This is a genomic window from cf. Phormidesmis sp. LEGE 11477 (assembly GCF_015207105.1).
Taxonomy (GTDB): domain Bacteria; phylum Cyanobacteriota; class Cyanobacteriia; order Phormidesmidales; family Phormidesmidaceae; genus Phormidesmis.
In genome coordinates, this window is the sequence record NZ_JADEXO010000027.1 from 1 (window position 1) to 56,072 (window position 56,072).

Here is a 56,072-nt window from a genome sequence, read left to right on the forward strand (position 1 = left end):
TCTTTAATCTCACGCTCGACGCAGTCTGCTTCACTTTCTCCGGGTTCAATTTTGCCGCCTGGAAACTCCCACAGACCTCCCAGCAGCCCTTCTTGCTTACGGCGATCGATCAGGATTTTGCCTTGACTATCGGTGATAACGGCGACGCCGATGCGTTTGTGCGGGAGAGGCTGGCGAGATTCTGTCATAGGAAAGCGGGTGACTGCATTTTGATTGTACGCCGCGCACTCGCTTTGCCAAGGGCAGAGCAAGCAGGCTGGATTGTGCCGGGTGCAGAGCGTCGCCCCCAGATCCATGATTGCCTGGTTGAAGTCTCTAGGATGTTTGGGATCTAATAGCTGTTCGGAAAGCTGCCATAGAGGCGCGATCGCTTTGTTCGGAGTGGCAGGATAGGCAATCAAACGAGACAACACTCGTTTGACGTTGCCATCAAGAATAGGAACAGGTGCGTTGAAAGCAGCGCTGAGGATGCCGCCTGCGGTAGTTCTTCCGATACCTTTAAGACTGATCGCCTGATCAAGCTCACGCGGAAACACCCCATCAAAGTCAGCTACGACTTGCTGTGCCGCCTGATGCAAATTCCTCGCCCTTGCATAGTAGCCGAGCCCCTCCCACAGCTTTAACACTGCCTGCTGATCGGCGATGGCTAGCGCTTGAACCGTAGGCAAGGCTTTTAGCCAGCGCTCGTAGTAAGGGAGGACGGTCTTGACCTGGGTCTGCTGAAGCATAATCTCCGAAATCCAAATTGCGTAAGGATCTCGGGTTCGTCGCCAGGGAAGGTCTCGTCCCTGCTGTTGATACCAAGAGAGTAGCGATCGCCTTAGATGAACAATCTGCTGATCAGATATAGCAAAGCTCGGCGGGATAGATCCTGCCGAGCCCTTAGATTGGCGCTTAGGACGCTTGGTCTGGCGCTTTTGATTTCTGATCACTGATGCCTAAGAATAGCGATTACGAATCAGACTCTGTATCGAAGTCTTCGCCAAATAGCGTATTGCCGAAGCGCTCTTCAAAAGCAAGCCGCTGTTCTGCGCCCCGAAGAAAATAGCCGCTCATCATCGCAGAAGCAAGTAGACGGCCTAGGTTTTCACGGTTTGTAGTGACAGAGACATCGAACTGACCAGAAGGAAGACCCCCTAACAATCCAATTACGTTGTGTTCCATAACCTGCATCACATCAGATGAATCAGGGCGCGATAGCTGAGTGATAGTGTCCGGGTCCATGGACTTTACATAATCAAGCAGTGAATTGTCTGACATAGGTTTTGAATCGGTAGTAAATTCTGGGATTCTTCCGGTTACATCATCCATGCTGATACCTTCTATGAACGGCTAGAACGCGATTCTACAAGTGGTTTCGCTCTAATGTGTTCTGTGATGTGTCTGATAGGAGCAGGTGCGTCCTAGTCTCGGATACTACTGTAACAATGCTATTTACATATCACATTGGGTGAAACCGAATGGTAACCGAACACACGACTTCGATTTGTCCAAGTGCTGAACAAGGTTTATCTCAACCCATCTAGGCTACGCATCTAGGCTCATATCTAGAAGATAAGGACTTCACTTACCAAGTTGGATCGTCTAAAAGGTTGATTTCTATCGGATGGGTGGTATTCGGAATGGCGGTGAGACAGGCGCGCACTGATGTGTCTAAGTCGTTATTAGCTCCCGTATCTGGGCCCGTATCTGGGCCAGTCATCTCAACTTCACAGGCATAGCAGGAGCCCATCAAGCAGCCAGTAGAAATATGGATGCCGGCTCGGTGAGCCACGTCTAAAAGCGCTTCACCCGGTTCGGCGGTAGTAGTGATGTCGTCAGGGAGAAAGCGGATCTGAACAGTCACAGAAGGTACTAGATACTAAGAGGCTAAATGAGCAAGGCAAGCCGGAAAGGCTAAGCAAGGAAGACTAAGGGCGTAGCGAGGAAACTTAAGAGCGCAGCGTAAGAAAGACTAAGGCGCAGCGCAAGGAAGATTAAGAGCGCAGCATGGCCACTAGGGTAGTGTGTGCGTCGGCGGCATCTTTGAGTTCGTGATCAAAGGCAATCCGCAAAGGTAGCGTTTGCCCCTTGACTTCGGCGGTAAGATCCATGCCAGCCTGGTCGATAGTGGTGAGGGTAGCAGCGGTCGCCTCGGTCTGATTGCCGTAGCGCTGGGCGTAGGTCAAAACCGCTTCGGCGTGGTCTTTGTTCATGTGTTTGCAGATGCGATCGCTAACCTTTGCACTAATTTTTTCAGCCGCTTTCTTTTCAGATTCTTTAGTCGCCGTATTTTCTGACATAATTTCGCTTCTAGACCTTACAATTTCGACAGCTTCTGACAGACTTCTCTGTTGTCTGAGCTTGATAGGCTGTTGACTCTCTTTCGACTTATTGTAACCGGATTGTAAATTCCCTACTGCTACTTGGCTATTCCTATATACGCCAATTTCTATGAGCGCAAAACTATGAGCGCAAGACTATGAGCGCAAGTTCTCACCCGCTACCCACAGGCACTGTCTTTGAAAGCCCAGGTGCCCATCTTACCTATAGAGTGATTGGACCCTGCTGTCGGCTGTATGATCGCGAGCAATTGCCTTGGCCCTGCTGCCGAATCCAGTGGCGCAGCAAAGAGCCGAGCTGGCGACGGGTTGGTAAACGGTTTACAGTCGATCTAGCGACGCGCAAGCATCCTTCCTATTGTGTGGAAATTATCGGCCAGAGCTATCGCAGTGAACCCATTGTGATGACGCTATATCCGATTGGGCTATCTGCAGCGCAGCAGCACTGGTGGCACACGAAACGGGTTGATCCAAGAGCTGCTGACGCTCTTTGTGGTAGTTCTATGGATAGGATGCTCTTCGTGGATAGTAAAGCTGCTAACGACGGATCTGCTCAGGCACAGCCACCTCACAGCCTCGGCGATATTCTATACCCGACCAAATGAGCGTGCTGCACGTGCTGGCGCTAGAAAAGTTGGCGCTTAAGGGCAACGTGTCTCGCAAATCGGCGCTGTCTAAGATAGTGCGATCAAAGATGGTTTCGTCTATGTACGATTCGCGTAGGTCTGCGGCAATTAGAGAACTGTCGCTGAGATCGGTGCGATCGAGAATGGCATAGCGCAGGTCGGCGCTGTCGAGAATGGCATAGCGCAGGCTGGTATAGGCTAGGTTTGCATCCACCAGGTTGGCTCCGTGCAGCTGGGCACCGTCCAGATTGGCATAGTAAAAATTGGCCCCTTCCAGGTCGGCTCCAGTCAGATCCGCGCCCGATAGATCTAGCCGACGAAAGTCAGCACCGTTGAGGTCGCATCCCGGACAGCTATTGGTTTTCATTAGCTGTTGAATGGCGGTTGGGTCGGCTGCGATCGCGCCTTCTATCCTTACTCCTAACCCAGCGAAGGCAACCGTTGCGGCTGTGCCGACCGCGAAAGCGCCCCTGCGGTAATAGCACGTACGAAACAGATCTTTTATCTCTATATATATGAGATGCATGAGGCAAACAGACATCAGGCCACCCAACCTTGTAAAACTAGCGACAAACAGCCTCATTTACAAAAAGCTGTGCGTTTGTTTATAAACTTGCCCAGATCTCATCGGCGACCAATCTAATCCTCTAATCAGGCGCACTCACACAGCTCACTTAATCAAGTCAACCCGCTTAACATAAATAGCCATCTTGAAGTAATCCATCTTTAGATAGCTACCTCAAGACGCTCACCCCCCACGGAAATTCCTCATAACATATCTTGAAATGATTTGGCTGGCTTTGCAGGTAATCTGTACTCAGTCAAATCAATAAAGTTAAAACTGTTAGCTAACCTTGTGCCCCGTTAGCTTTAAGCTAACCTTACGCACTGTTAGCTTAGATTCCTGTGTCCTAATTGTCGGGTGTGCAACCCTCACGCTGTCGCCGACCATCGTGAACTCTACTAATCATTTAAAGATATGCAAATGAAATCATTTCGACTTACGGTTACTGCGCTTGCGACTGCTGCTGTTGCCGTTACTGCTAGCAATCTACCTGGTGCGATCGCCCAGAGTCAGCCCATTGCCCAGCGTGCAACTGAGGCGTCTACTGCTGTTCAGTTAGCACAGTCCTCTACCTTTGGTCAGCAAGAAACGGATCAAGATCCTTACCTGCTGGTGGCCAACCCCACCTCTAATATCGGCGGCAGACAGCGCTATGGTCTGATGATTCTAGAGCAAAGGCAGCCAGTTCCCCCGGCCCAGCCCTGCTTTTCTACAACAGGCTCCAACCCAACTGCCGTTACCCCTTTGACCTTCAATAACCCAGCTTGTGGACGCAGCACGGATACTAACGGCTATCTACTGCGGACGGCTGGCGAAGACATTAGGTACACCCCTGTTTTGGAAGCAGAAGAAGGCGTTTTGGTGCTCTACGCCAACCCTTCCCCCTTTGCGGGTAGCGGTGCGAGAAGGTTTGTGATTGGCCAGACCGATGGGATTGTTCCTGGCGGCTATACTCAGATCTTCTTAAAGCCTGGCTGGCGGCTGGCTAAGCAAACTTTTGAAGGGAATGTAACGGGCAGAACCTACATTGCCAACGATATGACGACAGCAGAACTCATTGCACAGGATGAAGATATTATTGCGGGGCCTACCGACCCAGATGTCCCGACACCTGTTGTTGTGCCTACGCCTGCACCTGCCTCATTCCCTGATGCCGTAGGTGACATCTATGAAGATGACATCAACCGAGCAGTTCAGCTTGGCTTCATTTCTGGCTTTGCAGAGGACAATACATTTAGACCAAGAGCAACACTGACTCGCGAACAGCTCGTCTCTATTGTGGTAGAAGGCTTGGAAGTTGCGCCTGAGCAGGCAGCACCTGTGGGTAATGTGCCCTTTGCCGATGTTCCAACTAGCCGCTGGAGCGCTGCAAAAATCGCTAGAGCCGCAGAGCTAGGTATCATCAGCGGCTATCAGGACGGTAGCTTTAGACCCACTAACCAGGTAACTCGCGCTGAGCTGATTGCGATTATGCGTCGCGCAGCTGAGTACGACAGCGAGACCACTGACCTTGAAGCCAACCAGACCGGGGCTACTTTTAGCGACATCAACGGTCACTGGGCAGAAGGCGCAATCTCTGAGCTATCCACTTTCTGCGGCGTGGCTACACCACTGAACGAAGTCGGTAATGAGTTCCGACCAGATTCAGCGGCTCAGCGTAACTATGCCGCTGCTGCTATGGTGCGTCTACTAGACTGCTCTCAAACTGCTGAAAACGAGACGTAGCTTTCTTGGAGAATACAGTCTGGGTAGAGCCTTCTCCTCTTATTTCTGCTTTGAGTAAGTAGAACTAACCCTAGTCGATAGCTATCGACTAGGGCTTTTTTAGCTCTTAAAGGAGTGGATAAGTGGCAACTGCAAAAAGGCTTTTTACTTGGTGCCGCTAAGGATGCCGTAGCGAATGAGTCCTCGGTTGAAGCCGGTCGTCATTAGTGCGATCGCAGCCGTCCCCCGTATGGTTTCTTCACCCGCTTGAAAAATACCTGTCACTGCCTCAACGCTAAGAGCTGAGCGGATAACGTCTTGCCAAAAGAATTCTACCTGCTGTGACCAATCGGCCATCCTCACATCTGTAAACCCGACTTCTTTGGCCAGAATGCTATAGTCATCCAAAGAAATGACATAGGGCAGGTGATACAGCTCGTACAGGCGATCGAGGTGCTGGCCTTCGCTCTCGGTCAGTGGGCCAGCCAGCGTACGCGTGGACCGATGACACCACGTTGCCATGAGGAAAGTGCCGCCCGGTTTTAATACGCGATAGCACTCTTGCAAGAAGCCTTGTTTGTCCGGCATGTGTTCGCCGCTTTCCATTGACCACACAAAGTCGAAGGCATCATCTGGGAAAGGTGTAGACAGGGCATTAGTCACCTGGAACTGGACAGCCGGTGCCTGCGCGGTTTCAAAGTTCTCGTAGGCAAGTAGATCGACGCCTTGTTCGGCAGCGCGTTCGCCAGCGCGTTTGGCTTGGACTGGGCTCAGCGTAATGCCGACGGCCTGAGCGTCGAACTTTTTAGCCAGATATAGAGTACTGCCGCCAATGCCGCAGCCTACATCTAGAATGGTGTGAGCAGTCGTAAGATCAGCCCACTTCAGCAGCGCTTCGATCAGATCAATTTGGGCCTGTCTGCGATTTTTACGATGTCGACCATTTCTGCCATAGTAACCGTGGTGCATGTGCTCACCCCAGGTTTTTTCCCACAGCGGCGACGACGTGTCATAAAACCGTTGAATTTTTTCGGCAAGGGGTGTGCTGTCAGTCATCATAGGTCTTGGCTCCGCTGTAGAAGCGTTGTAGGAGACTGGTCATATGGTAGCTTCCTTCATCCTTCTGAGTCTGGGAGTGAGCTCAGGCGAACACGTAGGCTAGTTGAATGAGAATCGTCGCCTGCTACGCTGCTGGCGCAACCAGCTTTCTTTTGTTTTCCAGCAAGAGCTTTTAATTTAAATTTATGACCGTCCCTAGAACAATCTGCTTTGGTTTTTTGGTACTGATTGCAGTGGGCACCTTGCTGCTGCTGCTGCCATTTTCGACGGCTAGTGGGGAGTGGGACAGCCCGCTAGTGGCCCTATTTACCGCGACTTCGGCAGTCTGTGTGACCGGGCTGATTGTGGTGGATACAGGCAGCTATTTTTCTGCCTTTGGTCAAGGGGTCGTGCTGCTGCTGATTCAGCTAGGCGGACTGGGCTACATGACGGCGACGACGCTGCTACTGCTACTGGTGGGGCGGCGGCTGTGTCTAAAAGACAAGCTGGCAATTCAGCAGGCAATGGATACCTCAGAGCTATCGAATGTAAAGGCGCTGCTGGTTTCAATTGTTTCGATGACAGCGATCTTTGAGCTGACCGGAGCGTTCTGCCTGATGCCGACTTTCTTAGAAGACTTTGGCCTAGGTCGGTCGCTATGGCTATCGATTTTTCATAGCATCAGCGCTTTTAATAATGCCGGGTTTAGCTTGTTTTCAGACAGCCTGGTGCGCTATGCCGAAGTCGCTTGGCCGATGGTAGTGGTGTCGGCGCTGATTATTCTCGGTGGGATTGGCTATCAGGTGATTATGGAAGCGTTTATGTGGGTGCGATCGCGTCTGATGGGACGCAAAACTCACACTGTCTTTTCCCTGCATTTCAAAATTGTGACCAGTACAACGCTAGCGCTGCTGGCGGTAGGAACGCTGGCCTTTTTCTTGATTGAGTTTGATAACTCAGCGACACTAGCCAACAAAAGCTTTGGCTCTAAGCTACTGCTAGCAGGGTTTCAGTCAGTAGTGATGCGAACGGCTGGATTTAATTCAATCGACATCGGTGCGATGGAGACGAGCGCTTTATTCGTGGCGATCGCACTGATGTTTGTCGGCGCTAGCCCCGGCAGTACTGGCGGTGGTATCAAGACAACGACCGTTCGCATTCTGATGGTCTGCACCAAGGCCGCGCTGCGAGGCAAAGAGGAAGTGAATTGCTATCAGCGGCAGATTCCGATGGCAAGAGTACTCAAAGCCCTGGCTGTGGTCGTGGCTTCGGTGATTAGCGTCGTGATCATCACGACCTGTCTATCGGTGAGCGATCCCGACTTAAGATTCATTGCCATCCTATTTGAAACGGTGTCTGCCTTCGCAACGGTAGGGCTTTCAACCGGTGTCACTGGCGATCTGTCTGTTTGGGGTCAGCTATTCATCATCTGCACGATGTATATCGGACGAGTCGGCATCTTGCTATTGATGTCAGCGCTGTTAGGCGATCCTAGCCCTAGCGCTATCCACTTTCCAGAAGAAGATCTGCTGACAGGCTAAGCGCTATTAATTTGCCCGAGCTGTTTATCTGCCTGGCCTAGACGATTCGATAGGATTGTAGCCCGCTGGTTTCTAGCGGTAAAAAGACAGTCCAAGTCATGCTCTGATCTGAGCGCTCGCGCACGGTCAGTTTGGCACCTAGCGCATGAAAAAGATTTTTAGTGGCTTCTAGATTGAGACTAAGACCACCCGTGTCAGGCTGAAACATCAGCAGATGTCCTAGCGACTGCAGTGGCGGCGCAGTGCAAGACTGCGAGTCGGGCCGGTTGGGATCGCCCTGGGATTGGAACTGCAGCTTTAGTTGATCGCCCGCGTGAAGCACATTGAGCTGAATGTGACTGCCTTGAGACACGCTGTGGGTAAAAAGTTCGACTAGGCCGGTGAGCACATGCTGGAGCATGGTGGGATCGCTAGCGACCATTGGCAGATCTGGCGGTAGACCGACTTCCAAAGAAAGGTTACGACGTTGAGCGGCCTGCTGCCACTGGGGAATAGCGTCTTGAAAGACTTGGCTAAGCGCGATCGCACTCAAAGGTGATTTCAGTGACTGACTAGCCGCTTCTAACTCTACCGCCTTAAAGATCAGGCTAAACCTATCAATTTGCTGGGTGCATTCGCGATCGATACTTTTTAGCCGTTTGACGACCTGAGGGCTGAGATCTTTACGCTTGAGCAGCGACCGGGTGTAGGTGCGAATAGTGGTCAGCGGCGTGCGGATCTCGTGTGCCATCGCCTGAAGAAAGGCACTATCAGAAGGCGTCTCGGCAGCTTTCGCACTCGCATTCTGGTGACTAGACCCCAGATTTTGAGACGGACTATGAGAGGAATTCTCGAACTTGCTGTGTGAGTTACTGCGTAGATTGCTTTGAGAGTTGCCTGTTTGAGAACTGTCTGATAGATCGCTTGCAGCATCACTTTGTTGATCGTGGGATTGGCTGTGAGAAGAATGAGTCTGAGACGAATAGGTCGATGGTAAACAGGCCAGCATCCAGCGATTGAACTGGCTGACAATTCGATAGCTAGGCGCTTTGGGCTCAAACTTTTCCACCAGCGCTTCAATAAAATCTAGCTGCTGCGGGCGAGTCAAAAGGATACGCGATCGCAGTAGTCGCCACACCGAGCTGACCACTTCAGGCATGAATGAAAACTGGAAGCTCAACTCGCTATCCGCATCTTCACCTAAAACCAAAACTAGCGAAAATTGCTCCGTTAAGACCAGGGCGAACTGCTCTTGAACTAACGGATCGTCTTCTAAAAGCGGCAGCAGGCGAGTCGCATGGGCCTGCTTTTGAAAGGTCTTCTTAAAGATCCGCTCTACTGGAGAGAGGGCATTGAAGGCAGATAGTTCTTCTGAAGCGTGAGGAACAAATGTCCAGCTAGAAATCTGAGAAATCAGTCCAGGATCGCTGAGCAGAGGAACCGGACCAGTCAGTAGCAGGGCCTGGGCCTGCTGTTTGGGTCGCTTTTTTCTGTGAGAAGATGTTCTAGACGAAGCGACTTGCGTCCGCTGATTGAGCAGTTGGGTCAGCGCGGCGATCGCCCCTGTCCATTCGTGCTTAGCCCTTTGCTGCCGAGCCTCTGCGGCCAGTCCTTCGCTAAGCGTAGGAATGTTGGCCACATCGCCATTCTGCGCGTCCTGGGCAAATTCTCCCAAAGCAACCAGTGCGCTAATAGTCGGTAAAAGCTGATCGGGTGCGCCCATAGACTGTACAAAAAGATGTGTCAGGTGCGAGTTACCTGCTGTATTCACACTACCTGCAAGCCTTTTGTCTTGACTATGGGTAGAACCGAACGTTTGGATTCGGTGGTGCTAGCGCGATCGGCGAATCTGGCGCATCGCCATCGACATAGGGTTATGAACAACCATCAAGTCAATAGTCAACTGCCAGTGATTGTATGTCCTGGCTTCAACCCGGATGAGCTGACCGATGGACTGGTGCGATCGCTTCCCCCGTTCGCTCGCCCCTATGTCGCGCGTGGCCTACCGATTTCGCCTTTGGATATCTATCAGTGGATGACTGATACCTTTGGTAACCCTGCTACCCAGCCGCCGCTGGTCGGGATAGGGTTTAGCGCCGGGGTGATTGGCTTAGCTGGCGCATTGCTTTTGTGGCAGCAGGCGGGTGGAAAGGTGGCGCGGCTGTTTGCGATTGATGGCTGGGGCGTACCTTTGCTAGGACTTAGCGTTACTCGTATCAGCCATGACCAATTCACGCATCTGACGACGTTGCCGCTAGGAGCTGGTGAGCTAAATTTCTATGCCGATCCAGGCGTGGATCATCTGAGCTTGTGGGGCGAGCCAGAACAAGTCATAGGCCGCGCTGTCCCCTGGTGGCAAATTACCGAGACAGCAGGAGAAATCATGAGCGCTCAAGACTTTTTGGTGCAATCTCTTAAGGTTATTGCTCGGACTAACTGCTGAATCAAAGCTTTGCCAACAGAAAATCGATCGCTAAAAAGTAAGCGTTAGGAGTAGATGCCTAAAAGCAAAAGTTAGGAAATGGCAACAACCTAAATAATGCAATCTTGTTGTTCGCTAGGCTACAACTTACACTGATTTAAAGCTATTTCTGAGGAGCGCGATCGCGGCGCGAGTCACGAGCAGTCGCTATGAAAAAATCCTTTAAGGAATAATAAAAAAGTAGCGCCTTGTCGTAGAGACGAGCCGCTTGCTGATTATGATCTAGGGTCTTGATCAAAGTATTGCCCCACAGAAAAACTAACCGTCTTCTGTACGGAAAGCCTTTCTGATAAACAAGTTTGAATTCCCTTCGGTATCGTCTATGGCCTCTCCTGTTACGTCTACGTTAGATTCCTCCAAGGCTACCCAGCGAGTCAGCGGTGCCCATGCCCTGATCGACAGCCTAGTGCGCCACGGCGTCGAGCACATTTTCGGTTATCCAGGTGGGGCGATTTTGCCGATTTATGACGCACTCCACCACGCTGAAGCCAAAGGTCAGGTTCAGCACATTTTAGTTCGGCATGAGCAAGGGGCATCCCACGCGGCAGATGGCTATGCCCGCGCCACCGGTAAGGTCGGTGTCTGCTTTGCCACCTCGGGGCCTGGTGCTACCAACCTGGTGACTGGGATCGCGACCGCTCAAATGGATTCAATTCCCATGGTGGTGGTGACCGGGCAGGTGACTCGCGCCGCTATCGGTACTGATGCGTTTCAAGAAACTGATATTTATGGCATTACGCTGCCAATCGTGAAGCATTCTTATGTGGTCCGCGATCCCAACCAGATGGCACAGATTGTGGCAGAGGCGTTTCATATTGCCAAGACAGGCCGCCCCGGTCCGGTGCTGATTGATGTGCCCAAAGACGTCGGCGTTGAAGAGATTGACTACATTCCTGTTGATCCCGGCGATGTCAGCATTCCAGGCTATTCTCCTGAGCTGGCTGTCGATGACAATCTGGTGGACGAGGCGATCGCGCTATTGCAGGCGTCAGAGCGGCCCTTGCTGTACGTGGGCGGTGGTGCAATTGCTTCAGGTGCCCACGGTGAGATCCAGGCACTCGCCGAAGCATTTTCCGCGCCGATGACCAACACCCTGATGGGTAAAGGCGCTGTAGATGAGCACCATCCGCTTGCTGTTGGCATGTTAGGCATGCACGGCACCGCCTATGCCAACTTTGCCGTTAGCGAGTGTGACTTGCTAGTTGCTATCGGCGCTCGCTTTGACGACCGGGTAACTGGCAAACTAGACGAATTTGCCTCTAGCGCCAAAGTTATCCATATCGATATCGACCCGGCTGAAGTTGGCAAGAACAGAATGCCTGAAGTGCCTATTGTTGGCGATGTCAGAGCTGTGCTGGTGCGGATGATTGACCGTTTGCAAGACCAATCCGCTCCAGATGCCAACAAAAGTCAAGCCTGGCGAGATCAAATCGAAACCTGGAAGCAGGACTTTCCTCTAGTTGCTCCGGTGTACCCAGACGATATCTCACCGCAGTCTGTCGTCGTGGAAATTAGCAAGCAGGCCCCTCATGCCTACTGCACAACCGACGTCGGACAGCATCAGATGTGGGCCGCCCAGTTTCTCAAAAACGGTCCGCGTCAGTGGATATCGAGCGCAGGGCTTGGCACGATGGGCTTTGGACTGCCAGCGGCCATGGGCGTTCAGGTGGCACTGCCCGATGCTCAGGTGGTCTGTGTCAGTGGGGATGCTAGCTTTCAGATGAACCTACAAGAGCTAGCAACACTGGCCCAGTATGGGATCAAAGTGAAGACCGTTATCTTGAACAATGGTTGGCAGGGAATGGTGCGCCAGTGGCAAGAAACATTTTTTGGAGAACGCTATTCTTCTTCTGAAATGGCCGCTGGGATGCCGAACTTTGAGCTGTTAGCTCAAGCCTTTGGGGTGAAAGGAATGGTGGTTAGCGATCCCAATGAATTAGAAGGTGCGATCGCCCAGATGCTCTCGCATGACGGTCCAGTCTTGCTAGATGTGCATGTTCGGCGAAACGAAAACTGCTATCCCATGATTCCACCGGGTAAGAGCAATGCAGATATGGTAGGACTGCCTGATAAGCCTAGACCACGGCGTTAATCTTGATTCGAGCCAGTGTTTCCCTAGCTTGGAGATTAAACAAAGGCATAGATTCGCCGCATGCGCTAGCTGTAAAAACAGTTGGCGCATGCTTCATTTTACCTCGCCGGGGATCTACAGCTTGAGTCGCTTGACTGAGACACATCTTACTAGCTAAGAGCCTTATATAGCTTTCCGCACTTTGCTTACTACACCATGAAAGGCTACAGCCCTTGTCATACAGCGCAAAGTGCCTCCCGGTTTCCCGTAGGCATAGCACGATCCCTAAGTATGCATTTGGAACCTGCTATAAAACAGCGGCTTATACCTACCGCTTTGATATTATCCATCAACCGAAACTAGGCACTTTCGCGGAACTCTAGGCCCGACCCATAAAAAAAATTAAGAAAAGCGTGGTATTAACCTTGTTCTTGTCCCATTTGCAGGGTAGTATTCGCGTAATTTGATATGAGGAATCGCTACAGTAGCGCCCGCCGAGCAACTTCTCAGCATGGCGTAGCCTCCTTGACAAAGAAAGCTTAGTTCTTCTTATCCGTACGTCGCCACATGGTTTTCGCTACTGTCTCCGATCCTATGCAGCCCTCTCAGGAGCCGTCTCATCAGGCTCTACCCGATCGTCAGCTCACTCCTAGTCCTAGATCGGCTCGCCGCTCTCCCTACCTAGCTATCCGGGCTGCACAAGCTCGCACGCATGCCCAAACCGCGATCGCCCAGCGCCCGAACCAGCGCTTAGACCCAAGCCTAGAACAGCATTTGGATCAGCATTTGGATCAGACCGAAGAGACCCTCGTAGATCTGCATGTAGCGCCACCCGCTAGGCGAGTACGAAGAGACGAACTGGTTGACACCTCATCCGTTCTAGCCCCAATCGAGCTACCCAAACAGCCCCGGCTACCGTTTGGTCTGAGGCTGTTGCATCGAGTTCAGCAAGGATCTACGGTTTTGACGGGTCTGCTAGTCACTAGTGCTTTAGTTGCCTATGGCTCTAGCGTCTATATAGATAGATCCACGAACCAGGCACTGGCTCAGCTAAACGCGCTGCAAAGTGAATCGCAGCAGTTGACCACGGCGAATGAGTCGATCAAGCAAAGTTTGGCAGAGCAGGCCATTGAGGAAAACTCTGGCCTAGAGCCGTATGCCCCGGATGATATGTTGTTCATCACGCCTGAGCCTCGACGCGCGCCGGTAAAGGACGTCGAAGAGAAAAAGCCAACTCAGCTACAGCCACTAGGCTACTAGGCGAAATATTAGCTACTCTTTTTGTCTCGCTAGAGTTGTCTCTTTAGATTTTGACGAGTGAAGAAGGGGCGCGAAGGAGAAGGCCGAGAAAAAGAGGAAAGAAAGCGGTAAGCAGGCGGAGTTTCTATGCGGGCATCTAGTGAATCCGAGCGTCAGAAAAAATCAAAGCCGCTGCGGCAGCGACGGTCTAGCCGCCGAATGAAAGCTGACATGGCTATCGGCAATATTGGCAATATTGGCAAAACAAACGCTGATACAGCTAATACTGCCAACGCTAGCACTGGCGGCGGCTCTCGGATGCATGCAAACGTCAGGCCAAGGGCTACGTCGTTAGAGACAATTCGCAGCACGCGGCGACAGTTTCCTCGGCCCCGTCTAATCAGCGTATGGCTGATGCTGATGGTGGCGATGATCGGACTAGGTGGACGACTAGCCTATCTACAGCTAGTTGTTGGCTCTGACCTACGGGCAATGGCCAAAGAACAGCAGACTATCCAAGCGACCCCTCGCACTGCGAGGCGGCAGATTGTAGATCGCCAGGGGAACGTGGTGGCGATGGATCAGGTGCTGTATACGCTCTACGTCCACCCGATGCTGTTCAAAGAGTCGACAGCGGCGATCGCAGCGGCAGTTAGCGACGTGATTGACGAAGACGCCCAGTCTTTAGAAAGGCAGTTTCAATCGCAGGAGAGCGGCATCAAGCTGGCTTCGGGCATTTCAGTCGAGACTGCCAAGCGGCTGCGATCGCTAGGGTTAGATGGACTCGATCTACTGCCATCACCGCAGCGAGTGTATCCCCAAAGCGAGCTATTCTCGCAGATTACCGGCTATGTAGATCTAGAGGGCGTACCCAAAGCTGGGATCGAGCTCAGCGGCAAGGATCAGCTAGCATACGATCCGCCAAGCGCTAGAGAAATTGCGACTCTGCAGCCGGTAGCTCAAGACGATTTGAAGCTACAGCTAACGATTGACAGTCGGCTGCAGCGAATCGCCCAAGAAAATCTGGCAGCGACGGTGACCGAGTATCGGGCCAAGCGCGGTGCGTTGATTGTGATGGACGCTCGAACAGGTGAGATTCTAACGCTAGCAGTTGCCCCTACTTATGATCCGAACCGCTATTACGAGGCGGACTTAGCACATTTCAAAAACTGGGCGGTCAGCGACCTGTATGAGCCAGGCTCTACGTTCAAGCCGATCAATGTGGCGATCGCACTAGAAAACGGCAGTATCGGCCCCAATGACACCATCTACGACGAAGGTCAGATCCAAGTCGGTGGATGGCCGATTCAGAACGTTGACTATCACTGGGGCGGTGGCCGTGGCACGCTTTCGATTACAGACGTTTTACGCTATTCGAGCAACGTCGGCATGGTGCATATTATGCAGGCGCTAGCACCCGCCGACTACTATGCGTGGCTAGAAAAGCTAGGACTTGGCCAGGTCACGGGCGTAGAGCTGCCTGGCGAGACTAGCGGCCAGCTCAAGAACAAAGGGCAGTTTGTAAGTAGCCCAGTCGAAGCGGCAACGACCGCCTTTGGTCAAGGATTTTCGCTCACACCTTTGCAGCTAGTGCAGCTGCACGGCACCCTAGCCAATGGCGGTGAGATGGTAACGCCTAGAGTCGTACGAGGGCTAGTCGACCGCGAAGGAGAGCTGAGCTGGACCCCAGAGAGAACTGCGCCCAAGCGAGTCTTTTCACCTGAGACCGCGCAGCAGGTGCTGACGATGATGAAAGAAGTCGTCGATGACGGGACGGGTTCGGCAGCGAAGGTTAAAGGCTATCAGATTGCTGGAAAAACAGGCACCGCGCAGAAAGCAACCGCGTATGGATCGTACGGCGATCAGCGGATTACTAGCTTTGTGAGCATCGCCCCAGTGAGCGATCCCCGTTACGTAGTCTTCGCGGTGGTGGACGAACCTCAAGGCGAAAATGCCTATGGCGGTACCGTTACCGCGCCGCTAGTCAAAAAAATGCTGGATTCTCTGGTAGTACTAGAAGGGTTAAAACCAGACCAAGACTCGCCGTCGCCAACAGCCCCTTGAACCCCTCTTGGGTTGGCGGTAGTAGAAGCGGCGCTTACAGCAGCGGGGAGATATTAACGTTTATAGCGTTCCTTGGATGCACTAGAGGGACGTCAGTCATTTGGCCCGCCTATGAAATATATCCTTGGAATAGACATTGGCACGAGCAGTACTAAGACAGTTGCGTTCGACACAGAAGGTCGTCAGCTCGCTCGTAGCGCTCAGGGATATCCACTCAATGCGCCCGTGCCAGGAGCGGCAGAGCAGGATGCGGATGAAATCTTGCGAGCAGTGGAGCAAACGGCTGTAGATGCGATCGCCAACGGTGGGCTAGATCCATCACAGCTACTGGGGCTTTCGTTTAGCGCGGCGATGCATACGCTGCTGCTGCTAGACGCAGAGCACCGACCTCTGATGCCTTTGTTGACCTGGGCCGACAGTCGCAGCGATCGCCTGGTTCCAGATATTTACCAGCAAGATCCCGGTCTCTATGCGCGCACAGGCTTGCCGATTCATCCGATGTCACCAGTCGTCAAGCTAGCGTGGCTATCTCAGGAACAACCTGACCTTTTTGAGAAAGCAGCGCGAATCGTTTCGATCAAAGAATACGTGCTGCATCGCTTGTGTGATGAGTGGGTCGTAGATCTATCGATTGCATCGACGACGGGTTTATTGAACTTAGAGCAACAAACGTGGGACAAAGGGGCTTTGCAAATCGCCCATATTCGGCCCAACCAGCTTTCGAGAATCGTGCCAACGACCTATCAGCTCAGCTTGCAGCCTGACCAAGCACGGAAGCTGACTATTGCAGCAAGCACCCCTGTGATTGTGGGCGCAAGCGATGGCGTGCTAGCCAACTTAGGCGTAGGTGCGATCGCCAGAGGGACAGCAGCCATCACTTTGGGTACCAGCGGCGCTGTTCGTCAGGTCATAGACCAGCCCAAGCTTGAGCCTAACGCGCAGCTATTTTGCTATGCACTCACCGCCGATCGATGGGTAATGGGCGGTGCGGTAAACAACGGCGGATTTACGCTGCAGTGGACACGCGATAGCTTAGTGCCCTACTCAGTGTCGCCGGACGAAGTCTGTGAGATGAACGATGAATTCTGCGAGATGAATGTAGAGCCAAGTTCTTCTACGTATGAGCGGCTAACCAAAATGGCAAGGGGGGTTGCGCCTGGCGCTGAAGGTCTCATTTTTCACCCTCATCTGCTGGGCGAAAGATCGCCCCTGTGGAACGCTCAAGCGCGGGCTAATTTTTTTGGGCTAGGTCGCCATCACGGTCAGGCTCATTTGGTGCGGGCGGTGATGGAAGGCGTGATCTACAATCTGCAGTCTGTTTTTGCCGCGCTAGAGTCGGCGGGCGGTGAGGTAGAAACGCTGCGTGCTTCGGGTGGATTTGCGCTCTCGGATCTGTGGCAGCAGATACTAGCAGATGTTTTTGAGCGGCAGATATTGGTGCCAGCGGTGATTGAAAGCTCAGCGTTTGGCGCGGCGGTGATTGCGCTAGTGGCTTTGGGTGAGTGGAAGACGCTAGAAGAGGTTGAAGAGAGGGTTGCGATCGCCCACATCCGCAGTCCTATCTCAGAGAACGTGAAACAATATCGAAACATCCTGCCAATCTACAAAAATTTATTGGCTGACCTACAACAGCACTACGAGAGCCTTCACCAAGCTATTCAAAATTAACTGCGGGGTTTTGAGTGCGGCCAGAGATGTCTAGAACTCAAAGTCGTATACTAGATAGTGAAGCTAGCCTGACGCGCTATGGTTTCTCAACTATCCAAATCGAATGAAGCAGCAGAAATCTTCTACCCCGATTCTGACGATCAGCCGATGGCGAGTAATACAGAGCAGTATCGCTGGATTGTTATCATTCAGCAGAATTTGAACTGGCTGCTGCCAGATGCCTTTGTAGCAGGCGATCTGTTTTGGTATCCGATCGAAGGCCGCGCCGATATTTCGGTTGCTCCAGATGTGATGGTGGCACTAGGCCGACCCAAGGGCAAAAGACCTTCATACAAGCAGTGGCAAGAAGAGAACGTCGCGCCTCAAGTCATTTTCGAGATTCTCTCACCGAGTAATACCAAGCGAGAGATGGAGCAAAAGCTGTTGTTCTTTGAGCGGCATGGTGTCAAGGAATATTATCTGTATGACACTGAAAGCCATCTCTGTAGCGGATTTTTACGAGGTGAGTTTGGCCTAGCTCATATCTCAGAAATGGCTGGATGGGAAAGTCCTTTGCTCAAAATTCGGTTTGATACGACAGGTGATGAGCTACAGCTAATTCGACCGGATGGAACTCCTTTTCTAAGCTACGAAGAGGTGATCGCGCAGGCTGAACTGTTCAAGCAGGAAGCAGAATCGGCTAAGCAGGAAGCAGAATCGGCTAAGCAAAGGGCGGACAAGCTAGCTGAGAAATTGCGATCGCTCGGCGTCAATCCAGACGATTTGTGATCATGTCTGTGAGATTGATTTGTGACGATTGAGTTCAAACAGTACTTTTGTTGACTTTGGGGCACTAAAACATCTGAAATGAATCCCAAAACGCGCTTAAAAATCGGTGAAATCTCAAATCAAACAGGCGTTGCAATCGGTGCTCTACGCTATTACGAAACGCTGGAGTTATTGACTTCTGAGCGTGGCAGCAATGGATATCGCTACTATTCACCAGCGGCGGTGCAGCAGGTTCTATTTATCAAAAAAGCGCAGGCTTTGGGATTTTCTCTAGAAGAGATTAGAAAGGTGCTAGCCGTATCCGAAAGTGGACAGGTGCCCTGTGGATTAGTGCGATCGCTGCTTCAAGAAAAAATTGAGAAGCTCGCTGCTCAAATCCGTAGCATGAGTCAACTGAAAACAGAGCTAGAACAGTATCAAGTGCAGTGGATTGCCACCCAGCCAAGTCCGCAGTCAGACGATATCTGTCCGCTGATTGACACCGTAGAGATTCATTCTTAAAGAAATTTATCCCTAAAGCTGCTGCTGCAAAAGTGATCAGCTAGCGGTGGCTACATTCGTATCGCTAGCTATGTATGGCTATAGGTATATGGTGATTTTGACTAGTGATTTTGAAGTTTTGGTGTAGAGAATTCTACTAGTTTACTAGTAAATATACGGCGGGGAAGCTTGATCAAAAGATGCTCCTTGCAGGAAAAAACAGTAATGGTTGATATTCAGCTTGCCATAGATCCAGATACTCAATATGTCACGGTTGAGGATGCTTCTCCTACCGTCTCGGTTCAGTGGGATAGAATCGTGCAGCAGGCCGTTATCAATACTAACGTTGGGCCAACCGTTGCCTCTCGCGCCTACGCAATCATGCATACGGCTATGTTCGATGCCTGGTCTGCCTATAGTTTGGAGTCTGTTGCTACCCAAAGTGGAGACGATCTCCAAAGGCCCCATTCAGAACACACCGTTGACAACAAGATCGAAGCGATGAGCTTCGCTGCCTATAGAGTCCTTTCAGAACTCTTTCCAGACAGCGAAAACATAGCTCGCTTTGATCAGCTTATGACCTCGCTGGGTCTAGATGTCAACAACAATACGACAGATACTAGCACTGCTGCGGGTGTTGGAAATGTCTCGGCTGAGACCCTGATGGTTTTCCGCCGAGCTGACGGTTCCAATCAGGTCAATGGATACGCCGATACTACTGGATACCAGCCCGTTAACGTAGATGCAAATAACATTGTTGATCTACAAAAATGGACGTCCGAATCTATCCCCATCGATGCCATTAAGACTACCCTAAACGCATCTGGATTCTCAGGGCAGCACCAAACTTTTCTGACGCCTCAGTGGTCTATCGTCACTCCTTTCGCGCTATCGTCGCCTGATGCTCTGCGCCCCGAAGCGCCTGAGCCTTTTTTGTTAGTAGATGCAACTGTCGACTTAGAGAACGGCACAATTACCCTGGCAGGAGAGACAACTACTAGAGCAATTACGGCTGATATGGTGGGCGCTGCTGGCGAGGCGGGCAAGTTTATCAACCAAGCCTTTATCGATCAGGCTGAGCGGGTCGTCGCGGCTAGCGCCAATCTTACTGACGAGCAAAAGCTAATCGCCGAGTTCTGGGAAGACGCTGGCGGCACTTCGTTTCCGCCTGGAACCTGGCACACGTTTGGAGAGTTTGTTTCTGCTAGAGACAACCACAGCGTAGATGAAGACGCGCTGCTTTTCTTTAGCCTTAGCAATGCCATTTTTGATGCCAGTATCGCCACCTGGGAAGCGAAAGTCTTCTATGACTACGTTCGTCCTGTTCGCGCCATCAGAGAGCTAGGCAAACTGGGGCTGTTGAATAGCGCCACCACGGGAAAGGATGAAATTACCGGCGAAACGGGCTATGTGATTGAGGCTTGGGGTGGGCCGGGTCACGGAACAAAGACAATTCTAGCGGACAACTTTATCACTTATCAGACGCCTGGCGGTCATCCCTCGCCGCCGTTCTCGGAGTATACCTCGGGCCATAGCTCTTTTAGCGCGGCGGGTGCAGAAATCTTGAGGCGCTTTACAGGCAGTGATGATTTTGAGGCGATAATTACGTTTGCAGCCGGGTCTTCTCGCTTTGAAAATTGGCTAACGCCAGCAGGTGAAGTGACGCTATCTTGGGACACCTTTACAGAAGCGGCTGACGAGGCAGGTCTTTCACGGATCTACGGTGGAATTCACTTTGACGATGGCGATCTGAATGCTCGCGTGCTCGGCAGGCAGGTGGCGAACAGCGCCTGGGACAAAGCGCAGGCGATCGCAACTGGTGCTGAGATTGTCACGCTTGATTTTCAAGCCGATAGATTTAGCCCTGATGCGGAAGTGGGATTTTTCATCGTCGATGACCAGACGGGCCGTGTAGATGGGCTTTCTCCGGGTGAGGCCGGCTATTTGACGGCGGCCCTGGCACGGTCTTCTACGCTTTTTTCTATGCTCTCTAAGAGCGCAGACTTTCAGTCTAGTTTGACGGCGCTTAGCACCCGCTCTTTATTAGCAGGCACCTATATCAGCTTTTTCTCTGTAGAAGGCGGCACGGTCGATAGCTTTTTAAGAGGTGAGCAGGGCCAGATTTCAATCGCATCTACTGAGCAGATCAACCAGACCACGAGCTTGAACCTGGCGCTGGCTGGACTAAACGTAACTGCTTCGCCATCTAGCTGGGCGGCAATTGGAACCCATTTACAGGGCAGCCCTGAAGCTGAAGTTCTAGATCTTACTGAGTCTCTTACGGGGCTAGGTGCTGATGTTGAGGCGACTTTTACGGTTCGTAGAGAAGCGGCCTTTAGCAGCGTGGTTGGATTCTACGCTGTCGATGACCTCACCGGCAGAATTACTGACTCTATGGGCAATAGCTTTTTTCCTGCAGATACAACAGAATATGTTCAAGCAGCGTTAGAAAACAGAATTGCTGATGTGGCTTTGTTCGCAGACGACAACAGCACTAGCGTATTTTCTAAAACGCTAGCGACTGGTCAAATTCTAGCGCCGTTCTTGATCGTAGAAGGGACGGTCGATGAGCTTCTAGATAGCGATGCCAACAACGATCCTGATATCTACTTTCCGTTTATCGGAGCGAACTCAGACGGCGTCGACCATGTTCGCCTATTTGGCAACAACACTTTCGGTTTTGAAGATTTAGCGGGCGGCGGCGATCGCGATTTTGACGATATGGTGGTTCAAGTCGAGTTTGTCTAGGGCACCTGCTTCTTCGGCACAGGATGAGACATAGACGTTGCTGGGCTAGCAGAACGCTGGCCCAGTAAGAGGGGAATACTCAGAATGCCTAGCAAGGTAATCAGCGCTGTTAATACCCAAATGGTCCAACGGTCGGGGCGATACGAACCCCGCTCGATCTGATGAAAGACCTGGTTATAGCGCCAGCCGGCCAAGACAATGATAGCGATCCCTGAAATGACTAGCCCTAGCCCCAATAGCTGCGAATTAGCCGCAGAAAGCTCAGCAGATCCGTTGTCGGATTGAAATTCTTGTAGGAAGAGGCCAAAGCGGGCGATCGCAAACCCAAATCCGATCAAAGAAATTGACGTTCTTAGCCAGGCTAGAAACGTTCGCTCATTCGCCTGATGCTCTCTTTGTCGGTCCATAAAGAATTTCCCACCGAGAATTTTGCCTAGGCCAACGACCGCATCAGCATACCTCGAAAAGCGGGTTCAAAGCCTGTTTCTCGACAGCAGAGCTTTCAAACAACAGCGCTTCTAGACAACAAAGCGACTAAACAACAAAGCGATCTAGGGCAGTTTTCAGCGCTTCTATTTCTTCTTCGATGTTGCCTTCTGCAGCGGCTCTGGTAATGCACTCACTTAAGTGCTCATCCAAAATTATTCGGGCAACTCGATCTAATCCACCGCGCACGGCTGCTACTTGAATCAAAACATCAGGACAGGGTCTATTTTCTTGAACCATTGTCTTGATGCCGCGAATGTGACCTTCTAAACGCGATAGTCGATTGACGAGCTTCTTTAAAGAGTCCTCGCTATGGATATGAGCATGGGAGTCTTGAGGACTAGGTGGGTTCAATTGAAAGCATTTGAGAAAATCAACGATAGAAGGTTTTTATAGGAGTTTATAGCGAAGAATGGTGTCTCTACACAACACTACGTTCAAAATAACGAAGTCAGCTCCAAAATTGTGATCTCTTAAAGAAGGCTTTATCTCTCAAATACCCCCCTAGGGCATTGCAAAGCCTAGAAGCAATGTCTCATGATGAGTCGAACTCTATCGCAGAAATGAGAAGACAGCATGGGTAATCGGATCTTGCCAGATTTGATCAAGCAAGAAAACGGGCTATTTCGCTCAAAAGGTATTCTCTTAAGCACCTCCCTAAAAGGCGTCTCGAAAGTCGTCTCAAGAGGTACGGCGCTGAGTATAACGACTGCGCTAGCGATCGCAACGTTTGGCTGCAGTGACACCTCTACTTCTGTAGACACCCTAGACAACAGTCAGGCCGATAGCGCGGAAACTGCCGCAGATGCTGCTGGAACGCTAGAGATACGGGCCAATGGAGAAGACTTTGTTCGTCAGGGGTTTGTCTCTAAAGATGGCTGGGAAATTGAATTTGACCACGTTTACGTCACCCTAGCAGATATTACCGCTAGCCAAAGCGAGCCACCGTTTGAGCCTGGCAAAGGTGAACTCGTCGCGCTGCAGCAGGTGGAACTCAGTGAACCAGTCACAGTGGACTTAGCCGATGGGGATGAGACGGCTGAGCCCGTTTTGGTCGGTGAGATTGAATCGGTTCCGGCTGGTCGCTACAACGCCCTGTCTTGGGCGCTGACCCCGGCGACATCAGGGCCGGCTGAAGGCTATCCGTTGGTGCTAGTGGGCAGTGCGACCAAAGCCGACGCCGCTGATGCCACCCCGATTGACTTTCAGATTCGGCTGAGTGAAGCCCCTGCTTTCACTTGCGGTGACTTTGTCGGCGACGCTCGGAAAGGAATCTTAACCGCCGATAAAACCGCAGATTTAGAGGCAACTTTCCACTTCGACCATATTTTTGGCGACGCAGACGCGCCAGCGACGGATGAAATCAATACAGGTGCGTTAGGCTTTGAACCTATCGCCCAGCTCGCTGAAGATGGCGTGGTGGATGTAGATAGTGAGCAGTTAGAACAGTCACTCTCAGCCTCAGATTATCAAACGTTACAGACTGTGTTGCCCAGCCTGGGTCACGTCGGGGAGGGCCATTGCGAACTGATCGATTAAAATCTTTAGCGGCTGTATTGTGCTTGAGCGTGGGCCTGACGGTTGGCCTCTCGGTACTGCTAAAAGTGCCTAGCGCTCAGGCTCACGGTGCCGTTGTTGAGGTCAATCCGGCTGCGGTTGAAATCGAAGCAACCTTTGATACCGGAGAGCCTATGAGCGACGCACAGGTCTTAGTCTATTCGCCTGCAGACCTGTCAACGCCCGTAGTCAGCGGTCAAACCGACAGTGAAGGGCGGTTTTTCTTCTCACCTGATCCTAGCCTGATAGCCGCTGGGTCAGAGAGTGGCCGTTGGGAAGTCACGGTTAGAAAGGCGGGGCATGGCCAAGCGACGAGCTTTGAGCTAGGAAATGGGGGGGTGCAAACGGTGGCAACTGATGGGGCCAATGGGAGTTTGTCTCGGCTGGGGCTGCAGCAGTGGATTAGCATGGCGGCCATCATCTGGGGCTTTGTAGGTACGGCGCTTTTCTTTAAGGCTAATGCCCAGAAGACCCATGATGAAGCGTCTGTGAACAATCTTGCGCCTAGTCACTCGGCGGCGATCGCGCCCGATTCGACCGCTAATGTTCCTGTTTCTGATATGCCCAGGAGTAATGTTTCAAGCAGTAATATTCCCCGGAGTAATGTCTCAGGGAGCGATCGCTAGTGCATATCCCAGACGGTATCGTGCCAGCGCAGGTCTGTATCGCGGGCTATGGATTGACGGGACTCTTGACCTGGTATTCGCTCCGTCAGATTAATAAAGGAAGCGATCCTAACGCCAAAATTCCCAAAGCGTCTTTGCTAACGGCAGCTTTTTTTGTCGCCTCTTCTATCTACATTCCGATTCCCCCTAGCAGTGTGCATCTAGTCTTGAATGGCCTGCTAGGCGTTGTGCTAGGCTACTTCGCGTTTCCGGCGATCTTAATTGGGCTATTTTTTCAGGCGCTAGTCGTTGGGCATGGCGGACTGACAACCCTGGGGATCAATGCCAGCATGATGGGTATTCCAGCACTGCTGGCCTATCATATTTTTCAGCTGAGGACGGTTGGCAGGCGAAAAAAAGATTTGTTAGACGAGCGGGTCACCAAAACTAGGGTGGGTCTGTTCGCTTTTTTAGGTGGCGCGGTAGGTCTAGCCCTCGCGGCGCTGATTTTTACGGGGATCGTGGTGACGACAGTACCTGCTGACTTCGACTTTGAGACTGAGCGAGCGGCGATTGTAACGCTGCTATTTCTCCACATCCCCTTAGCGCTGTTAGAAGGCACATTCACGGCGATGCTAGCCGTCTTTTTGCACCGGGTAAAGCCAGAACTATTGACGGAGAGATAGCAAAACTCATGGCTATGGCCAATTTTGAAACTTATGTCAGCGGGCGATCGCGTCTCCATACCTGGACACCTAGGCTAAAGCTAGTCAGCTTGGGCCTGCTGATGTTTGCGTTTGCTGCTATCAGCCATCTTTCTTTGATCTTGCCTATGCTCTGGCTGACGGCGATTTTGTATCTGCTTTCTGAGCTGCCCTTCTCTTTCTTGCTTAAGCGACTACGCTATCCGGGTTTGTTCATCTTTATGGTGGTGCTGGTACTGCCCTTCTCGTCTGGGGAGATGATTCTCTGGCAGTGGGGAGCGCTAGCTTTGCGGCAAGAAGGTCTCGAAAGTATGCTGCTGATCGTCGGTCGATTTCTCTCGATCTTGACGCTAGGATTTATTCTGCTAGGGACTACGCCTTTTGTGACTCTGCTGCGGGCACTGCGATCGCTCGGTTTACCTACTCTCATTGCAGATATGACCCTGCTGACCTATCGCTATCTGTTTGAGACCGCAGATATGCTCAGCACGATGCAGCGCTCAATGCGGCTAAGAGGATTTGGGCAGCAGCAGCGCTGGTTTAGGCTGCAGCGCCGGGATCTACAGAGACTAGCAGGGCTGCTTGGTACTTTATTAATCCGCAGCTATGAGCGCTCAGAGCGAGTGTACAAGGCGATGCAATTGCGTGGCTACGGTCAGCTAAAGCGGCCTATGGTAAAGCCATTGGTCGATAGCAGCAGCGTACTGCTGACTGGTTTTTGTGCGATCACGGCGCTAGGTTTTGTGATTGCAGAGTTTTCTTTACCCGCGCCAAACTTATAGATTTTCTTCGACTAAACTCCGTTTAATATGAACCTCTTTTAAGAACTCTTCTAGCTAGTATTGAAGAAGGTAAACTCTTATTTCTCTCAGCTATTTACCCCAGTTAAAAGACCAGTTAAAAGACCAGTTAAAAGACCAGTTAAAAGACTGTTTAAAACTGCGCTTAAACCCGCTTCTTAAAGTAAGGTCAATGTAGACATCAAGGATAGTCATCAATGAGTCCAGCTTCCACGCAGCAGTCTGTAAACAGTGAAACACCTTTAAAGGAAAGCCAGCTAGAAGAAGGCCGGCTAGAAGAAAGACAACCAAAAGAACTGCTTCAGAAAAGCGAGGAAAGTCGTACTAGAAAAAGCGGTGCGATCACCACACAGCACCTTACCTTTCAATATCCCAACTGCGAACCTGTTCTCAACAATGTTTCTCTGTTCGTTCATAAAGGTCAGCGGCTTGGCATTATCGGCCATAACGGCTGTGGCAAAACCACTCTATTTATGCTGCTCTGTGGCGTGCTGTCGCCGACTGCTGGCGAGATCTCTCTTCTCGATCGGCCAGTTGAGCCGGGGCAGTTTCGTCCAGAAGTGGCGATGCTGTTCCAAGATCCCGACGATCAGCTATTTTCTCCTACGGTCAGAGAAGACATCGCCTTTGGGCCGCAGAACATGGGCCTAGATCCAGAGGCCGCTACCAGCAGGGTGAACCAGGCGCTAGCGGTTACCGGAACCGATTTTCTAGCCGATCGGACGCCGCATCATCTATCGGGCGGGGAAAAACAGATGGTGGCGATCGCAGGTCTCTTGGCCATGCAGCCTGAAGTCGTTTTACTAGACGAGCCTACCGCCAGCCTGGATATGCGTACCCGTAGGCGGCTAATCGGCTTCCTGCAAAAGTCTGCTGAAACGCTGCTGATCTCTTCTCATGACCTAGAGTTTGTGCTGGAGGTGTGCGATCGCGTCTTGCTAATCGACAATGGTCAGATTATTGCCGATGGCGATCCGCTCGATATTATGGGCGATTCAGAACTGATGGAGGCGCACGGATTAGAAAAGCCCCATTCGCTGATTCCTCACGTTCGTCCGCATCATCGTCGCTTGTCAGTCGCGGGTCAGATGCCCGCCATTCGCGCTACAGAGCGAGCTACCGACCTAGGGAAGTCGCAGGCTAAACGCGGCAAGGTCAAGAACAATCAGAAATGAAGAGTCATAGCAAAGGAAGAATGTATCCGGCATAGGCTATATGCCTTTAGACATTCGCTAGATGTCTGTGGACAAACTGCACGCAGATTGAGCCTTCTCCTACACCTGAGGCGACTCGCTTGATTGAATCATGGCGCACATCACCGACGGCAAAGACACCGGGCACATCCGTTTCTAAAAGGAAGCGATCGCGCTCTAGCGGCCATCCCCGCTCTTTGCTGACATCTGGACCTGTGCAGATAAAGCCTCTTTGGTCTCGCTGGACAGTGTCCTCTAACCATTCTGTCCTTGGCGTCGCCCCAATGAAGATAAACAAATAGCTAGTAGGAAATGTCTTCGTCTCTCCTGAGCGAGAATCTTCTACAAGAATACGGTTCAATCGCTCGTCACCCTGCGCTTCTACAACGCTGTGAAACGGCATCACGTTGATATTGTCAGTGCTATCAATTTGGTCGATCAGATACTGCGACATGCTCTTCACCAGCGATTCGCCGCGCACTAGCATATTCACCTTACGAGCATATTGAGAAAAATACATCGCTGCCTGACCCGCAGAATTGGCCCCGCCGACTACGTATATCTCTTCCCCTTTGCAAGCAGGTGCTTCTGTCTTGGCTGCGCCATAGTAAACGCCTCGCCCGGTAAATGCTTCGACGCCCGGCATTTGCAGCCGTCGCCACGATACGCCCAGCGCCAAAACCAGCGCATGACAGCTAATCTCACTGCCGTCAGCTAGCGTCACGATGCGATAGTCATCTTCGATCCGCAGCCCTTCGACCGACTGCGGGGTCAAAATCTCTACGCCAAATCGCTTCGCCTGAGTTACTGCCCGCCGCGCCAGATCGTCTCCACTAAGCCCAACCGGAAAGCCTAGATAGTTTTCGATACGAGAGCTAGTACCCGCCTGTCCGCCCGGCGCTTCGCGCTCGATCATCACCGTCCTTAGTCCTTCAGATGCGCCATAGACAGCGGCTGCTAGCCCAGCGGGGCCGCCGCCGACAATCACTAGATCGTAAAACGGTTTAGCCGCTTCGGTTTGCAGTCCCACCTGCTGGGCTAGCTCTGTGACGCTCGGCTTGATTAGCTTTTCGCCTTCCGCAGTCAGCACCAGCGGCAAGCACGAACTATCCGGCACTGAGTCAGCGTATTCGATTAGCTTCTGAGCTTCTTCATTAGTTTCGATGTCTAGCCAGCGATAGGGAATCTGATTGCGCGAGAGAAAATCACGCAGATCATGAGACAGCGGAGACCAGCGATCGCTGACGACTTTCACCCCTTTGAACTCTGGTTTGAAGCTAGCTTTCCAATCTTGAATCAGATCGTCTAGAACCGGATAGAGCTTTTCCTCAGGCGGATCCCACGGCTTTAGCAGGTAGTAGTCAAGCCGAGCGTCGTTGATAGCTGAGATTGCAGCATTGGTGTCGGCATAGGCCGTGAGCAGTGCTCGCTTTGCCGCTGGAAAAATTTCGCTTCCCTGTTCTAGAAATTCAACCCCGCTCATGCCTGGCATCCGCTGATCAGCAAGAAACAGCGCAACGGTATCACCGCGCAGCTTCAGCTTTTCGGTCGTTTCTAAAGCAGCCTTACCCGAATCAGCCCGGACAATGCGAAAGCGATCGCCATACTGCTTTCTTAGATCTCGCGAAATCGATTGGAGTACAGCCGGATCGTCGTCAACGGTTAAAATAACTGGCTTGTCCGCCATCTAAAAATCCTTGATTGTCTTAACGTGCTTTTTAACTTAATCCTTATAGCGCAACCAGCGATAAGACGGCTAGAACCTGTGCGACTGAACAGTCACTATCGATACAGCTAGCCAAACGTAACCAGTTGATATCGACTAGCTAGTCATCGACATAGGTGTTATCGATATAGCACCACAGCCAGTCTTCACCCGGTTCAAAAGATTGAACGATTGGATGGCTTGTCTGGCCAAAATGCTTGCTTGCGTGCTTATTTTTAGAAGAGTCGCAGCAGCCTACGTGGCCGCAGGTTCGACATAGCCGCAGGTGAACCCAGGAGTCCCCCATTTTCAGACATTCTTCACAGCCTTTGGCGCTAGGTTCAACTGTTTCGATTTGGTCTGTATGAGCACATGAAGTTTGTGGCATGGTTTTGTTTTTGGGTGGGGCAAGCCAATACAAATTAAGATGCGAAATATGGCCAGATATTATCAACCTGTGGTGGCTGACAATACCTATCAAGCGGGAGATTTAGTTTCGTGCATTTTAGAGTATCGCTGCTGTCAGTGACGGCGCTGACAGAGCAATAGACCAAACCACTGTTAGTCTGTGTAAGCTTCTACGGCGTTGAATTGATGCCTGCCTAAGGTCTGTGTTATGTCTTCGAGGTTGAATTTGCGAGAGATTTCGCTAAGAATGCGATCACCTACAACGTTAGGTCGATAAGTTATTATTCTATTAAGCTAACCTAAAACATCAGCTGTAAAACATAAGCGCTTTATAGTGGCATCGAAAAATGACTCCAAAAGAATTGCTTACCCAAGAGATTGATAAACTTTCCGACAATGCCACAGAAGAGATGCTGACTTTCTTACGGTTTGCCAGAGTAAGACACTATCGACAAAAAGAACAAGACTAGTCCTTCCCATCCTTCATAGAAGAACTGGTCTCAGATATTCCGACCCACGTGATTGAGGCATTGCCTACAGATAGCGCAGCCGAACATGACTACTACATATACGGCACGCCGAAGCGGACATCAACTAAAGCATGAGTCGGGTCTTTGCCGATACGTTACTTTATTCAGGAAGGATTCGAGATTGCATTCCGCGATGAAGACAAAATCTCTGAATTATTATGAACTTGACTCTATGCTACACGCTGATAAAGTAGAAGCCCAAACCACTGTTTCGTGTCGGTAAAGTTGTTCACAATTGTCAACTTATGGCGGCTCAGTACTGAAGACATTTCTTGTAAGTTCAATTTTCGAGAGATTTCACTGAGAATGCGATCGCCCTTCTCAAACGCAACCGTTAGATCTAAGTCTTCTAATCTTACAGTTTGCGCCATCATACTCTCTAAATACATCTCAACTTGACTTTCTTGTTTGTTGTATTTCGCTACATGGGAGAAGTTTTCTAGGTCAAAGTTTCCTCTAAATCTTTGGTTGAGGTGCTGTAGCATATTCAGATTGAAAGCGGCAGTGACGCCTTTGCTATCGTCGTACGCAGCTTCTAGGATAGAAATCTCCTTTTGCAGATCTATCCCTAGTAAAAAATAATCACCCGCTTCTAAAGTTTCGCTGGTAGAGGCTAAAAACTTGTCGCATTCTTCTGGGAGAAGATTGCCGATGGTGCTGCCAAGAAACGCGATCATCCTGGCGGGCAGTTGTTTCTTCGGTAAGGCTTTGAGTGCGGGTTCGTAGGTGCTAGCGATCGCATGAATTGATAGCTGAGGATACTCCTGTAGCAACTTTTCAGCAGTTTCGGTAAGCATCGTATCGCTGACATCGATAGGCAAATAGCGCAACGGATAGCCTGCCTGCTGATAGGCATCTAGCAAAATTCGAGTTTTAGTAGAGCTGCCGCTACCGAGTTCAACTATCTCACAAGGGCCAGTGGCTTGGGCGATCGCCCGTCCATTTTCTCGTAGAATAGCTGTTTCTGTTCGCGTCGGATAATATTCTGGCAGCTCACAAATCTGTTCGAATAGCTGAGAACCCTGCTGGTCATAGAAGTATTTAGGGGGCAAATATCTTGGATTAGAGGACAATCCAATCACAACATCTTGTCCTGGCTTTTCAGATGAACTAACAGACTCCATTAGATTGGAGATAGTTAATTTCTGTTTCTCTTTTGGCTGCTGTCCTTCTAGCTGTTGCTCTTCTAGCATTACTTCCTTCAAGTTGACTGCTTTTGCCCGTCTACAAACTCAATTTCGATCAGTTTCAGATGATGAGATGACACAGCGAAATCCGGCAAAGACTGCTCGCCGATGTGGATGATACCAGTTGCGAAAGCTGGGCCGCCTCACCCATTTAGGGGTTGCCCAACTGCCGCCTTTTAGCACTCGATGCTCACCGTCGAAGTAAAGCTGCGAATAGCCTTTGTAAGGAAAGGGCTGAAAGCCTGAATAGGCAGAAAACCAGGTGTCTGTCCATTCCCAAACGCTACCGACTTGAACGACACCATCTTGAACAATGCTATCTATGGTGCGATCGCGCCTATCTTCTAGCGTCTTCTTCGGTGTCTTCTCTGGCGTCTTCTCTGGCGTCTTCTCTACCCTCACCGCCTTTTCCCACTCAGCTTCTGTCGGTAGCCGCTTACCTACAAATCTCGCATAGGCGTCCGCCTCGTACCAGCTCACACCACAGACGGGATAATCAGACTCAACCGTCGTGTTCAGGCCCGTTTGCCCCGATTCCCTACTTGATTCGTAGCGTGGTTTATCGACGTTGGCAGACTTCAGCCACTGCCAACCCGCTGGGCTCCACCACTTTGCATCCCGATATCCACCAGCCTCGATAAACCGCTGATACTGTCCACAGGTTACTGGAGCGCGATCAATCCAATAGCTTTCTGTTGAGACTAAATGCGCTGGCCGCTCGTTGTCGATCGCCTCTGGTGCATCAGATCCTACAGTTGCACTGCCCGCTTCGATATGAACCATGTTGTTGCTTTCAGAGAAAGAAACTGGTTGAACCTTCGGATAAACAAACGCGCCGCAATTTGTCTGATGCATCGCTAGCACCATCGCGATCGTTTCGGCATGCTGGCTTTCGTGCTGAATCAGCCAGTGCCAAAGGCGAATATTTTCGAGATCGCTGCTGTTCAGATAGTCAAGCGTTTGCGATCGCACCGCCTGGAGATAGGCCAAGATCTGATCTAACGCGGGGAGATTTTGCCGTTCCGATTTTGGCAAGCCATCCGCCGCAAACAGCCGCTCGTATTGAGAGAACTGCCTGGGCAAGCCAGCCAAATGTTCTGCGACCCACAAAGACTCTGTGTAGGCAATATGTCCTAAATGCCAGCCAACCGGACTAAAGTCGGGATGCGACTGGGTGCGAAAGATTTGGGGCGTGATGTCTTTGACTAGGGTTAGCGTTTGATGACGGCAGTCTCGGAGTGCCGATCGAAGTACCGATCGAAGTGCCGATCGAATCGGAGGGATAAGCGAACTTTGCCCTGGGCAGAGAACAGAGTATTGCAATGGTCAGCAAGGATAAAACAACAGGCCAAACCAAAAGCTGCGCTAGTCGATGGTTGCATAGCTTTTGATCGTCAGCTCGCTATCTATACTAACGAGTTCACTTTGGTTATACGGTTGCCAGCTATCTTCTTGGCTATCTTCCCGGCTGTCTTCCCAGAGGCCTTCTGAGCTGAGAATAACTGAATTGGGGAAGAGCTTCGAGTTTTTGAGTAGATAAAGTGAAGGCGCTGCTTGCTGGTTGTCATATCTGAGCGCAATCAGACGGTCCGGCAGCGATAAGATGATGTTGGCAGCGATTCTGACCTCAGCAGCGTTGGCCATACTCGCCAGCGTTTTCATTGTCTGGTGCAAGGCTTCAGCGATATCGATGCCCGGTTGCATTTCTAGGTAGTGAACTAGCAGCGCAAAGATATGCTCTGAATCGGTCAGCCCTTGAATCGAGCGATAGGCAAAGTCGCACAGCTTTTCTCTGATAGGCCGCTGCAGCGTCTTAGAAAAATTTTCAATCAGGCCGTTGTGTACAAACAGCATTTGCCTGTACTTGAAGGGCTGGCAGTTGCTGATATCGACAGGCATTTTGTGGGTGGCGCTACGCAAGTTGACTACAAAGCTACTGGCCTGGATATAGCGACACAGATCTTCTAGATTGCGATCGTTCCACATCGGCAAGATGTTGCGATAGACGAAAGGAGCGATATCTGGCGATCGCGTATCGTCGCTTGGGCTCTCACTTGGGCCATGCCAGCCTAATCCAAAACCATCACCGTTGAGCACCGCGCTTTTTAGTTCTCTGGGCTGATAGCTTTGTACCAGCATGGAATGGTCAGGGTCGAGTACTAGCCGATCTAGAGAAATTGGTGGGCCTAGATAGCCCAGAATTCGGCACATAAAGCGTCCTAAGGAAAAATAATTTTAAGATGGAAAATAATTTTAAGCTAGCTTGCCCCCAGCAATAGCTAAGCTGATCCAGCCGATGATGAAGGCTAAACCGCCCAAAGGGGTGATAGGCCCGAGCGCTTTGATACCGAATAAGCTCAATCCATAGAGACTGCCTGAAAAGAGAACTACACCCGCCACAAAGCACCAGCCAGCGGCTACCAGCTCTTTGATATCTGGATTTTGACTAATTAGTAGCGCGATGATCAAAAGCGCGATCGCATGGTACATCTGATAGCGGATGCCAGTTTCAAAGCTACTAAGCGCCGAGTCTGTCAGCGTGCCTTTGAGCGCATGGGCACCAAAGGCACCTCCCGCGACAGAAATAACCCCCAGCATGGACGCGATCGCAACAAACAAACCAGCCATAAACCCAGCCGTACCCAAAAAAACAAGCAGCAAAAAGGCCTCAGAAAGTATCGATCGCAGCGGCCTCCCGATAACAGGCCATCTAGAGCGATTCTGGCAAGCGAAAGCAGTAAATCATTGCCCCCGACTCATCGACATCAAAATCAGCATTTAGCGAACTTGACCAAGCATCCAAAAACGCTCTGGCCTCATTCAAAGACACCTGAGATAGCATAGCGAACTGAGCCGCACTGATGCGACCGTCGTTGGCCTTAATTGCCTTATAAAGCAGCGACTGAAGCTTTTTTGACTGGAGCAATGTGCGATCGCGCTCTAGACTTTTCAGTATCCACAGCGACCCGGCCCCCGTCGGCAGTCCGATCAGCACGCCAGCCAGCACTGTTTCTCGCTTGCCCTGTCGATTCGGATTGCGATCGAGCGCGGTCTCCACAGCTCGTCCGAGGCACAGAAAGCTCAGCACTAACCCCAGCGCAGATAGCCCTATGCCAGTTATTCGTTTAGCACTGTTCATTGCTGCGAGTCGCCTCTAACAGTCTAGAAAAATAAAACGGCGCTTTGTTAAGCGATCGCCGTCCGATCTGCCAGCCATTGTCTTCGAGGGCCTTAGCCACATCAGACTCCCGATGGAGGTAGGCCCTAGTCGCCTTGCTAGGCCCTGGGAAAAAATCTCCTACCTTCTTTAAGGTGGCGTAAAAGCAGGTCTTAGGTGCAAAGCTGATCAAAATGCGATCGGTTGCCAGTGAGCTGAGATGTTTGATCATGTCATCGGCTTTTTCTTGCGGATAGTGAATCAACACGTCAAGGCAAACCACGGTGTGATAGCTGCCTGCGATCGCCTCCAAGTCCTTGGCCTCGAATTCAGGCATTTTCTCCGGTATCAGTTCATCACCTAATGCGGCTTGCGATCGCGCCTTCGCCTCTTCCACCATCTTCTCAGAGATATCGCTGGCAAATACCTTCGCCCCCATCTTCGCCAGCGGAATGCTCAAACTGCCTACCCCACAGCCCGCATCGCACACCGTAATCTGCGATAGATCCTCATCTTCTGCAAACCATTCGAGCACATTGTCAATCGTCTTTTGATGACCCGTGCGGATGTTGGCCTGCACCTTGTTAACTTCGCCATCACCATAAATACGCTGCCAGCGCTCAAAGCCTGTCGCGTTGAAATATTCGCGGACAACTGCCTTATCATCGATCGTGGAATTGGTCATAGCCACTGAGAATAAATGCTTAATTTCTAGAGTCTGCGACTCGATCTTAGTACGTTTTGCATAAGGTCAGCTCGATTTTTTGGCTACTTCGCCTTCAGACTTTCATCACTGGTTATACGGAGTTCGTCATAGATATTAGGATCATTCGCTCTAACGAATCGCTTACTGCCTAAATTTTCTATGCGATGCTGAAGAAATACTGAGAGAGCATGATCCACTTTCTTCTATCTTGTGAATGCATTGCTTTTATTGTATTTCAGTAGTTCATTGTGCTGATGGGACAGGCTACATTTTCGTTTACTAGTTGAGGAAATATCTCTCCTCGTAGACGCAGCAGTCAACCAAAGAGAAATCTTCTATGTCTGTTATTTTTGTGATCGTGTCACTCAGCAGATCTACTTGCATCTATCAAACTGAGAGATCCTTGGCTTTGTCAGCTCGATCGGCTTGGTTGCGGGTAGCCGCTGTAATACTTCCAAAAAGTAAAAGTCCCAAAACGGCTAGCAGTACACCAAGAGCGGCTTACGTAAGTACCTTCTAGTAGGAAATATGGCTCTTTCTTTTCGGTGTAAAAACTGTAGTACTTTTTCTGATAGTCGCTATGGTTGTTCTGTTGTCTATGATTAGGGAATGCTGTTTCCACGGTCGACAGAGTATATTTATTCTATAGTTGCCAGCAGTGGTCGGCGTGCAAAAAGAGAAATATAAAAGCGGGTTTTCATTTTAGTTATTTTTTCCGCCGGGTTTGGCCGAGGTGAGTTTGTAGTAGTTGAGTATGGGATTTCTTCAAGAGTAAAAGTGGAGTTGGAGAAACGTACGAAGAATAGGTTTATGCGAAAGCAAGGGCATGAGCGTGAAAAAACAGCGTATTTTTTGGGCGGGGTTGTTGGCTGCGATCTCGACGGGTATTGGTAGTCCAGGGCTCGCGCAGCTAGATAATGCCTACACGTTGGGCGCAGGCGATACTATCTCGATCGACATCTTCAATGTGCCAGAGTATAGCGGCAGTCAAAGGGTACTAGCAGATGGTTCTGTAAATTTGCCAGTGGTCGGTGCGGTGAATGTAAGTGGGTTAACACCGCAAACGGCAGGCCGCGTCATTGGTGCAGCCTATCAGAGCGAGCTGCGCTATCCCCAAGTAACCGTTCTGTTGGAAGGCTCAAGGCCGCTGCGAGTCGCTATCACAGGTGAAGTTGCCCAGCCGGGACTATATACAATGTCCTCGGCAGAGGGTGCTCAGCTGCCGACGGTGGCTCAAGCCCTACAAACAGCAGGCGGCGTTACCCAGGCTGCTGATCTACGTAGAGTGCAACTGCGACGTACAAACGGCCAGCAGGCTGATGACCCGCAATCTGTGCAGCTGATTAATTTGGACCTATGGGCACTGCTAAATAACGGCGATGTGGAGCAAGACCTGACGCTGCGAGATGGTGATGCCATTGTTGTTCATGAAACTAGCACAGTCGATATTACTGAAACCAATCAGCTATCGGCTTCTAATTTGGCGTCGAGCGTAGATGAGGAGATTGTCGTTGCGGTTGTGGGCGAAGTTTTCCGCCCAGGAGCCTACCGATTTGGGGGAGGCGGCAGTAAAGGTCGAACGACGGTCACTGAGGTTGTACAAGCGGCGGGCGGTGTGAAGCCCCTAGCTGATATTCGTCAGATCCAGGTACGTAGGCAAACCCGCAACGGGTCTGACCAGGTGATCGATCTAGACTTTTGGCAGCTGCTACAGTCGGGTGATTTTAGTCAAGATCTGGTGCTGCAACAGGGCGATACGGTGTCTATTCCAGTTGCGATCGCGCCAACGCCTGCCGAAATTGCACAGCTAGCGGCAGCTAACTTTTCACCAGATGGTGTGAATGTGAACATAGTCGGAGAGGTGGAATCGCCAGGTCAGCACAAAGTCCCGCCGGATACCACTTTGAGTCAGGTCGTGCTAGCAGCAGGCGGCTTCAACCGGCGGGCGACCGAAACGGTAAAGCTGATCCGATTTAATCCTGATGGCACAGTGACACAGCGCCAGATAGAAGTGGATTTGACAGAGGGTATTGATTCAGAGAAAAACCCGCTGATATTAAACAATGACGTCGTGGTGGTGGGTCGTAATATCGGAGCTCGCTTTACTGATTCGGTAGATAGTATTCTCGGACCTGTTCGACGGCTGCTGCCACTCAGCATATTTCTCCCCTAAATACTTCTTCCTTGAGTAGATTCCTTCTTGGAAGATAAGCTCTAGCGATTTATTTTCGCCTGTTTAACGGCTCTACTATCTAACGGCTTCACTGTCTAACAGCTCTACTACTTCAGCCTCTGTTTAATCTTCGTCTTTATTCCCGAACCTATGGAAACTTTTCAGACGTCTTTACCCCCTACCGAGCTCAACGGTCATAGTAAGAGTGCTAGGCCATTGCCTTTACCGCCAGTACAGCAACCAGAGTCTATTCTGACGACCTGGCAGCAGTACGCTCAGCAGGAAGAGGACTTGAGCCTGCGTAACTTACTCTCGACCATCCGGCGTAGAGCCTGGATAATTGCGGGCGTAGGCGCGGTGGTGATGACCTTTTTTACAGTAAAAGCGCTCCAGCAGGAGAAAGTTTTTCGAGGGCAGTTTCGGATGCTGGTAGAGCCAGTTAACGCCAGCGATGATCTCAGCGATCTCACATCGATTCTGGCTACGCAGAATACAAGAAGATCTGGCCTGGATTATGCGACGCAGGTACAGGTGCTACGCAGCCCCGAACTGATGGAGCCAGTGCTAGAAGAACTGCAACAAACCTATCCGACGCTGAGCTACCCAACTTTGCTACGCAACTTGCAGATTTCTCGCCCAGGGGAAACAAAGATATTAGAAGTCAGCTACCTTGGCTCAGATCCGGTTCAAATTCAGGTGGTGCTAGATTTTCTAGCTCAGACGTATCTAGAGTACTCACTAAAAGAGCGACAAACCAATCTAAGACAGGGTATCAACTTCGTAGAAAGTCAGCTACCAGATTTGCAGGCTCGGGTTGATACGCTACAAGATCAGCTAGAAGCCTTTCGTCGGCAGGCCAACTTTATTACACCCGAAACGCAGTCGGGCTCAGTGACGCAGCAGGCTGGCGAGATCGCCAGCCAAAGAATGGCGCTCAACCAGCAGCAGCGGGAGGCTGAGCAGGCTTTTAGCAGCTTGCAGGAGACGTCTGGGGCGCTAGCTACGCTCGAAAATGCGCCTATTTATCAGCAGCTGCTGGGTGAAATGCGGGCAATAGAAGTCAGAATTGCTGAAGAGCTTACTCGTTTTGAACCAGGTAGCCTACCAATTCGCGTTTTAGAAGAGCAACGAGAAAATATCTTGCCGCTGTTAAATCAGGAAGCTCAGCGGGTAATGAGCGCTGAGCAGGCAGCAGCGATCAACCGGTTAGAAATGCTAGCTGCTCAAAACGAAATACTAGAAGATGTTGAGCAGACAGGTTTTGAGAGACTGAACGCGCTGCCTTCTCTAATTCGAGAGTACACCGATTTGCAACGCGAGCTTGAAGTTTCAACAGCGGCGCTGACCCGGTTTCGATCGACTCAGCAGAGTTTGGCGATCGAAGCCGCACAAACTGAAATTCCGTGGCAGATTATTGAGGCCCCGACGCAACCAAAGAACCCGATTTCACCGGATTTAGAGCGCAGCTTGCTCACAGGCATGGTGATAAGTGTGCTGCTAGGACTAGGCGCAGCCCTGCTGCTAGAGAAGCTAGATAACGTTTATCACACTGTAGATGAGCTAAAGGCAGCAACGAAGCTGCCGCTACTAGGCGCGCTGCCGACGAACCAAACATTGAAAGACAGCCGCACGCCCGGACGCAGTGGGCTAGCTAAGATAGCTGACCGAGTATCTCGTATTCCTCAGAGCCTTCCTAGCGCCTTTGGCAGACAGTCGATTGGCTACGGATACGGTGGTAACAGCGACTCTAGCTTTTTAGAAGCGTTGCGGGTGCTGTATACCAACATTCGTATGCTGAGTTCGGATCAGCCAATTCGGTCAATTTTGCTCAGCTCAGCGCAGCCGGCAGAAGGTAAGTCTACGATCGCGGCAAACCTAGCGCAGGTGGCAACTGCGATGGGACAGCGCGTACTCATAGTAGATATCGATCTGCGTAAGCCTCAGGTACATGACCGATTGGACATTCCGAATGAAGTAGGTCTATCGAACCTGATTACAGATAGCCTTCCGCTCAAGGCAGCTTTACAGCAGGTAAACCCAGAGGGCTCGCTGTTTGCGATAACGGCGGGAAAGATTCCGCCTGACTCGACTAAGCTGCTGTCTTCTCATAAGATGCAGCAGCTGATGGCTACGTTTGAGAAAAGCTTTGATCTGGTGATTTATGATTCGACGCCGATTACGGGACTCGCCGATGTCAGTCTAGTAGGCCAGCAGACTGATGGCCTGGTGCTGATTACGCGCATGGGCGTCACCGATCGCACGGTACTAAAGCAGACAATTGAAACGCTAAAGCTCTCTCGCATTCCAATACTGGGTGTAGTGGCCAATGGGGTAAAAGCTACCGGGCTAAGCGGCTATCGCTATTACGCTTATGGCTATGGTCGTGATGCAAATGGTCACCACGACGAGGTGATTTCATTTGGCACACCTGCTACAGAGCATAGTGCAAACGGCCATGGTGCAAACGGCCATGGTGCGAACGGCAATGGTTCTGTCTCGTAATAGTCTATTGTTTTCTCACTTACTTCCACGTAGTTCATCTTCTAATCTGGCGATGCAGATACGGTGGCAGCAGCCAGCGATTGTTCAAGCTGGGATTGATCAAACCCGGCTGACTATAGCGGATGAGCCTACTGGAACGGTTCCTTTTTCATTCGCTGTCATGGGCGATACGGATGCGGGGTCACGAGATAGTAAAACTTCATCTAGTTTCTCTAAGGCATTTTCTAAGCAGCTACTGACAGCTTCAGCGGACTGTCGCTTTCTGCTGCATACCGGAGATGTGACCTATCCTACCGGCAGCTACGAAAACTATTTGAATGGATTTCTACGGCCTTACCAGGCGCTATTGTGTGGACTGCCTATCAGTCCTGACCGTGCAAGAGAGATTGTTTTTAAGACGCCACTGCTACCGGTGCCGGGAAATCATGACTATGCGGAAGCTGCGGGTTTGCGTGGGATTTTGGCGAGGCTAGTAAGGGTGATGTGCGATCGCCTACGACAAACCTTAAATATAGACCTAGGTCACTATGGCGGCGAAGGCGGCGAAGCCTACGGAAGAATCTTTTTAGACCATTTATCGTCGCTATCTACAGATCAGTTAGCGGCGCATCTGGCAGCTCACTATCACGACTTTTCAGAGAAAACAGATGCTCATCAGCCCGGAAAGCTAAGTCTAAACTACCGACCGGGACACTTCACACGCCTACCTAATCGATACTACACCTTTCACTACGCAGGAATTGATTTTTTCGCGCTAGACTCCAACACCTGGAATAGTGCGCCGGAGGATGCGGGATTTGATGATGAACAGCTCGCATGGCTAGAGCATCAGCTGATCTGCTCCTGGCGATCGCCAAATGTGATAGGACGAGTAATTTATCTGCACCACTCGCCTTACACAACCGAGGCGAGTCGGTGGCAACAGTCTGAAACGCTATGGGTACGAAGACATTTGCGAACAGTGTTAGATAAAGTAGTGACCCGGACAGGACAGCAAAAAGACTTGCAGCGAAGAGTTCCACTGGTGGATTTGGTGCTAAGCGGTCACGCACATTGTTTAGAACATTTGAAAACCGGTGACACCGGCCATGCTGATTCCTATACGGATTGGATAGTGTGTGGCGGTAGCGGCGCAAACGTGAGATATCGGAGACAGTCAGATACGGTAGAAATTCTAGAAACGGTTTCTCGTCGAGGGCGTCAGTATCCAGGCGTAGTAGCGAAGTCTATGTTTTACGCAGGCGCTCATGAGCGGCGGGGTAGACAGCAGCGGCTACACAGCTTTATTCGAATAGATGTAACACCAGGGAGCAGGCGACTGTTTAAAGTAGTTCCTTTCGTTGTGACTAGGAACGTTAGAAATTCTGGAGCGAACGCCGTAGGAGTTTGTGAGGACTGGCAAACTGAAACTGGCAGCGCGTTTCACCTAGGTAGTAGAGTGTTGAGCGTTCGTTAGAGTTCCCTTTAACGTCATCTTTCTCACAACAGTTTTAGCTTTCTATTGTGGGCTTTGTCACCAATACAAAAAACTGATAAAGATACCTAGTAGGGAAATTGATCGCCTGAGAATTTTACTAGTAATTTCAACAGCATACTGTTGTAGCTGAAAGCATATCATTGGTAGCAAACTTACTGTTTCTTTTTAATATTGAAGCCTTATCGTAGTTAAGTTAGGGGAATCGACCGGATCAGCCGACCCTAGAAAACACTTGATAATGGTGCTATCTACAAGCCTAAATAAAACCACCTAGGAAGTAAGTCATAAAAGATTACAAACTTAGATAAAAGCCACATAGCTTTAGTCGAACTGGATTGTTCTTCTCAAAATGCAAAAAATCTTTTGTGGTTTTTATCAATCTCCTTTTTAGGGCTCTATAGGGTGAGTGCAGCAGCTCTCGTAGTGACAATTGCTTGGCTGATTGTACCAAACAAAGACAATCTTAAAGAAAATCAGGCATTACAGCTATGGCGCTCAAACGAGCTTTGATCGACGGCGTTCTAGGAATTGAATCAGCGGCTGACGCAAGCGCTAGAAAGTCTGCGACTAGACGTAGAATTCGGAGCTCACATCTGCTGATTATGACGCAGTTTTTCCCGCCAGATTTTGCGGCTACAGGGCAGCTCATCGAAGAACTAGTCACTCAGATAGGTCAGCAGAATGTAGATGTAAGAGTATTTACCGGACAGCCGGGCTATGCGTTTGCGAAAGAGAATGCGCCAGAGGTTGAAACGCGAGGACGAGTGCGAGTGAAAAGATCGCGCACGACTCAGGTGTTTTCTCGGCGGATTCGCGGCAAGACGATCAATGGCTTGTTGTTTGCAGTGCGATCGCTTGCTCATCTAGCTATCAACTCGCGGCGCTATCAAACGCTACTGGTAACAACAGCGCCGCCGTTTTTGCCAATGATTGGCTATTTAGCAAATGTTTTCTTTGGCCTGTCCTATGTCTGTTTGCTATACGATCTTTATCCCGATATTGCGGTAGAGCTAAAGGTGGTGAAGGGTAATCATCCGATTGCGGTGTTATGGCGATGGATTAACTGTCGGGTATGGCGGCGCTCGGACAAGATTATTGTGCTAAGTGAGTCAATGAAGCAGCGGATTGCGCGACAGTGTCCTGCGGTCACCGACAAAATTTCAGTCATTCACAGCTGGGCAGATAGCGAAAAGATTGTACCCATAGCAAAGAAGGACAACTGGTTTGCGCGTGAGCACGGTCTAGTTGAGCCGTTTGTGGTGATGTATTCTGGCAACATGGGTCGGTGCCACGATATCGACACTATCTTTTTAGTGGCACAACGGCTGAAAAATGAACCTATTCTGTTTGTGTGTATTGGCGATGGTGCTAAGCGTACGGCGCTAACGAAGGCAGTAGCAGCAGCAGGACTGAAGAATTTCTTGTTCTTGCCGTATCAAGAGAAGTCGGCGCTGCCGTATTCACTGACAGCCTGCGATCTTTCTCTGGTCAGCGTGGCGGATGGTATGGAGAGCCTGGTGGCCCCTAGCAAGCTATACCCAGCGATGGCAACTGGCAGGCCAATCGGGGCAATTTGTCCGTCGCACTCTTATCTAAAGTATTTGCTGGCAACGGCAAGCTGTGGAGCAGCATTTGGTAATGGCGAAGTGGATAAGGTAGCGGACTTTATATTAGGGCTATCGCGCGACCAAGAAAAAGCAAAGACTATGGGCGCATCGGGCCGACAATATCTAGAGTCGCACTTTACACCCAAGATCGCAGCACAGCAGTATTTATCCGCTTTAAAGCTGTTTGAGATGAGAATCTAACAGATAGCTGTGCCAAGAAACGGCTGTATGAGCTGGATTAAAGCCTATCGGCAATCGTTTACGCTGGTTGGCTCGTCTCACAAGGACTACTTACGTATGCGGTGTGGCGAAAACAATTACTCTAATCAAGTTTTCACGGTTGATAGGCAGGTATGATCGCGGTTTAATAACTATCAGCTAGTTTTGTTCAGTTAGTTGCGTTCACGTAAGGGCAATCTCTATGGAATTGCGGAAACGGCGGAATCGAAAGCGGTCAAAGCGACGGGCGATCTATTGCCCTATGCACGGGTGCTATATCGATAGCGTCAGTCAGAAGCATCGACTATATGCTGATAAGGCTGAGCATTTGCGAGAACGAGGCATGGGTCGAAAGGTTTCGCTGCGGGTGATGTCAAGCTATACGACAGTACCGCTAGAAGGTGAGTGGCTAGAGGCTTTTTGGTGTGGCGAGTGTCAGCAGAATGAATGGTATTGGGTAATGCGATCGCCTGAAAATACTTACACTTTGAACAAAGTTCCTGAGGACCTGTGGCAGCAAGCGCAGGGCGTCATTCTGGCGACCGGAAATCCAACGGTGAGTGAGTTTACTAGAAGACAGTCACGACGAATGAACTACTATGGTGTAAAAGATTTTGTGATGGTGTAGCTGGCTATCAAATTCTCTCTTAAATTTCTCCTGAAAGCGAGAAGGAAGCTTGAAGAGTATAGTAGTATTCAATGTCTAAGATTCTTGTAATTAAAGAATCTTTTGACTAAAAATATTTTATCAAATGAGCGTGGGCTTTGATGGTCTTTTCAAGATCTCAGTCTCCTCAGATCTGGCCAGGTATAGGGCCGATTTTGAGGAATTCTTGTAACTTCAATTTACAGACAAACACATCCACTTTGATAAAAGACCAAATATGTAGAAGCTTTGGGTGCAATCATTATTGCTTCTGCTTATATTATTCAACTGCCTTGGGAAATAGTGAGAAATCTTAGGTCTACTTTGCGATCGCCCGCCTACCAACTAATTAGGTCAATCGCACGACGTAACTGGCCGCTGTTAGCTATTAATCTGTCAACTAACTTATGTAGCGCTCTTTTCGAAGGGTCTACTTTAGCAGTCGTCTATCTAGCTATATCATTTCTTTCACAAGAAGGTACTAGCAGCACACCTGCAAAGTTCAACTGGTTATTAAGCCGAGTGCCAGTCGATGGGACGCAGATGTTCCTGGTACTGCTGGCAGCAGCGGTACTGTTGCAAGTGCTGCTGAGCTTCAGTAACTACTGCAACAAAGTTAGTGCAGCATACTTTTCCGCTAGAGCACAGCCTCAGGTAACAGGGCTAGTATTTGAGCAGATTATGTCCTTCAGCTTTGGCTGTGCTAGCCGATATAAAGTAGGCGATTTGATCAAGTTTGCAATGAGTGCCGCCGGCGCTGTAAACAATCAGATCACAACAATAAACGGACTGATCGTCAGCCTGACTTTTGTGCTGACATACTCCTTGATTTTGATTAGTTTGTCGCCTCTTCTGGCAGTAGTTGCGCTTGCGCTTGCGCTTACGATTGCCGTGGTGCAGCGTGTATTAGTGCCGAAGATTTCTAAAGTTGCACGGCATCTGATGTCGGTGCAAGTAGAAACGGCTAAGTATATGACCGAAAGCATTCAGGGGCTGCGATTGTTGCATACTTTTGGAACTCAAGCGCAGACAGTTGAACGGACTGTCGAGTTGTTGAAAGACAGCCAGGACATACTGCAGAGGCGGGCGAGGCTAATGTCTCTGCCAGAGTCTGTCTTGGAGGTATTACCCATATTGGCGCTAACGGTTTTGGCTGCGATCGCTTACAGCCTGAGCGATTCGACTGAGGCGATCTTACCCATGCTGCTTACATTTTTGCTAGGTTTGCAACGATTAGCAATTCGCTTGCGAGGCGTAGCTAATGCATTTACTAAGTTTGCGGATAATACAGCTGGTTTGAAGCGACTTAATAGCATCTTGAACCTGAGTGATAAGGAGTTTTATGAGAAGCAAGGAAGAGACTTTGAGCAGTTAGATGATGACATTCGGTTCGAGAATGTTGCGCTTTCTTACACCAGCGATCAGACTTTTGCGTTGAAGAATCTTACCTTTAAAATTCCTAAGAATAAAGTGACTGCATTAGTAGGCCAGTCTGGCGCAGGAAAGTCTTCGATTGTGGATTTGTTATTAGGATTATACCAACCGACTCACGGACGTGTCATGTTAGGAGAAGCAGACTTACGTGATTATTCTCCTCATACTTGGCAGCGGCATGTCGGTGTTGTCAGCCAAGATACGTTTATTTTTAATTGCAGTATCCTAGATAACCTACGCTATGGACGTCCGACGGCGACGCTGCCTGAAGTGATAGAGGTTGCTAAGACGGCGCAGGCGCACCAATTCATTTTGGATTTACCCGATGGTTACAATACGGTTGTGGGTGAACGTGGATATCGGTTGTCTGGTGGCCAGCGACAACGGCTGGCTTTAGCTCGAGCAATTTTGAAAGAGCCCGAGATTTTGATATTGGATGAAGCGACAAGCGCATTAGATAGTGAGTCTGAAAGATTAATTCGAGAGGCCCTGCTACGATTTCAACAAAATCGGACTGTAGTTGTTATAGCTCATCGGTTATCTACGATTACAGAAGCTGATCAAATATTAGTCTTGGATAAGGGACAGATAGTAGAACAAGGTGACCACAGAGAATTAATACATACGGTAGGCCGTTACGCTCGATATTGGAGCTTGCAAACCCAATAAGGTATCTTCTAAGGTTCTCTTTAATAGAACGGTAATAAATCTAGAGCAGTGAAAATTCGTTACCAATGTTCAGTAACTTACGACTAGCAGTTCAATATGTAACCTTGACGCAAAAGTAGTAGGGGCCGCTCCAGCAGATAAGGAGTCGGAGTAATATAAAATGACTTCAAAGATTCAGATGATAGAGAATCTCACCCAATGGCTGAGTTCCGTGCATTCGGTAAACTGCTACGCTGGCGATCCTGAGTTGCAAAAGCATCATTTGGCAGATATCTTTGTCATCTCTCATCCAAAATCTGGCAGAACATGGCTTCGAGTCATGCTCCAAAAGTATTTATCACTAGTCCTAAATGAAGAATTCGATTCAAGCGGTGATATCAGTGATCTATCTAAGAAACTGGACAAAATTCCTTATATAGGACTAGCACACGACTTTTCTTCAATTACTAATCATAAAAAAAGAGTGAGATACAGAGCTGATAACTTACCAACTCAAAAAGGAATATACAAAAACAAGAAAATTGTCCTTTTAGTTAGAGATCTGCGCGACGTGATGGTCTCATACTATTTTGACTGTACACAGAGAAATAAAGTTTTCACAGGTACAATCAGCGAATTCATCAGGAATCAATACTTTGGTATTTCTAAAGCAGTCAATTTTCTTAACGCATGGCAAAAAAATAAAAGTGTTCCACAGGATTTCCTATTGATTAGATATGAAGATATGAGAGTAGATACTCTGAGCCAGCTTTTCAGGATTATAAATTTCATCGGTTCTCCTATAGATCTCGATACCGGAATAGCCGCTATAGAATACAGCGATTTTAATAATATGAAGCGGATGGAGCGGGAAGGTTACTTTAGTGGCAATGAACGATTTTCTGCAAGCAATCCTGTAGGAGAAGGAGTTCGTAAAGTTCGCCAAGGTAAAGTCTTGGGCTTTCCAAAGCACTTGAATCAAGCCGATATCGATTATTTAACCTCTTATGTTAACGATAATCTATCCCCTTTTTTTGGTTATACAGGATTCGGTCTAATCAATTAAACTTGAGCACGCTAGAAAAATATCAGATAAGATAAAAGAGGAATATCGACCTATTTTACCAAAGTTCTTCAGAAGTTGCTTTTGTCGACAAATGAATTTGAAAGCCAAGCAATGAACAAATTAAGCAACTTGTGCTTGTATGGATAGTATAAAAATCTTGAAGGAAAACTCTATCTATAGAGTTACTGATCTCGTATTTTGCAAAGGAATTAGATGGCAACAAGATAGAGAAAAAATACTTACGCACTCTCGATATAGAGATACAATACTTTATGATTATCTAACTCGAAAAAGATATGAATATGATCTAGCTACGTTTAGACGTGTGGTAAGGCGTCATCAAAAAAAGTACGAAAACCCATCTTCTAAATCTCTCGTTGTACATTTAAGATTAGGAGACGTCATGGATGATGATAAAAATCATGCTTGGCGTAGCTATGAAAAATGTAAGAGAGTATATCAACGCCTAGCGCTAGGGTCTTTACCAAACTTGACAACCGCAACGGTTGTTGCTGCACTCCACTTCGGCGCAAATTCATCGAACCAAAAGTTTTTCTATAGTGACAAGGCAAAGTTCCGTAGTTTTGAAATACTTCAGTTGGTCTCAGATAGGTTGAAGCTCGAGGGGTTAGAAGTTTCTTACAAGTCTACTGATAATATTGACGAAGATATCTGCTTTATGGCAGGTAGTAGGTATTATGTGAAAAGTTTTTCTGGCCTGTCCAACTTAGTTTCAGAGTGCTTAAGTTATGGCTCATGTGTATGGACGCCAGACAATGAATTTCAAAAAAAAACACGAGTAAATTCAATACGAGGTAAAATTTCCAAAATTGAAAAAAGTATTGTCAACGCTAATACTTGAAGCATTCAATCCTCAAAATATAATTTTGTTCTTCTTTCTGGTCCTAAATCTTTAGAAAGTTTAGCTAGAAGTGTTTCTTATCGCAAAACCTTACTTCCCAAATGCAGCTAATAAGGCCAGCAGTTGAAAAGCTATTATCAATACGTCAAAAGCATACGCTTTGCATGAAGAAGTCTCGCTACTACAAATATGCACGAAATAATGTTAGGTGTGATTGTCCTCTGTGCAAATGTCCTTATCGAAACAAAGGGCAATATAGTTTTGTCTTTGTTTCGGAAGAAAAAAAGATAATATATTACGATATCCCAAAGTGTGCTTCATCGACAATCAGAAAGCTATTGTTTGACAATGTCAATGAATTATCATTAAATAACCCTAAAGACCCCCTTTCTGAATACTTCAAGTTTTCTTTCTCAAGAAATCCATGGGACAGGATAGTTTCTAATTGGAAGATGTTTACAAGTCAACCGATGAGAATAGACCAGTTGAAGTCTATGACGGATAGAGACTTGTCAAGCTTTAGAGATTTTGTCCTCTTTGCAAAGCAAGTAAACAATCACCATTGGCAGCCGCAGTTTCGTTTTCTTCCCGATGAGTTAGACTTCCTGGGGAAAATTGAGAATTTTGAAGCCGATTTTCATACCTTGTGTGATGTCATTCAGCAAAGCGATATAAAGCCTAATGGACTGCGTCTAAATTCTACAACAAGACTACCTTATAGAGATTACTATACTTCCGAGACTATCGAAGCTGTTGCAGAGATGTATTCAGAAGATATAGAGATGTTTAAGTATAGCTTTGATGGATAATGAATGTTTTCATCTCTATTCTCTTTTCTTGACTGAGGTTGAGAATAGTCAATTTTAGAAGTGGCCGTAGCCTTGTCGGTGCTTTGTTCAACATTTATGGAAATGTCATAATTTCCACAATCTAGCTTGCCTTTGTAGAGAAAAGTATTCTGAACTGCAGTGGTAGAATTTTGTAGCTGGCACCGGCAGGTAGCGCAGAAAAGGTAGAAGTATTTATAGAATTACCTCGTCATATTTTCTGAAACAGGTAGTGCATTTTCGTAGAGAATAGAGGAAAAGTATAGTGAATCTGATTGCTTTACCGCTGGAAGCTTCCAACGGTTTTGTATTATTCTTCGTCCTTTATAAAATAGGATCACCTTAAAATAGAAGTGAACGGGCATTCCTTGATCAAGAAAATATGCCTACCCGTTTTGGCTTGCCAACCTTCGAAAGGTAGAGTAAGAATGTAGAAGGCGCTCTCCTGTAGTAGAAGTAGATCCGTGCGTCAAAATAAGCTCGATAACTTGGAGAGTTAAACATAGATGAAGAGAACAATTAAAGATTTTGTATTACGATTTCCTAGACTTCGGACTTTACTTTCCGACTTCGGACTAGAAGTACCTCTCCCAATATGGGATAAAAAGCCTGATAGAAATAACGGTTATTACAGTCAATATGGCCAAGATCACTGGATTGTTGAGCGCGTATTCCCAGATCGTTTAGAACCGGGTTTCTTTATTGAAATGGGCGCAGGTGATGGCTTGCTTTTAAGTAATACAGCAATTTTGGAAAAAAAGTTTAACTGGACTGGCCTCTTAATTGAGCCAAGCCATCAATTTGAGAAACTAGAAGAAAATAGGAATTCAGCATGTATAAACGCATGCATCTCGAACAAAAAAGGATATATATATATAGCAGAAATGCCTGCGCCATCATGCATGAAGGTTGATCCTAACAATGCGTTAAGATCAATGACCATAGACGCAACAGACGTTTACGATGCTAAATCAAAAGCCCTTTCTAGGTTGCCGCATAATTTCAAAGACAGAATTACTCAGGATATGATTGCCGTAAGAGAAGTAAAGTGTACAACAATGAAGGATGTCTTGCTAGAATGCGGCGCGCCTAAAACGATAGACTATATGAGCCTCGATGTTGAGGGACATGAATATGAGATTATGTCCAATTTCCCGTTCGAGGAGTACAAAGTTTTAGCTATGAATATCGAGAGACCAAACAAAGAGCTTCGAAGCTTACTCGGAGAAAAGGGCTACTTTTCAGTTGCACGTAATCAATGTGGGGATCTATTCTACATACACGAAAGTATGTCAGGAAGATACTATTCGAATTGATGGCATAGTCCCAATTAGGCATTGACCGCGCAGTGGCTCTCTTCCTCATCCCTGAACTGACGACTTGAATATTTATAGAAGAACTAGGCATACTATCGATTAGGATAAGAAGAATTTACTAGAAGTAAAGAGACGTGCATTTAGACCCCCTTTTTTGGGAAAATGTGAAATCTCTCTATAGTATCTTTTCTAAGTCAATGCGAAGACTAAAGAATTTCTTATTCAGAAAGCTATACGACCGTATCCAAGTAGAATCGCAAGTTCGTCCTGGATATCATAACCAGGAGTGGATCCAAATGTTGGAAGTCTGCAGTCATGGATTATATCTTGGCGGCTGTATAAGACCTAGTGAAGCTCGGTACGCTGAAATTGGCAATAGCTTTCATATTGGCGAAGGCATCTTCGTCAGAGCTGAAGGCGGATTGAAGATTGGTGACAATACTCACATCAGCCGCCACCTTGTTCTTTGCAGCAGTAACCACCAATACAAGGGAAAGCGGCTTCCTTCTGGTCTCAATGTGGACATGCTGATGGGATTGCTAGCGTGCATTCAGCGAGATGCCCCTGATGCCCTGACCCCCGATAGATGCAGAAGCTTTGCTAGTGCCCTTCACCAAAGCTCTATTTATGCTTATCGCAAAGGTGCAGAAACGATTCCGCTAGATGGTTTCAACAGGCTAGCGGAATGTCTTCTGAATTTGAGTATAGAGAAAGAGCTTTCTACAAACTTATAGCTAGTTCTACTGATCCTATGTTTGCTGAAGGCTGTCTCAAGCAGGCTCGTTTTATTAGAAATTTGCTAAGAAAGCCCTTTAATACTGCGGTGACAGACATGTCCTGAATAAACAAATAACTATGAGAATTGCTTTTGTTACCCCAGAGTATGTCACTGAGCCAACCTACTCCGGTGGTTTAGCTAACTATCTTGGCCGCGTGACGGTCGCGCTTGTTCAGGCAGGACATCACGTCAGTGTTTTTACGCGATCGCAAACTACCGAACACACAGACTTTCAGGGTGTGAAGGTCTATAGGGTAATACCACTATGGGATCGCCGGATGATTCTCGACCACATCGATCCGCTTATCCCTCGAGCGCTCTACAACCCCTATCAAGATCTCAAAGCAGCCTGGTGCCTGTGGAAAAAGTGGCAGCAGATACACAAAGAAGAAGCCTTCGACATTGTTCAAGTCGCAAATGTCATGGCTGTCGGACTATTCTTTCGCCAGGTCACGCAAGTTCCTGTTGTTACCCGGTTATCTAGCTATCGTCCCTTTTGGGATAGAGCCGCTGGGATAAGAGAAAATATGGGCGTTAAGGCGCGCTGGCACATGGAGAGACTAGCGATTACAGGCTGTAAAAATCTCTATGCGCCTACCTACTTTGTTGCTAAACAAGTAGAAAATGGTTATAGCACACCTAACGTAGACGTAATCGAGACGCCTTTTTTCCCAGAGCAGCCAACCTTCGATCCATCTATCTTTAATGAGCAGCTTGCTGGCAAGTCGTACGCACTTTACTTTGGCCGAATGACCCAGATGAAGGGCGTTCATATCCTGGCACAAGCCCTGCCAAAAGTACTGCTGAAATATCCCGATATGTACATGGTTTTCGTTGGCGGAGAAGGTTTCTCTCCCGAAGGTACGACGATGCGAGAGTACATTATTGAGCAATTAAAAGCGTTTGAGAATCGGGTTATTTTCATAGAATCTATTCGTCATGACAAACTGTATCCGATTGTCAAAGGAGCCAAGATTGTCGTCCTACCTTCTTTAATTGATAACTTGCCCAATACTTGCTTAGAGTCAATGGGCTTAGGAAAGGTCGTGGTTGCTACAACCGGATCTTGTTTTGAGCAGGTCATTGAACACGATACCTCTGGCATCTTGGTAGAGCCTAGCAATCCTGAGCGCTTAGCAGATGGAATTGCTGCCGCCTGGACACTTGACGACAACCAGCGCTCTAATATGCAGCGACGAGCTGTAGAAAGCGTCACACGACTTCATCCAGACAAAGCGATCCCAAAGCTGATCAGCTATTACCAAGAGTTGCTAAAAACTAGATAGTTCAAAGGCTGTTGTTCACCAAGAAAAGATCTCATTGCATAGGACTTCTCAAAGTATGTCTATAGGTTCTTTAGTACTGAATGTACGTAAAAAATACGGACACGGACTGAAAGTTGCACACTATCGCGATGTTGTACGCCTCCGCATCTTAGATACTCGGCCCATTGATAACGCTGTTGATACTACCTGCGAGATTCATGTACTTACTTCATCTAAAGATTGGCTAAATCTGATGTGGGCACTGAAGTCTTTTTACTGGGCTTCTGAAAAGTGCTACGCCCTGTGTATTCATGACGATGGAACGCTAGCTACCGAGCAAAAGGAGACCCTCCAGCAGCATTTTCCTAAGTCGAGAGTGATTGATAGACAAGCGGCTGATGCATACGTGCTAGAAAGCCTGACAACCTATTCTAACTGTCTTGAGTTTCGTAAAACTAATCCCTTATCGCCTAAAGTATTTGATTTTTCTGCTTATCTGAGAAGCGATCGCATGTTGCTGCTCGATAGCGACGTTCTCTTCTTTGAGAATCCAACAGCGCTGATCAACCGCATTGAAGATCCTAGCTACAAACTAAATACTGTCAATGGTGATGCTGCTAGTGCTTTTACTGTCGAGCCAGCCATTGTGAAGGCGCAATGCGGATTTGACGTTCTGGAACGATTCAACTCAGGGCTAGGACTTATCCACAAAGCGTCAGTTGACTTGTCATGGATCGAAGATTTCCTGAGCTTACCCGGTATCATCGGTCATTTTTGGCGTATAGAACAAACGCTTTACGCTTTATTTAGCTCCAAGTACGGTGCTGAGCTATTACCTTCTATCTATGACGTACATCTAGAAGGAGACATCAGCGGTGCGCCTGTCCGACACTACGTAGGCGCGATTCGCCACTTGATGTATGGAGAAGGCATACAGCATCTTGTTAAACGTGGGTTCTTGAAGGACTTTGCTTAGATGAAAGTACTCACTATGCCAGACTGTCGTTCAGACAATCCCTATCAAGCCTTATTAGAGAGAGCCTTAATCGACCAAAATGTGGAGATGTTCTTTCCAGCAGGTTATCGTCGTTTACTGCCTTTTTATAGAGCAGTTGCTGAGCAGTCAGGGAGAATCGATGTTCTTCATCTTCACTGGTTAGGACCCTATTTGAAAGGTGGCCCTGTTCTTGCGCGATGGTTCTACGCTGCTAAGCTTTTGTTGGACATCTATATCGTGCAAATGTCAGGCGTTAAAGTTGTGTGGACAGTGCATAACCTTATCGCCCACGATGCTCAGCATGTTCGATTACAGCGGTGGATACGTAGACGATTAGCAAAGATCGTCGACCGGATGATCGTACATAACCACTCTTCGAAAGCATCTGTGGTCGAGCTTTACGAAGCAGCAGACAACGCCATCAGCGTTGTCCCGATTGGTCATTATCGAGATGTATACGCTCCTCCAATTGATTCAAAAGAGGCTCGTAGCATCCTAGGTCTGCCGACTACTGGAAATCTCTATCTATGGCAGGGCATTCTGCGTCCTTACAAAGGTGTTGAAGCTTTGTTACAGCTTTGGTCTGAGCACGAAGATCTTTTGTCTGAGCATACGCTAGTAATTGCAGGTGCAGCTTCTGATCCTGTTTACCGTGAACAGATAGCAAGTGCTGCCGCTGGTGTGCGTGGTGTGCAGATGCGTTTGGAATTCATTGCAGATGATCAGATGCACCTGTTCTTTAGCGCCGCTACAGCTGTTGTGTTGCCCTTTAAGCAGATCCTAACGTCTAGTAGTCTGGTTTTGGCAATGTCTTATGACAAGCCTGTGATCGCGCCGCGCCTGGGTGGTATTCCAGAAACACTGCAAGATGCAGATGCGCTTCTATACGATGCGGATGATGGGCTGGGTTTACTGCACGCGATCAAGATGAGTATGGAATCAGACCTGTCATCGCTGAGCAGTACGGTGAATCAGATTTGCGATCGCTTGGACTGGAGCGCGATCGCTCACAAAACCTCTCAACTCTATAAATCTGTCTTGCACGAAAGATCAGATGAAAAACAAGTCGAGTGTAATAAAATAAGGAGAAACCGACCACATGCCTAACTTTGCTGCGCTTATCTTCGTTGGTCCAGGCAATATAGAAGCATGTCGCCTTAGTCGACTGTGTGAGAGCCTATTGATTCACGAACCTACTGTGCAGACACTTGTCATCATCGACGATAGTTCAGAGCATAACTTCAAGGAGATTCTGCCAGCTGAGTTACAAGAGCGTACAACTATTCTACCCAATCCTCGTAACAAGCGCGGTGATTGGTGGCAAGGGGGCTTGTGCGTTGGTCTTGCAGAGGGTCTGCGTTGGCTGGGAGAAAATCGACAAGTGGAATTTGTAGTTCGGCTTGATACAGACGCATTAGTGATAAACCGATTTTCAGATCGAGTTATGGCTGCTCTTAACGCAAATTCAGAAACTGGACTACTAGGAACATGGGACAAATATCCATTGAAGGGAAATCAGCGCTTACCTCACGAAGGTATGAGCAAAACATTGCCTCCTATGTTTAAGAAGTCTATGAAATATTTTGCTATCTGGCGTCATTCTGATTGGCCGACTCGAATTCAGTGCGTTCTGAATAGAAACGACCGGATAGTCCGTAATGTTATCTCTCGTGCTATTCGAAATGGCTATCGGCCTGGAGACTTTATTCAAGGAGGCGCTTACGCTATTCGCGGACAGCTAGTGCAGGATTTGTATATTCATCATCTTACGACAACACCACTGGCTTTTTTGTCTCAACTGTATGGCGAAGATATTCTTGTGACACTCTTTTGTTACGCAGTAGGTTATTACCCAGAAGGCTGTAACCAATCTGGAGACGTTTTCGCAGTTCAGAGTAAGGGTATACCCGCCCCCATTGACGAACTCAAAAATAACAGCTACTCGATTATCCATAGTATAAAAGGGATAGAAGCGTTCAGTAGCAAGTTTAAGAGTATGACGGTTCCTTCGGACGTATTATGAACGCCTATCAAATGAATCCAAGGTTTCTGTAGAGCTATCGAATAATGAAAAATATTTTAATCAAAGCGCTCCCTCCTAAGCAATATTTAGAACTGAAAAGACTTCACTGTAGGGTTACAAAACCTGGAGAATTTTCTCGACTCCAGGAAAAAAGGGAAGATGTGACAAACAGTTCGTATTCCTGTAGACCGTTCGTAGAATCGAAGTCGATTTTCATTCATGTTCCTAAATGTGCTGGTAGTTCGATATCCCGATCTTTGTATGGAAACTTAGCTGGTGGCCACATTCCAATAGATGGATATACAACTATCTTTAAGCCTGAAGAGATACTCTCTTACTTCAAGTTTGCTTTTGTGAGAAATCCCTGGGATAGGCTTGTTTCTGCATACCATTTTCTGAAAGATGGCGGACTCACCAGTAGAGATGCAAAGTGGGCTCGTCAGGAGTTAGGTGACTTCGACAGCTTTGATAAGTTCGTCCATAACTGGCTAAATGAAGAAAATATTTGGAAGTACTATCATTTTCAGCCTCAGAGCTATTATATCTGCAATCACCACGACAAATTAAACCTTAACTTTATCGGCTTTTTCGAAAACATAGATGAAGATTTTGACTACGTTACTAACAAACTGAATAAACGTTGTGACCTGAAGAAGATAAATACAAGTAGTCAGAAGAACTACCAAGACTATTACGATGACATAACAGAGCAGATCGTAGCAGACGTCTATGCCGAAGATATAGAAATGCTAGGATACGATTTTGCAAACTCTAATATCAAGAACCAGCTGAAAATGCGATCACATAAGTTGGAATATAATCGTTTATGACACAACGGGCGGGGTCTATCGTAAAAATGACACAACTACAGCTTTATATTCACCATGAAGAATATTTGTATCGTCGCGCCTACAGTTGAGCACCTCATATACACAATTACTCGTGCGATCGCCTCCGACGATATTCGTGTTCACGTGCTCACTGATCCCAAGAATTCCGTTTCCTATCGAGGTCACGCTTTTTACTATGACCGCATTGAGAACGTTAATAATACATTCATTATTCATGAGCTAGCGTCCATCCGCTGGGACTGGATGTACTTTCATATCATGCCTCAACTGAGACAGCTCGATCTGCGGGCACTTGCAAGTAAAGCCCAGAATGTAGGGATCCTTTCCAGTCGTGAGAAATCTTCTTACTTGAAAACGATATGGCACGAGCTCAAAGAGATATTCAACTACTTCCCAATCGTTTGGAGAAGTAAGCGAATTTTATTTTCAGAAGGATACTACGGCTTTGATGTATACAGTCTGTTTGCTTTTAGGCAGCCAACTGGGATTGATGTTCATTCAAACTTTCTAACTAATGAAGCTCTCAACAGTAAAATGTTTTCGTTTGACTGGTCTCCACAAGTAGATAGAAAATATAAGCTCAATTTCATCGGGAACAGGAATCCTTCTGAAAGAACGAAGATTAACAAATTGGTAAAGGCTAGCTTAGAGGAAAATGAACAATTCAAGGAAGCTTTGGTGTGGATAGAGTATGGAAACGAACCTGATAAACCGAGAGGTGTAACACCACAGGATTTTATTTACTATCTAGAAGAATCAGACTTTACACTCTGTCCGCCGGGATACAGTCAAGTGACTCATCGAGTGATGGAGGCTCTAATCAAAGGAAGTATTCCTATTCTATGTGAAAACGACTTGCCTCTCTATGACGTTGAGCTTGAAGATGGTGTTAATTGTATTGCAGTTAGAGAAAACAGCTGGGACGTAGCAATTGAAACAGCACTCAGGCTGGAGTTTGAAAAAGTTAAAAAAATAAGAGAAAATATACTAGCTATGAAAAATACATTCCTATCAGAGAAAGCCTTTTCGACCCGGCTACAGATAAAAAC

Annotated in this window: 51 protein-coding genes; 34 read left to right on the forward strand and 17 right to left on the reverse strand. The window is 48.7% G+C overall.

Annotation, left to right across the window (positions count from 1 at the left end):
* The 4 genes from mutY to IQ256_RS10060 all read right to left on the reverse strand — a co-directional run.
* A partial coding sequence (gene mutY / locus IQ256_RS10045; protein WP_370623404.1) for an A/G-specific adenine glycosylase occupies window positions 1-932 on the reverse strand: 932 nt, incomplete at its 3' end.
* Between the two features lie 19 nt (window positions 933-951).
* On the reverse strand, window positions 952-1,260 hold the full coding sequence (locus tag IQ256_RS10050) for a DUF760 domain-containing protein (RefSeq protein WP_304952597.1): 309 nt from the start codon (window positions 1,258-1,260) through the stop codon (window positions 952-954).
* A 307-nt stretch (window positions 1,261-1,567) separates the two neighbouring features.
* Entirely contained in the window at window positions 1,568-1,846 is a 279-nt protein-coding gene (locus IQ256_RS10055) for a 2Fe-2S iron-sulfur cluster binding domain-containing protein (RefSeq protein WP_193855416.1), read from the reverse strand.
* Between the two features lie 130 nt (window positions 1,847-1,976).
* Window positions 1,977-2,282 (reverse strand): DUF2470 domain-containing protein, encoded by a 306-nt coding sequence (locus IQ256_RS10060; protein WP_193855417.1) that lies wholly within the window; start codon window positions 2,280-2,282, stop codon window positions 1,977-1,979.
* A gap of 179 nt (window positions 2,283-2,461) precedes the next feature.
* Between IQ256_RS10060 and IQ256_RS10065 the strand changes: the two genes are divergently transcribed.
* The gene (locus IQ256_RS10065; protein WP_228024743.1) at window positions 2,462-2,926 is read left to right on the forward strand and encodes a hypothetical protein; all 465 of its coding nucleotides are present in this window, start codon (window positions 2,462-2,464) and stop codon (window positions 2,924-2,926) included.
* On the opposite strand, the gene IQ256_RS10070 is transcribed toward IQ256_RS10065, so the two are convergent.
* Entirely contained in the window at window positions 2,859-3,488 is a 630-nt protein-coding gene (locus IQ256_RS10070; RefSeq protein WP_193855418.1) for a pentapeptide repeat-containing protein, read from the reverse strand. The genes IQ256_RS10065 and IQ256_RS10070 overlap by 68 nt on opposite strands.
* Window positions 3,489-3,932: 444 nt before the next feature.
* Here IQ256_RS10070 and IQ256_RS10075 point away from each other — a divergent pair, with 444 nt between their 5' ends.
* Window positions 3,933-5,237 carry a DUF3747 domain-containing protein gene (locus IQ256_RS10075; protein ID WP_193855419.1) on the forward strand — a complete coding sequence of 435 codons (1,305 nt, stop codon included), beginning with the start codon at window positions 3,933-3,935 and terminating at the stop codon, window positions 5,235-5,237.
* Window positions 5,238-5,381: 144 nt separating this feature from the next.
* On the opposite strand, the gene IQ256_RS10080 is transcribed toward IQ256_RS10075, so the two are convergent.
* Window positions 5,382-6,275 (reverse strand): methyltransferase domain-containing protein, encoded by an 894-nt coding sequence (locus tag IQ256_RS10080; protein WP_228024744.1) that lies wholly within the window; start codon window positions 6,273-6,275, stop codon window positions 5,382-5,384.
* Window positions 6,276-6,460: 185 nt separating this feature from the next.
* On the opposite strand from IQ256_RS10080, the gene IQ256_RS10085 reads away from it, so the two are divergent.
* Window positions 6,461-7,795 (forward strand): TrkH family potassium uptake protein, encoded by a 1,335-nt coding sequence (locus IQ256_RS10085; protein ID WP_193855420.1) that lies wholly within the window; start codon window positions 6,461-6,463, stop codon window positions 7,793-7,795.
* A 37-nt stretch (window positions 7,796-7,832) separates the two neighbouring features.
* Here the strand turns inward: IQ256_RS10085 and IQ256_RS10090 are convergent, their stop codons facing one another.
* The gene (locus IQ256_RS10090) at window positions 7,833-9,497 is read right to left on the reverse strand and encodes a sensor histidine kinase KdpD (protein ID WP_193855421.1); all 1,665 of its coding nucleotides are present in this window, start codon (window positions 9,495-9,497) and stop codon (window positions 7,833-7,835) included.
* Window positions 9,498-9,572: 75 nt separating this feature from the next.
* On the opposite strand from IQ256_RS10090, the gene IQ256_RS10095 reads away from it, so the two are divergent.
* The 8 genes from IQ256_RS10095 to IQ256_RS10130 all read left to right on the forward strand — a co-directional run bounded on the left by IQ256_RS10095 (window position 9,573) and on the right by IQ256_RS10130 (window position 21,294).
* Window positions 9,573-10,217, forward strand: a complete 645-nt coding sequence (locus IQ256_RS10095; RefSeq protein WP_193855422.1) for a hypothetical protein — start codon at window positions 9,573-9,575, stop codon at window positions 10,215-10,217.
* A 361-nt stretch (window positions 10,218-10,578) separates the two neighbouring features.
* Entirely contained in the window at window positions 10,579-12,348 is a 1,770-nt protein-coding gene (gene ilvB / locus IQ256_RS10100) for a biosynthetic-type acetolactate synthase large subunit (protein WP_193855423.1), read from the forward strand.
* 573 nt (window positions 12,349-12,921) lie between these two features.
* Complete coding sequence (locus tag IQ256_RS10105; protein ID WP_193855424.1) at window positions 12,922-13,587, forward strand: hypothetical protein; 666 nt, start codon at window positions 12,922-12,924, stop codon at window positions 13,585-13,587.
* A gap of 126 nt (window positions 13,588-13,713) precedes the next feature.
* A complete protein-coding gene (locus IQ256_RS10110; protein WP_193855425.1) occupies window positions 13,714-15,630 on the forward strand; it encodes a penicillin-binding protein 2 in 1,917 nt (638 codons plus the stop codon).
* 111 nt (window positions 15,631-15,741) lie between these two features.
* Window positions 15,742-17,298 carry a gluconokinase gene (locus IQ256_RS10115; protein WP_193855426.1) on the forward strand — a complete coding sequence of 519 codons (1,557 nt, stop codon included), beginning with the start codon at window positions 15,742-15,744 and terminating at the stop codon, window positions 17,296-17,298.
* Window positions 17,299-17,376: 78 nt separating this feature from the next.
* On the forward strand, window positions 17,377-18,066 hold the full coding sequence (locus IQ256_RS10120; RefSeq protein WP_193855427.1) for a Uma2 family endonuclease: 690 nt from the start codon (window positions 17,377-17,379) through the stop codon (window positions 18,064-18,066).
* Window positions 18,067-18,144: 78 nt separating this feature from the next.
* The gene (locus IQ256_RS10125) at window positions 18,145-18,567 is read left to right on the forward strand and encodes a heavy metal-responsive transcriptional regulator (RefSeq protein ID WP_193855428.1); all 423 of its coding nucleotides are present in this window, start codon (window positions 18,145-18,147) and stop codon (window positions 18,565-18,567) included.
* Window positions 18,568-18,771: 204 nt separating this feature from the next.
* The gene (locus tag IQ256_RS10130; protein ID WP_193855429.1) at window positions 18,772-21,294 is read left to right on the forward strand and encodes a DUF6851 domain-containing protein; all 2,523 of its coding nucleotides are present in this window, start codon (window positions 18,772-18,774) and stop codon (window positions 21,292-21,294) included.
* Here the strand turns inward: IQ256_RS10130 and IQ256_RS10135 are convergent.
* Both IQ256_RS10135 and IQ256_RS10140 read right to left on the reverse strand, forming a co-directional pair.
* Window positions 21,291-21,701, reverse strand: a complete 411-nt coding sequence (locus IQ256_RS10135; protein WP_193855430.1) for a YidH family protein — start codon at window positions 21,699-21,701, stop codon at window positions 21,291-21,293. The two genes, IQ256_RS10130 and IQ256_RS10135, sit on opposite strands and share 4 nt — an antisense overlap.
* A gap of 127 nt (window positions 21,702-21,828) precedes the next feature.
* On the reverse strand, window positions 21,829-22,134 hold the full coding sequence (locus IQ256_RS10140) for a metal-sensitive transcriptional regulator (protein ID WP_228024745.1): 306 nt from the start codon (window positions 22,132-22,134) through the stop codon (window positions 21,829-21,831).
* 222 nt (window positions 22,135-22,356) lie between these two features.
* Between IQ256_RS10140 and IQ256_RS10145 the strand changes: the two genes are divergently transcribed.
* From IQ256_RS10145 to IQ256_RS10165, 5 genes are all read left to right on the forward strand, one after another.
* Window positions 22,357-23,319 (forward strand): DUF4382 domain-containing protein, encoded by a 963-nt coding sequence (locus tag IQ256_RS10145; RefSeq protein WP_228024746.1) that lies wholly within the window; start codon window positions 22,357-22,359, stop codon window positions 23,317-23,319.
* Window positions 23,301-23,963, forward strand: coding sequence for a carboxypeptidase-like regulatory domain-containing protein (locus IQ256_RS10150; RefSeq protein ID WP_193855431.1), 663 nt, complete (start codon window positions 23,301-23,303; stop codon window positions 23,961-23,963). The genes IQ256_RS10145 and IQ256_RS10150 overlap by 19 nt, the downstream gene beginning before the upstream one ends.
* Window positions 23,963-24,628, forward strand: coding sequence for a cobalt transporter CbiM (gene cbiM, locus IQ256_RS10155; RefSeq protein WP_193855432.1), 666 nt, complete (start codon window positions 23,963-23,965; stop codon window positions 24,626-24,628). The genes IQ256_RS10150 and cbiM overlap by 1 nt, the downstream gene beginning before the upstream one ends.
* An 8-nt stretch (window positions 24,629-24,636) precedes the next feature.
* Window positions 24,637-25,428, forward strand: a complete 792-nt coding sequence (gene cbiQ, locus IQ256_RS10160) for a cobalt ECF transporter T component CbiQ (protein WP_193855433.1) — start codon at window positions 24,637-24,639, stop codon at window positions 25,426-25,428.
* A 215-nt stretch (window positions 25,429-25,643) separates the two neighbouring features.
* Window positions 25,644-26,621, forward strand: a complete 978-nt coding sequence (locus tag IQ256_RS10165; RefSeq protein WP_193855434.1) for an energy-coupling factor ABC transporter ATP-binding protein — start codon at window positions 25,644-25,646, stop codon at window positions 26,619-26,621.
* Window positions 26,622-26,667: 46 nt separating this feature from the next.
* On the opposite strand, the gene IQ256_RS10170 is transcribed toward IQ256_RS10165, so the two are convergent.
* Entirely contained in the window at window positions 26,668-28,326 is a 1,659-nt protein-coding gene (locus tag IQ256_RS10170) for an FAD-dependent oxidoreductase (RefSeq protein ID WP_193855435.1), read from the reverse strand.
* Window positions 28,327-28,465: 139 nt separating this feature from the next.
* Window positions 28,466-28,732 carry a ubiquitin carboxyl-terminal hydrolase 14 gene (locus IQ256_RS10175; protein WP_193855436.1) on the reverse strand — a complete coding sequence of 89 codons (267 nt, stop codon included), beginning with the start codon at window positions 28,730-28,732 and terminating at the stop codon, window positions 28,466-28,468.
* Between the two features lie 367 nt (window positions 28,733-29,099).
* Here IQ256_RS10175 and IQ256_RS30035 point away from each other — a divergent pair, with 367 nt between their 5' ends.
* Window positions 29,100-29,222: a hypothetical protein gene (locus tag IQ256_RS30035; RefSeq protein ID WP_255516196.1), complete on the forward strand. Its 123-nt coding sequence runs from the start codon at window positions 29,100-29,102 to the stop codon at window positions 29,220-29,222.
* Window positions 29,223-29,452: 230 nt separating this feature from the next.
* Here IQ256_RS30035 and egtD read toward each other — a convergent pair whose 3' ends face one another.
* Genes egtD through bchM form a run of 6 tightly spaced genes read right to left on the reverse strand, consistent with a single transcriptional unit; the run spans window position 29,453 to window position 34,311 of the window.
* On the reverse strand, window positions 29,453-30,475 hold the full coding sequence (gene egtD / locus IQ256_RS10185) for an L-histidine N(alpha)-methyltransferase (protein WP_193855437.1): 1,023 nt from the start codon (window positions 30,473-30,475) through the stop codon (window positions 29,453-29,455).
* A 39-nt stretch (window positions 30,476-30,514) separates the two neighbouring features.
* Window positions 30,515-31,792, reverse strand: coding sequence for an SUMF1/EgtB/PvdO family nonheme iron enzyme (locus IQ256_RS10190; RefSeq protein ID WP_228024747.1), 1,278 nt, complete (start codon window positions 31,790-31,792; stop codon window positions 30,515-30,517).
* Window positions 31,793-31,834: 42 nt separating this feature from the next.
* A complete protein-coding gene (gene egtC / locus IQ256_RS10195) occupies window positions 31,835-32,680 on the reverse strand; it encodes an ergothioneine biosynthesis protein EgtC (RefSeq protein WP_193855438.1) in 846 nt (281 codons plus the stop codon).
* Between the two features lie 42 nt (window positions 32,681-32,722).
* A complete protein-coding gene (locus IQ256_RS10200; RefSeq protein WP_370623406.1) occupies window positions 32,723-33,130 on the reverse strand; it encodes a DUF423 domain-containing protein in 408 nt (135 codons plus the stop codon).
* Window positions 33,131-33,179: 49 nt separating this feature from the next.
* Entirely contained in the window at window positions 33,180-33,608 is a 429-nt protein-coding gene (locus IQ256_RS10205) for a hypothetical protein (RefSeq protein ID WP_193855439.1), read from the reverse strand.
* Window positions 33,595-34,311 carry a magnesium protoporphyrin IX methyltransferase gene (gene bchM, locus IQ256_RS10210; protein ID WP_193855440.1) on the reverse strand — a complete coding sequence of 239 codons (717 nt, stop codon included), beginning with the start codon at window positions 34,309-34,311 and terminating at the stop codon, window positions 33,595-33,597. The genes IQ256_RS10205 and bchM overlap by 14 nt, the downstream gene beginning before the upstream one ends.
* 847 nt (window positions 34,312-35,158) lie before the next feature.
* On the opposite strand from bchM, the gene IQ256_RS10215 reads away from it, so the two are divergent.
* The 17 genes from IQ256_RS10215 to IQ256_RS10295 form a co-directional block, all read left to right on the forward strand.
* Window positions 35,159-36,505 carry an SLBB domain-containing protein gene (locus tag IQ256_RS10215; protein WP_193855441.1) on the forward strand — a complete coding sequence of 449 codons (1,347 nt, stop codon included), beginning with the start codon at window positions 35,159-35,161 and terminating at the stop codon, window positions 36,503-36,505.
* A gap of 150 nt (window positions 36,506-36,655) precedes the next feature.
* Window positions 36,656-39,007 (forward strand): polysaccharide biosynthesis tyrosine autokinase, encoded by a 2,352-nt coding sequence (locus IQ256_RS10220; RefSeq protein WP_228024748.1) that lies wholly within the window; start codon window positions 36,656-36,658, stop codon window positions 39,005-39,007.
* The gene (locus IQ256_RS10225; protein WP_193855442.1) at window positions 38,961-40,463 is read left to right on the forward strand and encodes a metallophosphoesterase; all 1,503 of its coding nucleotides are present in this window, start codon (window positions 38,961-38,963) and stop codon (window positions 40,461-40,463) included. The genes IQ256_RS10220 and IQ256_RS10225 overlap by 47 nt, the downstream gene beginning before the upstream one ends.
* Before the next feature lie 509 nt (window positions 40,464-40,972).
* Complete coding sequence (locus IQ256_RS10230; protein ID WP_193855443.1) at window positions 40,973-42,292, forward strand: glycosyltransferase family 4 protein; 1,320 nt, start codon at window positions 40,973-40,975, stop codon at window positions 42,290-42,292.
* Between the two features lie 220 nt (window positions 42,293-42,512).
* Entirely contained in the window at window positions 42,513-42,938 is a 426-nt protein-coding gene (locus IQ256_RS10235; protein WP_193855444.1) for a hypothetical protein, read from the forward strand.
* Between the two features lie 267 nt (window positions 42,939-43,205).
* Complete coding sequence (locus IQ256_RS10240; RefSeq protein WP_228024749.1) at window positions 43,206-45,059, forward strand: ABC transporter ATP-binding protein; 1,854 nt, start codon at window positions 43,206-43,208, stop codon at window positions 45,057-45,059.
* A 160-nt stretch (window positions 45,060-45,219) separates the two neighbouring features.
* Window positions 45,220-46,104, forward strand: coding sequence for a sulfotransferase domain-containing protein (locus IQ256_RS10245; protein WP_193855445.1), 885 nt, complete (start codon window positions 45,220-45,222; stop codon window positions 46,102-46,104).
* A 403-nt stretch (window positions 46,105-46,507) separates the two neighbouring features.
* Window positions 46,508-46,966, forward strand: a complete 459-nt coding sequence (locus IQ256_RS10250) for a hypothetical protein (RefSeq protein ID WP_193855446.1) — start codon at window positions 46,508-46,510, stop codon at window positions 46,964-46,966.
* Window positions 46,967-47,130: 164 nt separating this feature from the next.
* On the forward strand, window positions 47,131-47,775 hold the full coding sequence (locus IQ256_RS10255) for a sulfotransferase family 2 domain-containing protein (RefSeq protein WP_193855447.1): 645 nt from the start codon (window positions 47,131-47,133) through the stop codon (window positions 47,773-47,775).
* A gap of 524 nt (window positions 47,776-48,299) precedes the next feature.
* The gene (locus IQ256_RS10260) at window positions 48,300-49,109 is read left to right on the forward strand and encodes an FkbM family methyltransferase (RefSeq protein ID WP_193855448.1); all 810 of its coding nucleotides are present in this window, start codon (window positions 48,300-48,302) and stop codon (window positions 49,107-49,109) included.
* A 296-nt stretch (window positions 49,110-49,405) separates the two neighbouring features.
* Window positions 49,406-49,843, forward strand: coding sequence for a hypothetical protein (locus tag IQ256_RS10265; RefSeq protein WP_193855449.1), 438 nt, complete (start codon window positions 49,406-49,408; stop codon window positions 49,841-49,843).
* A 121-nt stretch (window positions 49,844-49,964) separates the two neighbouring features.
* Window positions 49,965-51,173, forward strand: a complete 1,209-nt coding sequence (locus IQ256_RS10270; RefSeq protein WP_193855450.1) for a glycosyltransferase family 4 protein — start codon at window positions 49,965-49,967, stop codon at window positions 51,171-51,173.
* Between the two features lie 55 nt (window positions 51,174-51,228).
* Entirely contained in the window at window positions 51,229-52,128 is a 900-nt protein-coding gene (locus tag IQ256_RS10275; RefSeq protein WP_193855451.1) for a hypothetical protein, read from the forward strand.
* A complete protein-coding gene (locus IQ256_RS10280) occupies window positions 52,129-53,256 on the forward strand; it encodes a glycosyltransferase (protein WP_193855452.1) in 1,128 nt (375 codons plus the stop codon).
* Window positions 53,249-54,172 (forward strand): glycosyltransferase family 2 protein, encoded by a 924-nt coding sequence (locus tag IQ256_RS10285; protein WP_193855453.1) that lies wholly within the window; start codon window positions 53,249-53,251, stop codon window positions 54,170-54,172. The genes IQ256_RS10280 and IQ256_RS10285 overlap by 8 nt, the downstream gene beginning before the upstream one ends.
* 44 nt (window positions 54,173-54,216) lie before the next feature.
* Window positions 54,217-55,002, forward strand: coding sequence for a sulfotransferase family 2 domain-containing protein (locus IQ256_RS10290; RefSeq protein WP_193855454.1), 786 nt, complete (start codon window positions 54,217-54,219; stop codon window positions 55,000-55,002).
* 279 nt (window positions 55,003-55,281) lie between these two features.
* A partial coding sequence (locus IQ256_RS10295) for an exostosin family protein (RefSeq protein ID WP_193855455.1) occupies window positions 55,282-56,072 on the forward strand: 791 nt, incomplete at its 3' end.

Coding starts and splice junctions, on each gene's coding strand:
- ilvB (WP_193855423.1), top strand. CDS start 10,579: ATGGCCTCTCCTGTTACGTCTACGTTAGATTCCTCCAAGGCTACCCAG.
- IQ256_RS10255 (WP_193855447.1), top strand. CDS start 47,131: ATGAAGAAGTCTCGCTACTACAAATATGCACGAAATAATGTTAGGTGT.
- IQ256_RS10260 (WP_193855448.1), top strand. CDS start 48,300: ATGAAGAGAACAATTAAAGATTTTGTATTACGATTTCCTAGACTTCGG.
- IQ256_RS10205 (WP_193855439.1), bottom strand. CDS start 33,608: ATGAACAGTGCTAAACGAATAACTGGCATAGGGCTATCTGCGCTGGGG.
- IQ256_RS10125 (WP_193855428.1), top strand. CDS start 18,145: ATGAATCCCAAAACGCGCTTAAAAATCGGTGAAATCTCAAATCAAACA.
- egtC (WP_193855438.1), bottom strand. CDS start 32,680: ATGTGCCGAATTCTGGGCTATCTAGGCCCACCAATTTCTCTAGATCGG.
- IQ256_RS10175 (WP_193855436.1), bottom strand. CDS start 28,732: ATGCCACAAACTTCATGTGCTCATACAGACCAAATCGAAACAGTTGAA.
- IQ256_RS10165 (WP_193855434.1), top strand. CDS start 25,644: ATGAGTCCAGCTTCCACGCAGCAGTCTGTAAACAGTGAAACACCTTTA.
- IQ256_RS10115 (WP_193855426.1), top strand. CDS start 15,742: ATGAAATATATCCTTGGAATAGACATTGGCACGAGCAGTACTAAGACA.
- IQ256_RS10095 (WP_193855422.1), top strand. CDS start 9,573: ATGGGTAGAACCGAACGTTTGGATTCGGTGGTGCTAGCGCGATCGGCG.
- IQ256_RS10065 (WP_228024743.1), top strand. CDS start 2,462: ATGAGCGCAAGTTCTCACCCGCTACCCACAGGCACTGTCTTTGAAAGC.
- IQ256_RS10050 (WP_304952597.1), bottom strand. CDS start 1,260: ATGTCAGACAATTCACTGCTTGATTATGTAAAGTCCATGGACCCGGAC.
- IQ256_RS10220 (WP_228024748.1), top strand. CDS start 36,656: ATGGAAACTTTTCAGACGTCTTTACCCCCTACCGAGCTCAACGGTCAT.
- egtD (WP_193855437.1), bottom strand. CDS start 30,475: ATGCTAGAAGAGCAACAGCTAGAAGGACAGCAGCCAAAAGAGAAACAG.
- IQ256_RS10085 (WP_193855420.1), top strand. CDS start 6,461: ATGACCGTCCCTAGAACAATCTGCTTTGGTTTTTTGGTACTGATTGCA.
- IQ256_RS10080 (WP_228024744.1), bottom strand. CDS start 6,275: ATGATGACTGACAGCACACCCCTTGCCGAAAAAATTCAACGGTTTTAT.
- IQ256_RS10070 (WP_193855418.1), bottom strand. CDS start 3,488: ATGTCTGTTTGCCTCATGCATCTCATATATATAGAGATAAAAGATCTG.
- IQ256_RS10225 (WP_193855442.1), top strand. CDS start 38,961: ATGGTGCAAACGGCCATGGTGCGAACGGCAATGGTTCTGTCTCGTAAT.
- IQ256_RS10105 (WP_193855424.1), top strand. CDS start 12,922: ATGCAGCCCTCTCAGGAGCCGTCTCATCAGGCTCTACCCGATCGTCAG.
- IQ256_RS10110 (WP_193855425.1), top strand. CDS start 13,714: ATGCGGGCATCTAGTGAATCCGAGCGTCAGAAAAAATCAAAGCCGCTG.
- IQ256_RS10120 (WP_193855427.1), top strand. CDS start 17,377: ATGGTTTCTCAACTATCCAAATCGAATGAAGCAGCAGAAATCTTCTAC.
- IQ256_RS10060 (WP_193855417.1), bottom strand. CDS start 2,282: ATGTCAGAAAATACGGCGACTAAAGAATCTGAAAAGAAAGCGGCTGAA.
- IQ256_RS10290 (WP_193855454.1), top strand. CDS start 54,217: ATGAAAAATATTTTAATCAAAGCGCTCCCTCCTAAGCAATATTTAGAA.
- IQ256_RS10235 (WP_193855444.1), top strand. CDS start 42,513: ATGGAATTGCGGAAACGGCGGAATCGAAAGCGGTCAAAGCGACGGGCG.
- IQ256_RS10090 (WP_193855421.1), bottom strand. CDS start 9,497: ATGGGCGCACCCGATCAGCTTTTACCGACTATTAGCGCACTGGTTGCT.
- IQ256_RS10250 (WP_193855446.1), top strand. CDS start 46,508: ATGGATGATGATAAAAATCATGCTTGGCGTAGCTATGAAAAATGTAAG.
- IQ256_RS10170 (WP_193855435.1), bottom strand. CDS start 28,326: ATGGCGGACAAGCCAGTTATTTTAACCGTTGACGACGATCCGGCTGTA.
- IQ256_RS10130 (WP_193855429.1), top strand. CDS start 18,772: ATGGTTGATATTCAGCTTGCCATAGATCCAGATACTCAATATGTCACG.
- cbiQ (WP_193855433.1), top strand. CDS start 24,637: ATGGCTATGGCCAATTTTGAAACTTATGTCAGCGGGCGATCGCGTCTC.
- IQ256_RS10270 (WP_193855450.1), top strand. CDS start 49,965: ATGAGAATTGCTTTTGTTACCCCAGAGTATGTCACTGAGCCAACCTAC.
- IQ256_RS10265 (WP_193855449.1), top strand. CDS start 49,406: ATGTTGGAAGTCTGCAGTCATGGATTATATCTTGGCGGCTGTATAAGA.
- IQ256_RS30035 (WP_255516196.1), top strand. CDS start 29,100: ATGACTCCAAAAGAATTGCTTACCCAAGAGATTGATAAACTTTCCGAC.
- IQ256_RS10230 (WP_193855443.1), top strand. CDS start 40,973: ATGGCGCTCAAACGAGCTTTGATCGACGGCGTTCTAGGAATTGAATCA.
- IQ256_RS10280 (WP_193855452.1), top strand. CDS start 52,129: ATGAAAGTACTCACTATGCCAGACTGTCGTTCAGACAATCCCTATCAA.
- IQ256_RS10245 (WP_193855445.1), top strand. CDS start 45,220: ATGACTTCAAAGATTCAGATGATAGAGAATCTCACCCAATGGCTGAGT.
- bchM (WP_193855440.1), bottom strand. CDS start 34,311: ATGACCAATTCCACGATCGATGATAAGGCAGTTGTCCGCGAATATTTC.
- IQ256_RS10075 (WP_193855419.1), top strand. CDS start 3,933: ATGAAATCATTTCGACTTACGGTTACTGCGCTTGCGACTGCTGCTGTT.
- IQ256_RS10215 (WP_193855441.1), top strand. CDS start 35,159: ATGAGCGTGAAAAAACAGCGTATTTTTTGGGCGGGGTTGTTGGCTGCG.
- IQ256_RS10135 (WP_193855430.1), bottom strand. CDS start 21,701: ATGGACCGACAAAGAGAGCATCAGGCGAATGAGCGAACGTTTCTAGCC.
- IQ256_RS10285 (WP_193855453.1), top strand. CDS start 53,249: ATGCCTAACTTTGCTGCGCTTATCTTCGTTGGTCCAGGCAATATAGAA.
- IQ256_RS10145 (WP_228024746.1), top strand. CDS start 22,357: ATGGGTAATCGGATCTTGCCAGATTTGATCAAGCAAGAAAACGGGCTA.
- IQ256_RS10275 (WP_193855451.1), top strand. CDS start 51,229: ATGTCTATAGGTTCTTTAGTACTGAATGTACGTAAAAAATACGGACAC.